The 57021-nt window shown below is 38.4% G+C and carries 63 protein-coding genes and 4 tRNA genes (2 of these 67 running past the window's edge); 6 read left to right on the forward strand and 61 right to left on the reverse strand.

Translation table 11 applies throughout. The annotated features are described in order from the left end of the window. From CHB66_RS09415 to trxA, 7 genes are all read right to left on the reverse strand, one after another. Positions 1 to 342, reverse strand: the 5' portion of a protein-coding gene (locus CHB66_RS09415; RefSeq protein WP_089240308.1) for a c-type cytochrome. Its footprint begins 726 nt before the window's first position; only the first 342 of its 1068 coding nucleotides appear in the window; it begins with the start codon at positions 340 to 342; its stop codon lies beyond the left edge, outside the window. 133 nt (positions 343 to 475) lie between these two features. Next, complete coding sequence (locus CHB66_RS09420) at positions 476 to 1627, reverse strand: MFS transporter (protein ID WP_089240310.1); 1152 nt, start codon at positions 1625 to 1627, stop codon at positions 476 to 478. Positions 1628 to 2011: 384 nt separating this feature from the next. After that, positions 2012 to 2494 (reverse strand): DUF6691 family protein, encoded by a 483-nt coding sequence (locus tag CHB66_RS09425; protein ID WP_089240312.1) that lies wholly within the window; start codon positions 2492 to 2494, stop codon positions 2012 to 2014. Between the two features lie 13 nt (positions 2495 to 2507). Beyond that, the gene (locus CHB66_RS09430) at positions 2508 to 3089 is read right to left on the reverse strand and encodes a YeeE/YedE family protein (protein ID WP_089240314.1); all 582 of its coding nucleotides are present in this window, start codon (positions 3087 to 3089) and stop codon (positions 2508 to 2510) included. Between the two features lie 91 nt (positions 3090 to 3180). Continuing rightward, positions 3181 to 4563 carry an OprD family outer membrane porin gene (locus tag CHB66_RS09435; protein ID WP_141107386.1) on the reverse strand — a complete coding sequence of 461 codons (1383 nt, stop codon included), beginning with the start codon at positions 4561 to 4563 and terminating at the stop codon, positions 3181 to 3183. 124 nt (positions 4564 to 4687) lie between these two features. Next, positions 4688 to 6109 carry an MBL fold metallo-hydrolase gene (locus tag CHB66_RS09440; protein WP_089240316.1) on the reverse strand — a complete coding sequence of 474 codons (1422 nt, stop codon included), beginning with the start codon at positions 6107 to 6109 and terminating at the stop codon, positions 4688 to 4690. Positions 6110 to 6192: 83 nt separating this feature from the next. Then, positions 6193 to 6513, reverse strand: coding sequence for a thioredoxin (gene trxA, locus CHB66_RS09445; RefSeq protein WP_089240318.1), 321 nt, complete (start codon positions 6511 to 6513; stop codon positions 6193 to 6195). A gap of 145 nt (positions 6514 to 6658) precedes the next feature. On the opposite strand from trxA, the gene CHB66_RS09450 reads away from it, so the two are divergent. Further along, positions 6659 to 9640: a glycosyltransferase family 117 protein gene (locus CHB66_RS09450; RefSeq protein WP_089240320.1), complete on the forward strand. Its 2982-nt coding sequence runs from the start codon at positions 6659 to 6661 to the stop codon at positions 9638 to 9640. 63 nt (positions 9641 to 9703) lie between these two features. Here the strand turns inward: CHB66_RS09450 and CHB66_RS09455 are convergent, their stop codons facing one another. Next, a complete protein-coding gene (locus tag CHB66_RS09455) occupies positions 9704 to 10486 on the reverse strand; it encodes a class I SAM-dependent methyltransferase (RefSeq protein ID WP_089240531.1) in 783 nt (260 codons plus the stop codon). A 48-nt stretch (positions 10487 to 10534) separates the two neighbouring features. Between CHB66_RS09455 and CHB66_RS09460 the strand changes: the two genes are divergently transcribed. Further along, complete coding sequence (locus CHB66_RS09460) at positions 10535 to 11785, forward strand: GWxTD domain-containing protein (protein WP_089240322.1); 1251 nt, start codon at positions 10535 to 10537, stop codon at positions 11783 to 11785. Beyond that, on the forward strand, positions 11758 to 12531 hold the full coding sequence (gene rlmB, locus CHB66_RS09465; RefSeq protein ID WP_076501181.1) for a 23S rRNA (guanosine(2251)-2'-O)-methyltransferase RlmB: 774 nt from the start codon (positions 11758 to 11760) through the stop codon (positions 12529 to 12531). The genes CHB66_RS09460 and rlmB overlap by 28 nt, the downstream gene beginning before the upstream one ends. A gap of 30 nt (positions 12532 to 12561) precedes the next feature. On the opposite strand, the gene CHB66_RS09470 is transcribed toward rlmB, so the two are convergent. Beyond that, entirely contained in the window at positions 12562 to 15066 is a 2505-nt protein-coding gene (locus tag CHB66_RS09470) for a mechanosensitive ion channel domain-containing protein (RefSeq protein WP_089240324.1), read from the reverse strand. Between the two features lie 251 nt (positions 15067 to 15317). Here CHB66_RS09470 and CHB66_RS09475 point away from each other — a divergent pair, with 251 nt between their 5' ends. Continuing rightward, positions 15318 to 16814, forward strand: a complete 1497-nt coding sequence (locus CHB66_RS09475) for a trypsin-like peptidase domain-containing protein (protein ID WP_089240326.1) — start codon at positions 15318 to 15320, stop codon at positions 16812 to 16814. 60 nt (positions 16815 to 16874) lie between these two features. Here CHB66_RS09475 and CHB66_RS09480 read toward each other — a convergent pair whose 3' ends face one another. The 52 genes from CHB66_RS09480 to CHB66_RS09735 all read right to left on the reverse strand — a co-directional run bounded on the left by CHB66_RS09480 (position 16875) and on the right by CHB66_RS09735 (position 55973). Continuing rightward, positions 16875 to 17765, reverse strand: a complete 891-nt coding sequence (locus CHB66_RS09480; protein ID WP_089240533.1) for a hypothetical protein — start codon at positions 17763 to 17765, stop codon at positions 16875 to 16877. 4 nt (positions 17766 to 17769) lie between these two features. After that, a complete protein-coding gene (locus tag CHB66_RS09485) occupies positions 17770 to 19224 on the reverse strand; it encodes an MBOAT family O-acyltransferase (RefSeq protein WP_089240328.1) in 1455 nt (484 codons plus the stop codon). 144 nt (positions 19225 to 19368) lie between these two features. Next, positions 19369 to 20646, reverse strand: a complete 1278-nt coding sequence (gene eno, locus CHB66_RS09490; RefSeq protein WP_089240330.1) for a phosphopyruvate hydratase — start codon at positions 20644 to 20646, stop codon at positions 19369 to 19371. A 29-nt stretch (positions 20647 to 20675) separates the two neighbouring features. Then, a complete protein-coding gene (gene carA / locus CHB66_RS09495) occupies positions 20676 to 21767 on the reverse strand; it encodes a glutamine-hydrolyzing carbamoyl-phosphate synthase small subunit (RefSeq protein WP_089240332.1) in 1092 nt (363 codons plus the stop codon). Between the two features lie 124 nt (positions 21768 to 21891). After that, positions 21892 to 22410, reverse strand: coding sequence for a 50S ribosomal protein L17 (gene rplQ / locus CHB66_RS09500; RefSeq protein ID WP_076501194.1), 519 nt, complete (start codon positions 22408 to 22410; stop codon positions 21892 to 21894). Positions 22411 to 22415: 5 nt separating this feature from the next. Further along, positions 22416 to 23405 (reverse strand): DNA-directed RNA polymerase subunit alpha, encoded by a 990-nt coding sequence (locus CHB66_RS09505; protein ID WP_089240334.1) that lies wholly within the window; start codon positions 23403 to 23405, stop codon positions 22416 to 22418. A gap of 31 nt (positions 23406 to 23436) precedes the next feature. Next, positions 23437 to 24042 carry a 30S ribosomal protein S4 gene (gene rpsD / locus CHB66_RS09510; RefSeq protein WP_089240336.1) on the reverse strand — a complete coding sequence of 202 codons (606 nt, stop codon included), beginning with the start codon at positions 24040 to 24042 and terminating at the stop codon, positions 23437 to 23439. A gap of 22 nt (positions 24043 to 24064) precedes the next feature. Beyond that, positions 24065 to 24463: a 30S ribosomal protein S11 gene (gene rpsK, locus CHB66_RS09515; RefSeq protein WP_009034192.1), complete on the reverse strand. Its 399-nt coding sequence runs from the start codon at positions 24461 to 24463 to the stop codon at positions 24065 to 24067. Between the two features lie 15 nt (positions 24464 to 24478). Continuing rightward, positions 24479 to 24856, reverse strand: a complete 378-nt coding sequence (gene rpsM, locus CHB66_RS09520) for a 30S ribosomal protein S13 (protein WP_076501199.1) — start codon at positions 24854 to 24856, stop codon at positions 24479 to 24481. 5 nt (positions 24857 to 24861) lie between these two features. Next, a complete protein-coding gene (rpmJ, locus tag CHB66_RS09525) occupies positions 24862 to 24978 on the reverse strand; it encodes a 50S ribosomal protein L36 (protein WP_009034194.1) in 117 nt (38 codons plus the stop codon). Between the two features lie 6 nt (positions 24979 to 24984). Further along, entirely contained in the window at positions 24985 to 25203 is a 219-nt protein-coding gene (gene infA, locus CHB66_RS09530; RefSeq protein WP_040480068.1) for a translation initiation factor IF-1, read from the reverse strand. A gap of 2 nt (positions 25204 to 25205) precedes the next feature. After that, positions 25206 to 25979 carry a type I methionyl aminopeptidase gene (gene map / locus CHB66_RS09535; protein WP_089240338.1) on the reverse strand — a complete coding sequence of 258 codons (774 nt, stop codon included), beginning with the start codon at positions 25977 to 25979 and terminating at the stop codon, positions 25206 to 25208. Then, positions 25976 to 27298 carry a preprotein translocase subunit SecY gene (secY, locus tag CHB66_RS09540; RefSeq protein ID WP_076501202.1) on the reverse strand — a complete coding sequence of 441 codons (1323 nt, stop codon included), beginning with the start codon at positions 27296 to 27298 and terminating at the stop codon, positions 25976 to 25978. Before secY ends, map begins: the two co-directional genes overlap by 4 nt. A gap of 3 nt (positions 27299 to 27301) precedes the next feature. Further along, positions 27302 to 27748, reverse strand: coding sequence for a 50S ribosomal protein L15 (gene rplO / locus CHB66_RS09545; protein WP_089240340.1), 447 nt, complete (start codon positions 27746 to 27748; stop codon positions 27302 to 27304). Positions 27749 to 27750: 2 nt separating this feature from the next. Then, positions 27751 to 27930, reverse strand: coding sequence for a 50S ribosomal protein L30 (rpmD, locus tag CHB66_RS09550; RefSeq protein ID WP_089240342.1), 180 nt, complete (start codon positions 27928 to 27930; stop codon positions 27751 to 27753). 4 nt (positions 27931 to 27934) lie between these two features. After that, positions 27935 to 28453 (reverse strand): 30S ribosomal protein S5, encoded by a 519-nt coding sequence (rpsE, locus tag CHB66_RS09555; RefSeq protein WP_089240344.1) that lies wholly within the window; start codon positions 28451 to 28453, stop codon positions 27935 to 27937. An 8-nt stretch (positions 28454 to 28461) separates the two neighbouring features. Next, complete coding sequence (gene rplR / locus CHB66_RS09560) at positions 28462 to 28809, reverse strand: 50S ribosomal protein L18 (protein ID WP_076501208.1); 348 nt, start codon at positions 28807 to 28809, stop codon at positions 28462 to 28464. 5 nt (positions 28810 to 28814) lie between these two features. Beyond that, positions 28815 to 29372 (reverse strand): 50S ribosomal protein L6, encoded by a 558-nt coding sequence (rplF, locus tag CHB66_RS09565; RefSeq protein ID WP_076501210.1) that lies wholly within the window; start codon positions 29370 to 29372, stop codon positions 28815 to 28817. A 9-nt stretch (positions 29373 to 29381) separates the two neighbouring features. After that, positions 29382 to 29777, reverse strand: a complete 396-nt coding sequence (rpsH, locus tag CHB66_RS09570) for a 30S ribosomal protein S8 (protein WP_089240346.1) — start codon at positions 29775 to 29777, stop codon at positions 29382 to 29384. Between the two features lie 83 nt (positions 29778 to 29860). Continuing rightward, positions 29861 to 30130, reverse strand: coding sequence for a 30S ribosomal protein S14 (gene rpsN / locus CHB66_RS09575; protein WP_076501213.1), 270 nt, complete (start codon positions 30128 to 30130; stop codon positions 29861 to 29863). A gap of 2 nt (positions 30131 to 30132) precedes the next feature. Next, complete coding sequence (rplE, locus tag CHB66_RS09580; protein ID WP_089240348.1) at positions 30133 to 30693, reverse strand: 50S ribosomal protein L5; 561 nt, start codon at positions 30691 to 30693, stop codon at positions 30133 to 30135. Beyond that, positions 30686 to 31030 carry a 50S ribosomal protein L24 gene (rplX, locus tag CHB66_RS09585; RefSeq protein WP_089240350.1) on the reverse strand — a complete coding sequence of 115 codons (345 nt, stop codon included), beginning with the start codon at positions 31028 to 31030 and terminating at the stop codon, positions 30686 to 30688. The genes rplE and rplX overlap by 8 nt, the downstream gene beginning before the upstream one ends. A 2-nt stretch (positions 31031 to 31032) precedes the next feature. After that, complete coding sequence (rplN, locus tag CHB66_RS09590; RefSeq protein WP_076501217.1) at positions 31033 to 31401, reverse strand: 50S ribosomal protein L14; 369 nt, start codon at positions 31399 to 31401, stop codon at positions 31033 to 31035. A 1-nt stretch (position 31402) separates the two neighbouring features. Then, a complete protein-coding gene (rpsQ, locus tag CHB66_RS09595; RefSeq protein ID WP_076501218.1) occupies positions 31403 to 31666 on the reverse strand; it encodes a 30S ribosomal protein S17 in 264 nt (87 codons plus the stop codon). Between the two features lie 8 nt (positions 31667 to 31674). Continuing rightward, a complete protein-coding gene (gene rpmC, locus CHB66_RS09600) occupies positions 31675 to 31869 on the reverse strand; it encodes a 50S ribosomal protein L29 (protein WP_076501219.1) in 195 nt (64 codons plus the stop codon). 8 nt (positions 31870 to 31877) lie between these two features. Beyond that, a complete protein-coding gene (gene rplP, locus CHB66_RS09605; protein ID WP_010611207.1) occupies positions 31878 to 32297 on the reverse strand; it encodes a 50S ribosomal protein L16 in 420 nt (139 codons plus the stop codon). A gap of 23 nt (positions 32298 to 32320) precedes the next feature. Further along, complete coding sequence (gene rpsC / locus CHB66_RS09610; protein ID WP_076501220.1) at positions 32321 to 33052, reverse strand: 30S ribosomal protein S3; 732 nt, start codon at positions 33050 to 33052, stop codon at positions 32321 to 32323. A gap of 9 nt (positions 33053 to 33061) precedes the next feature. Then, positions 33062 to 33451, reverse strand: coding sequence for a 50S ribosomal protein L22 (rplV, locus tag CHB66_RS09615; protein ID WP_089240352.1), 390 nt, complete (start codon positions 33449 to 33451; stop codon positions 33062 to 33064). Positions 33452 to 33453: 2 nt separating this feature from the next. Next, complete coding sequence (gene rpsS, locus CHB66_RS09620) at positions 33454 to 33732, reverse strand: 30S ribosomal protein S19 (RefSeq protein WP_076501222.1); 279 nt, start codon at positions 33730 to 33732, stop codon at positions 33454 to 33456. Between the two features lie 2 nt (positions 33733 to 33734). Then, the gene (rplB, locus tag CHB66_RS09625; RefSeq protein WP_089240354.1) at positions 33735 to 34559 is read right to left on the reverse strand and encodes a 50S ribosomal protein L2; all 825 of its coding nucleotides are present in this window, start codon (positions 34557 to 34559) and stop codon (positions 33735 to 33737) included. A 13-nt stretch (positions 34560 to 34572) separates the two neighbouring features. Beyond that, on the reverse strand, positions 34573 to 34860 hold the full coding sequence (gene rplW / locus CHB66_RS09630) for a 50S ribosomal protein L23 (protein ID WP_089240357.1): 288 nt from the start codon (positions 34858 to 34860) through the stop codon (positions 34573 to 34575). A gap of 4 nt (positions 34861 to 34864) precedes the next feature. Further along, entirely contained in the window at positions 34865 to 35494 is a 630-nt protein-coding gene (gene rplD / locus CHB66_RS09635) for a 50S ribosomal protein L4 (RefSeq protein WP_076501226.1), read from the reverse strand. A gap of 4 nt (positions 35495 to 35498) precedes the next feature. Continuing rightward, the gene (gene rplC / locus CHB66_RS09640; protein WP_089240535.1) at positions 35499 to 36131 is read right to left on the reverse strand and encodes a 50S ribosomal protein L3; all 633 of its coding nucleotides are present in this window, start codon (positions 36129 to 36131) and stop codon (positions 35499 to 35501) included. Between the two features lie 254 nt (positions 36132 to 36385). Continuing rightward, a complete protein-coding gene (gene rpsJ / locus CHB66_RS09645) occupies positions 36386 to 36691 on the reverse strand; it encodes a 30S ribosomal protein S10 (RefSeq protein ID WP_009183381.1) in 306 nt (101 codons plus the stop codon). A gap of 13 nt (positions 36692 to 36704) precedes the next feature. Next, positions 36705 to 38825, reverse strand: a complete 2121-nt coding sequence (gene fusA, locus CHB66_RS09650) for an elongation factor G (protein WP_089240359.1) — start codon at positions 38823 to 38825, stop codon at positions 36705 to 36707. A gap of 5 nt (positions 38826 to 38830) precedes the next feature. Then, positions 38831 to 39298, reverse strand: a complete 468-nt coding sequence (gene rpsG, locus CHB66_RS09655) for a 30S ribosomal protein S7 (RefSeq protein ID WP_076501230.1) — start codon at positions 39296 to 39298, stop codon at positions 38831 to 38833. 22 nt (positions 39299 to 39320) lie between these two features. Next, positions 39321 to 39704 (reverse strand): 30S ribosomal protein S12, encoded by a 384-nt coding sequence (gene rpsL, locus CHB66_RS09660; protein WP_076501441.1) that lies wholly within the window; start codon positions 39702 to 39704, stop codon positions 39321 to 39323. Positions 39705 to 39805: 101 nt separating this feature from the next. Continuing rightward, entirely contained in the window at positions 39806 to 40129 is a 324-nt protein-coding gene (locus tag CHB66_RS09665; protein WP_089240361.1) for a DUF3467 domain-containing protein, read from the reverse strand. Between the two features lie 63 nt (positions 40130 to 40192). Further along, positions 40193 to 44497 carry a DNA-directed RNA polymerase subunit beta' gene (gene rpoC / locus CHB66_RS09670; RefSeq protein WP_089240363.1) on the reverse strand — a complete coding sequence of 1435 codons (4305 nt, stop codon included), beginning with the start codon at positions 44495 to 44497 and terminating at the stop codon, positions 40193 to 40195. A 47-nt stretch (positions 44498 to 44544) separates the two neighbouring features. Further along, entirely contained in the window at positions 44545 to 48420 is a 3876-nt protein-coding gene (gene rpoB / locus CHB66_RS09675) for a DNA-directed RNA polymerase subunit beta (RefSeq protein WP_089240365.1), read from the reverse strand. 154 nt (positions 48421 to 48574) lie between these two features. Then, on the reverse strand, positions 48575 to 48955 hold the full coding sequence (rplL, locus tag CHB66_RS09680; protein ID WP_076501236.1) for a 50S ribosomal protein L7/L12: 381 nt from the start codon (positions 48953 to 48955) through the stop codon (positions 48575 to 48577). 50 nt (positions 48956 to 49005) lie between these two features. Then, the gene (gene rplJ, locus CHB66_RS09685) at positions 49006 to 49542 is read right to left on the reverse strand and encodes a 50S ribosomal protein L10 (protein ID WP_089240367.1); all 537 of its coding nucleotides are present in this window, start codon (positions 49540 to 49542) and stop codon (positions 49006 to 49008) included. A gap of 2 nt (positions 49543 to 49544) precedes the next feature. Beyond that, positions 49545 to 50243 (reverse strand): 50S ribosomal protein L1, encoded by a 699-nt coding sequence (gene rplA, locus CHB66_RS09690; protein WP_076501239.1) that lies wholly within the window; start codon positions 50241 to 50243, stop codon positions 49545 to 49547. Between the two features lie 10 nt (positions 50244 to 50253). Further along, a complete protein-coding gene (rplK, locus tag CHB66_RS09695) occupies positions 50254 to 50697 on the reverse strand; it encodes a 50S ribosomal protein L11 (RefSeq protein ID WP_076501241.1) in 444 nt (147 codons plus the stop codon). 3 nt (positions 50698 to 50700) lie between these two features. Beyond that, positions 50701 to 51258, reverse strand: coding sequence for a transcription termination/antitermination protein NusG (gene nusG / locus CHB66_RS09700; protein ID WP_089240369.1), 558 nt, complete (start codon positions 51256 to 51258; stop codon positions 50701 to 50703). 17 nt (positions 51259 to 51275) lie between these two features. Next, a complete protein-coding gene (gene secE, locus CHB66_RS09705; protein ID WP_076501244.1) occupies positions 51276 to 51464 on the reverse strand; it encodes a preprotein translocase subunit SecE in 189 nt (62 codons plus the stop codon). Between the two features lie 18 nt (positions 51465 to 51482). Further along, a tRNA-Trp gene (locus tag CHB66_RS09710) sits at positions 51483 to 51553 on the reverse strand. A 112-nt stretch (positions 51554 to 51665) separates the two neighbouring features. After that, positions 51666 to 52853, reverse strand: a complete 1188-nt coding sequence (tuf, locus tag CHB66_RS09715; RefSeq protein WP_089240371.1) for an elongation factor Tu — start codon at positions 52851 to 52853, stop codon at positions 51666 to 51668. Positions 52854 to 52916: 63 nt separating this feature from the next. Further along, positions 52917 to 52988 (reverse strand) — tRNA-Thr (locus tag CHB66_RS09720). Positions 52989 to 53021: 33 nt separating this feature from the next. After that, positions 53022 to 53094: transfer RNA gene (locus CHB66_RS09725), tRNA-Gly, on the reverse strand. A 51-nt stretch (positions 53095 to 53145) separates the two neighbouring features. Then, a tRNA-Tyr gene (locus CHB66_RS09730) sits at positions 53146 to 53228 on the reverse strand. A gap of 153 nt (positions 53229 to 53381) precedes the next feature. Further along, positions 53382 to 55973 carry a M1 family metallopeptidase gene (locus tag CHB66_RS09735; RefSeq protein ID WP_089240373.1) on the reverse strand — a complete coding sequence of 864 codons (2592 nt, stop codon included), beginning with the start codon at positions 55971 to 55973 and terminating at the stop codon, positions 53382 to 53384. A 47-nt stretch (positions 55974 to 56020) separates the two neighbouring features. Here CHB66_RS09735 and CHB66_RS09740 point away from each other — a divergent pair, with 47 nt between their 5' ends. Together CHB66_RS09740 and pyrH are read left to right on the forward strand one after the other, a co-directional pair. Next, positions 56021 to 56515 carry an acetyl-CoA carboxylase biotin carboxyl carrier protein subunit gene (locus CHB66_RS09740; protein WP_089240375.1) on the forward strand — a complete coding sequence of 165 codons (495 nt, stop codon included), beginning with the start codon at positions 56021 to 56023 and terminating at the stop codon, positions 56513 to 56515. Positions 56516 to 56616: 101 nt separating this feature from the next. Then, positions 56617 to 57021 carry the 5' portion of a UMP kinase gene (gene pyrH / locus CHB66_RS09745; RefSeq protein ID WP_089240377.1) on the forward strand. 306 nt of this gene lie beyond the right edge of the window, so 405 of the gene's 711 nt are visible here — the first part of the coding sequence; it begins with the start codon at positions 56617 to 56619; the stop codon falls past the right edge of the window.

Below are 57021 nucleotides of genomic sequence, written 5' to 3' on the forward strand. Positions count from 1 at the left end.
GTTGGAAATCTTCATGACTTTCCCATTTGGCCCTAAATATTCAGATGTGTTGGCAATCAATTCTCTACCGTATTTGATCAAATCTGCATTGGCTTCTTGCTCTACCAATGACCACTCTGGGGACGTCCACATTCCTTCACTACTCACCAATGCCAAGAAATCAGGTTCTTCGGCAACCGGAAGAGGAGGTGTTTTTTCCACAAAACTAATTTTTGGTAATTTTCCTCCTTCACTGACATACAGCACAGTTCCTATGACTAGCGCTGTAAATGTAGCCACTATCAGTAGCAAAGAAACCATCAAGGAAATCAGCTTAACAAAGGGTTCAAATGATTCTTTCATTTTTTTGGGGATTATTGCAAAAACAAAATTGCATTTTTCAATCCTCTCATTTTGTGATATTTCTCACAATAAATTTATCGGTTTTCAAATTTTATCTTCAATGTAAGATAAAATTAAAAGTAGACTTTTTATATCAAACCTTATTTTCATTGAAAACCTCAAGCCTGATACTTGTCAAAAGTACAATGCCCAAACCAGCCATCGCTATCAAAACAAAAGAAGCTTTCAAGCTCAATAATTCTGCGATAAAACCGATCAGTGGGGGACCAATCAAAAAACCAAAAAACGAAATCGTAGACACCATAGCCAATGCCACTCCTGGCGAATACAGCCTTGAGCGACCAGCTACAGAATAAGAAACAGGTATCACCGATGCTACTCCAAAGCCTACCAGAAGAAATCCTAAAACTGCAACTACAGCAGTTGGAAAAATCACAGATAGTATCAACCCTAAAAAAATTAGGAATCCACTTCCCCTGAGAATTTTTAATCTACCAAAACGATTATTCAATCTATCCGATATAAACCTTCCCGCAGCCATTGCTCCCATAAAAGACACATAACCTAGGGCTACAAAACTCGCATCTATGGCAACAACCTTCTTGAAATAAACCCCACTCCAATCAAACATACAGCCTTCAGCCAACATCCCCAAGAAGGCAATCCCCCCAATCCTTAATAGCAAATCATCTGGTCTCCTGAGTACTAAACCGCCTCCACCTCTGGCATTTCCTTCTTTCACCAATAAGCCTTGCGCCACCACGATGATCAAAAGCACGATCAACGAAACCAAGAGGTAATGAAACTTTGGCAAAACATCATAGTAAATCATCCCAGCACCTATACCTGCTCCAGTAAAACCTGCCAAACTCCACAACCCATGAAATGATGCCAAGATACTTCTTCCATACATATCCTCGAGGGCAAGTGCTTGGGTGTTGAGGGAGATATTCATCAGGTTTCCAATCATACCAAAAACCACAATCACTGGAACCAAAGTCCATATAGTCGGACTAAAACCAATCAATGGCAGGAAAATCATGTAACCAAAGCCACTAATCATAATCACCAACTTACTCCCAAATCGATGAACTAACCAACCTGCAAGAGGCAAAGCTAATAATGATCCTACAGGTAATCCGAGTAAAAGCGTGCCTAGCTGAGATTCAGATAGCTGAAACTTGCTTTGTACATCTGGTATACGAGAAGCCCAAGAAGCAAAGCACAAGCCTGCCAAAAAAAATAAACTGCCCAAAGCGGCTCTTCTCTTTTGCAATAAGGTCATAGGTTTGGGGAAAATAATTAAGCGCAAGATACAGCCAAAAAATCAGCTTTATACTTTCCATTGATGATTATCAACGGTCGGTAATTCAAACGATTGAAATTTTGATCTTTCTATTATCAAAGGCTGAAAACTTTAGATACAATAAATTATTGGTTCTTTGCCATAACATTTCATGAATCAATAAGTTAATAATCAATGGAATTTGTAATCGCCGGAAGTGTCGTATTGGCTGCTATTTTGTTGATCAGGGTGGTCATCAAAAAGGTCTTTAATTAAACCTCAGATATGCATTAGAATATTATCAAGAACCCTAATGTATAACCAGAATTAAAAAAGCCACCCTGAATATTTCAGAGTGGCTTTTGCCATACAGTCAAAATACAATTAGTTTGGAAGCTTATCAGAAAATCTTCCGTATACCCAAGTACCCGCTATAGCACTCACCAAAGTTACAAGGATAACAGTAAACCCGCTACCAATCTGAGCGAATAATGGCCCTGGACAAGCACCAGTCAATGCCCAACCCAATCCGAAGATGAATCCACCAATGATCTGACCTTTTCTAAATTCTTTTTTAGGAATATTTACAGTCTCACCCTTCATCGTTTTGATGTTGAATTTTTTGATCAAAAAGATGGATAAGGCTCCAACTGCAATCGCAGACCCAATCACACCATACATAAAGAATGATTGCAATCTGAACATCTCTTGAATTCTAAACCAAGAAACAATTTCAGCTTTGACGAATACAGTTCCGAATAAGATACCAATGATCAGGTATTTCAACAATCCGTCTTTACTTTCCTGCATATTAGGTGCTTCGCACTCTACAGGCTGTATATTTTTCACTTTTTCTTCTACTTTCATCTTCTTTCAATTATTAAAATCCAACCATTTTCATCAATGGCCCTAACAATACATGTGTCATCAAGAAGCCACCCACCATAAAGAAGATCGTAGCCACTACGGATGGCCATTGTAAGGAAGAAATCCCCATGATGGCATGACCTGATGTACATCCTCCTGCATATCTGGTCCCGAAACCTACCAAAAAACCTCCAATCACAAAGAAAAGCAGTCCTTTACCCGTGAATAGGTTTTCCCAATTGAAAATTTCAGCTGGTAGCAACTTGCTGTAATCCGTAATACCCAAAGCAGCCAAATCCTGTTGTGTAGATTCTGCGACTACGATGGTATCTGGATTAGAAATGAAAGTTGTCGCGAAGAAACCACCCAAAAGCACTCCAACCACAAATACAATGTTCCACATTTCCTTTCTCCAATTGTAAGTAAAGAATGGGATATTTGCGGGCACACACATGGCACACACGTGTCTTAGAGAAGACGAAATCCCAAAAGATTTATTACCTACTAGCAATAGGATCGGCACTGTCAGCCCGATCAGTGGACCTGCCACATACCAAGGCCAAGGCTGGGTAATCCATTCAATAAATTGTTCCATTTTACTTTATTAATTTTAGTTGTTTGTTTTTCACTTTTTATCACTTGGACTTGTTTGTCATCCTTCATCTGTGCATCCTTCATCCTTCATATCAAAACTTATAATCTACGATGAAGTTCAAGTTCCACATATCTACTCGATTAATACGCAAGTTATCTGTCAGTCCATTCCTATTTTGAGCAGTTTTATTCACAGCTAGAAATTGAAAGTTCAATCCCTCAAAATAATCCCTAAACCTATATTCCAGCATGCCTGTAAAGTGGTAGTAAGAAGGAATTCCGTATTTATTGGTTGTAAAGGAAGTCATACCACTATGATTGACCAACCCTGCTCCAAACTGCGCAAATAACCCATCAACTGAAGTTACCAAATCATACTTCAAGACATAAGCACTCATATCACCCGCCCCTTCGTACCTTTCTCTTGGCATGCTTGCAAAGAGTTGTTCTCTGCCCCATTCTCTAGGAAACAGAAACCTCCCTTTATCATTGATTACAAGGTAATTAAATGAAAGGTTGTGATTTCCTCTAAACACACCAAGTTTAGCACCAATTCCTGAAGCCTTTTCACCGGGGAGTATATAAGTCAATTGGTTATTAGGATTTCCACCATCATTGAGGGCGAATTGATGAAATCCCTGCAAACCTAGATGTACTCTTGTGCTTTTGGGAAGGTTGATGGTATACTCTACCTGTCCAAAGCTCATGTTGAATACATTCTCTGCTGTATAGTTCCAAAACTGAGTTGTCAAACCCTTATCATGGTACTGTAATCCGACTAATCCAATTCCTTTTGAACGGATATTTCCTTTGTAATTAGAAGGCTCTCCGAATGGGTTTCTCCCGAAACTATATACTCCGAAAGAATCATCTATCCTATACCAATCTACCGTGCCCCTGATTGTGACTTGATTGATCCACATCGCTGTGGTTTTTACTTTCAACCCTGAATAGGTAACAGATAGCCCCTGAAATACATTCGGGCGCATTCTATTATCTTGATCGTTGAGCAGAGGGGTAATAATTTTTTGTCTTCCAAGCACAAACTTGATCCTATCTTTTCTATATGCCAGATACAGTTCCTCTAATCTATCCAACTTATTGGTATTGGAAACATCATTCATATCATAGAGTAGGATCTCGTATCGATTACCTCCGCCAGTCACAGGATCTGCAATCCGAATATTATTTTCAAATACCTGGTAAGTAAAGAACCCATTGAATCGAAACTGCAAGCCATTCCACTCTGGACTAGTATAACCAATTCCCGCACCTGCTGCCAAGGTGGCATAATCTATGACATCTCCAGCATTCACTGTAGACATCATATAAGATCTGAAATGGAAATCAAATTTGCCACTTTTCAAATCTTCCTTTAGAGAAGGCTTTCTTACTTTCAAAGTATCTTGGTCATCATTACCAAAAGCAAATGACGAAAGTGAAATCAGAAATGAAGCCAACAAAACTCGGATCATATTCAAAATTGCCTAATTCTACCGTGAGAAAAAGTGACAAAAATCACTTAATCCCTTTTATAAATTGAAAATGGCAAAGCCGAAGCTTTGCCATCCTATTTAAATCAAGGTGTAATTCGATGAACTACAACAAGGTAGAAGGACAAACGTAATCACTTACCTCAAACTTCTCTGATTCTTTGATGGCTTTGAAGCCCCCATTGATATCAATTAGATTATCAAATCCTCTCGCTTTGAGGATGGAGATAAAGACCATTGATCTATAACCTCCAGCGCAATGAACGTAGTAAGTCTTATCCTTATCCACCTGAAGCATGCTTTCGTTGATGTAATCCAAAGGTGCATTTTCAGCATTTAATACATGTTCACTTAAGAACTCACTGTTTTTTCTAACATCGAGGATATTTACGTGACCTTCTTTGGTTTCGATTGCAGCTACTTCTTCTGGAGTCAAAGATGTGATGGTATCTACTTCTCTGCCGTCTTTTTTCCAAGACTCAAAACCTCCTTCAAGGAATCCAATCGCATAATCATAGCCTACTCTGGCTAATCTAGTGATGACCTCTTCTTCCTTGCCTTCATCAGCAATCACTAAAATCTCTTGTTTCAAATCTGGAATCATAGCTCCTACCCATACTGCAAAGCTTCCTTCTATGCCAATATTGATGGAATTAGGGATAAAACCTTTTGCGAAAACTTGTGCATCCCTAGTATCCAAAAGTACGGCACCAGTTTCATTAGCAGCTGCTTCAAATGCAGCTGGTGAAAGTGGTCTTACACCTCTTTCCAAAACATCATCTATGCTATCATACCCTTCGATATTCATCATTACGTTTTGAGGGAAATATGCTGGAGGAGGAGTCAAACCTGTTGTCACTTCTTTGATAAACTCTTCTTTAGTCATCTCTTGAAGTGCATAATTCGTTTTCTTTTGATTCCCTAAAGTGTCAGAAGTTTCTTTGCTCATGTTTTTTCCACAAGCTGAGCCTGCACCGTGAGCAGGATAGACGATCAAGTCATCAGACAAAGGCATGATTTTATTTCTCAATGACTCGTACAAATGCCCTGCAAGCTTGTCTTGTGTCAAGTCTGCAATCACTTTCTGAGCCAAATCTGGTCTCCCAACATCTCCAATGAATAAAGTATCACCAGTGAAAATTGCCTCTTCTTTTCCATCTTCATTGAAAAGCAAATAGCAAGAACTCTCCATCGTGTGGCCTGGGGTGTGGATCAATTTGATTTTCAATCTACCCACTTCAAATTCCTGTCCATCTTCAGCAATAATCGCATCAAACCCTAACTTCATCCCAGTAGGGCCATATACGATATCTGCTCCAGTCTTAGCCGCTAAATCCTTATGACCAGACACAAAGTCTGCGTGGAAGTGTGTTTCAAATACATACTTGATTTTTGCATTATTTTTTTCTGCTTGATCGATGTAAGGCTGTACTTCTCTCAATGGATCAATGATTGCTGCTTCACCATTGGATTCAATGTAATATGCTCCTTGAGCAAGACATCCTGTATAGATTTGTTCGATTTTCATATTTATCTAAATTATATTCTGAGTTTAAATGATATTACAAATGTAAATTCTTTGACTAAACTGATTGATGACTTTTGTCACAATTAGACAGTTTGAGAAAGATTTTGATTGATGACATTTACAAGTTGATGCGTAGGCACCACACCTGATTGTCTCCACAGTATCTTTCCTTTTTGAAATAAGATCAATGTCGGAACTCCTCTTACCTGAAAGTTGCTCGCAGCCAAAGGGTTTTTATCCACATCAACTTTGATGATTTTCACTTTCTCTCCCACTTGCTTGGCTGTATCTTGCAAGATAGGCTGCATCATCTGACATGGACCACACCAGGTGGCAAAGAAATCCACCAATACTGGCTGGTCCCCTGATATCAATTCATTGAAGGTCATTGGTTGTGTGCTCATGGTTTTTCATTTTAATAATACTCAAAATTAAACTTCAAGTAAGCTACTCACAGTAATTTTTATCACAAAGCCTTAAAACCTGTTAAAATACCAGACTTTACTGATTTATTCATTATTTTCGCCCGATACATCATTTTCAATAACCATGCTTGATTATAAAAAGGTCAATAACCTGACAGGGTGGCTTGTCGCAGCTGTCGCTACCTTGGTCTATGTCTTAACAGTGGAGCAAACGGCCAGTTTTTGGGATCCAGGAGAATTTATCGCCGTTTCATACAAACTTCAAGTACCTCACCCTCCAGGCGCTCCATTTTTTCTGTTGATTTACAGAATGTTTGGATTCCTTGCTCTAGGTGATGGACTTCAAGTAGCTTACTGGATGAATGTGGGGAGTGCGGTATTCTCTGGCTTCACTATTCTCTTTCTATTCTGGTCTATAACCTTATTGGGTAGAAAATTATTCAAAATCAAATCAGGTGAAGAAAGCTCCGGCCAAACTATCAGTTTGATGGGAGCAGGAATAGTAGGAGCTTTGGTCTACACCTTCTCTGATAGCTTTTGGTTCTCAGCCGTAGAAGCTGAAGTATACGCCATGTCCTCTTTTTTTACAGCAATTGTCATCTGGGCATTTTTGAAATGGGATGTGATCGAAGACCCTGTATTGGAAAACAAATGGATGATTTTCATCGCTTATCTAGTCGGTTTATCAATCGGTGTCCATTTGCTCAATTTAGTGACACTGCCTGCTTTGGCCTTGATCTATTATTTCAAAAAATATCCCAACCCAAATATCAAAGGTGGAATCGTAGCCTTACTATGTGGAGGACTGGCATTGATAATTATCAATAACCTGATTATCCCTGGATTACCAAGCATGGCAGGATCTATTGAGATCTTTTTCGTCAATACAATAGGTTTGCCTTTTGGTTCAGGAATTGTATTCTTCACCGCAGTTTTCTTAGGATCTTTGATCTATGCTATCCTATACAGTATCAAAAAAGAAAAGGTCATCTTGAACACTATTTTGCTCTCATTGACATTTGTTTTGATCGGTTACAGTTCTTATGCACTGATCGTCATCAGAGCCAATCAGGATCCTATTATCAACGAAAACAATCCAAAAGACATCATCAGCTATGTATCCTATCTGAAAAGGGAACAATATGGCTATAGACCTTTGCTCCATGGTCAATATTTCACTGCGAAGGTAGTCTCACAAGAAGATGGTGCGCCTATTTATGTCAAAGGAAAAGATAAGTACGAGATTGTAGATTATAATACTGTCACCAAATACGACCCAAGTAGAACTACAATTCTACCGAGGATATATTCTACTCAAGAAAGGCATAAACAAATTTACCGAACCAAATTAGGGCTTAGTTCAGGGCAGGAACCCACCTTTGGTGACAACCTTTACTTTATGTTTACCCATCAACTAGGGCATATGTATTGGAGGTATTTTATGTGGAATTTTTCTGGAAGAGAAAGTGACTATTCTGATGCACCTTGGCTGGGAATCACAGATGCATTCAGTGATAAGTTTCCTGATTACATCAAAGAAAATAAAGCGCATAACAACTATTTGATGTTGCCTTTGTTATTAGGCTTGTTTGGATTCTTTTTTCAGGCCAAAAAAGACCCAAATTCCTTCTACGTTACTTTGGGGCTATTCTTGATGATGGGGGTAGTGCTGGTGCTCTATCTGAATTCACCTCCAGTAGAGCCTAGAGAGCGCGATTATATCTATGTGGGTTCATTTTATGCATTTGCCATTTGGGCAGGTTTTGGTGTTTTGGCACTTGCACATTGGATCGGCAAAATGAATAAAAACTTAGCCATAGCAGGAGTCATGGCTACTTTGATCACCTTCCCAGTTCCTGTCATTATGGCTATACAAAATTGGGATGATCATAATAGACAAGGCAGATATTTCTCAGTAGATTCAGCAAGAAACTTCTTAGCATCCTGTGAACCCAACGCGATTCTCTTTACAGGGGGGGACAATGACACTTTCCCACTGTGGTATGTACAAGCAGTAGAAAACTTCAGGACAGATGTAAGGGTTGTGGTTTTGAGTTATTTTGATACGGATTGGTATGTAGATCAGATGACCCGTAAGGCATACGAGTCTGATCCATTACCATTTTCCTTGACTAATGAAAACTATAGAAAAGGAACTAATGATGTTTTGTACCTCTATGAAAGGGAGGGCTTGGATGCGATTTCTGCAAAAGAATACCTAAGGTTACTGAAAAATAAATCAGACCTTTTGAAACTCTCTGCAGGATCTAGTAAAATGACCATCAATATGGTGCCTGCTAGAAATATCATCTTGGATGTTGATATAGAAAAAGTTTATAATGATGGGTTAATTCCAGAAGGTATGGAGGCATTGATGGTAGACCAAATGAACCTTCGTGTAAAGGGTGAATATGTCACCAAAGGAAATATGATGCTCCTCGACCTGATCACAACAAACAATTGGGAGAGACCTATCTATTTCAACAATACTTCTATGGCTACCATTGGGCTGGATTTGGAAGAATATGTGGTGATGGAGGGGATGACTTATAGACTGCTCCCTGTCAGAAAGCCACAGAACTTCAGGGCTGAGTTGGTGAATACAGAAAAATCCTATAAGCACGTGATGGAGGATTTTGCGTTTAGAGGAATGGACAATCCTGATAATTATTTTGATGATGAATTCAGAAGATTCACCTCCAATCACAGAAGTGCTATCAACAGCATAGCTATCGCACTCCTTGACGAGGATGAAATGGATAAAGCAGCAGATGTATTAAAGCTAGGATTGGCAAGAATGCCGCATGAAGCCATACCTTATGACTTGGCTAGTGGTCAGTCTGCACCTTTACTTTTCGAAGTAGGAGAGGACGAAATGGCCTTGGACATTGTAGAAAAAATGTCTTTAAAATCCATCCAATTGTTGGACTTCTATGCCAAAACTAATAGAGAATATGACAGAGAAGCGATGATCTCTCTAGAAATGTTGAAATACTTTGTACCACTTCTCGAAGAGAGAGGCTACAATGATTTAGCGGCTGAGCTCAAAAGAGATCTTGAACGATTCATCGGAAGTAGTGGTGGCAGAGGTCTAGACAGAAGGTGAAAACAAAATCCCCTCACACGAGGGGATTTTTGCTATAAGCATGTTTCAAGAGAAATTTGATAATTAATATCGCTTTTTCTCTAACACATAGAACAGATCTAATCCTTGATCAGGGTGATCTACCAAAAGGTAATCTTCATGGGTGATATCTGTTACAGATTTTCCTTGTTGCTGATGTAGCTTATTCCTATTTAACCTATTTAGCACTTCATAGGGCCATCTAAGTAAAACAGCGGGAAGTCTATATTGTAATTTAAAAACATCAAAACGCATAATCTTATTAACGGACATTCGGTTTGCTTCGTGATAATCCCAAACTTTCTGATTCCCTCCTATTCCCATTGCATTCACTTGATCAAAAACTTCTTTACAAAGGGTCTTGAGTTGATTGGGAGTATATTCTCTAATATGCCAAGGGTTTCTAGAAAGAGTGTGACGGATATTTGGAGTTGAGATAATAGCTTTTCCTCCTGGTTTGAGCACCCGATAGATTTCTTCTAAAAAAAGTCGATCATTTTCTATGTGTTCTATTACTTGAAAACTAACTACAGTATCAAAACTGTCCGAAGGGATATTTTCGAAAGGAGGAATGACAGCCTGTTTGAAGGAGACACTTGGGTATTTGGCCTGAAGTTTGTCAATCACTTCTTGGATTTTATCCAAGCCTAAGTAGGAATCTACAGCATTTAAAAGCTCAGTGACACCCCTGCCTTCACCACAGCCAACTTCCAGCAAGTCACCCTTGACCAAAGGTTTGGCAGCGATATAGGCTTTGAGAAGTCTTTGATGAATAGGATTATCACTTACCAACTTGTCCGATGCAATTTCCGTTGTATAGGTAGCCATTTGAAATTTTATTAATTTGAGCAAAATTAAGGTTAATTTTTGAACCATATGACAACAAATAAGATCTCTTCAAAATTCCACCTGTTCTTCACCACTTTGCTTACCTTCCTGCTAGCTTCTGGATCTGGCTTTTCACAACAGACCTTAGAGACTACCAATCAGACACTTAGATATTCAAGGTATTCAAGGCTATCACCAAAAATTATCCCTGTGAAAATTACCGAAAGGTCATTTTTACTACAGATTCCAGTTGAAAAATTAGAGGACAATCCAGTTTTTGATGATTATGAATTTTATTTCACAATCCTATCCTCCTACAATCAGGCATTTCAAAACGAAAATCTAACCAGACTTCAGGAAAATGATCTGAAAAAAAACACGGCTAATCATTTTTATTTCGAACAGAGAATTCAGATACCTGAAGAACAAGAAGAAGCTATTGCCTTTATCAAAATAGTAGATACTAGGCAAGGGGATGAATATTATTATCACATGGATCTTATAGGACCTTTTATACTTGGTCATCCAAACTTTGGCGCCTATTATGGCAATGATGTTCCATTTGACCAAAACTTCTTGATACAAGAAGAAGCATTATTATTCAAAAGCAATTCTGCCATTAGTTTGAATAGGTTCTTTTACCCTACAGAATTCGCATCGCCCTTTCCTCCGATGGAAACCAAGCCAGCCCCAGCACCAAGAGAGGTAGAAGTGGTCAATCAAGGAGATTTCTTAGTCAATACACCTAGAACTTTTGATGAGAAGGGATATTATTTCATCCAATCAGACACTAACTCCACTGAAGGTCTTTTGATCAAAACAGTATCTCAAGCTTTCCCAAGAGTGGAAACATGGGAGGATATGGTTGATATGGTGGTGTATATCTCCACAAGAAGAGAGCATGAAACACTGATGGAGGCCACAGATAAGAAAAAAGCACTTGATCAATACTGGATAGGCTTGACCAAAGATGAAGAAGCAGCCAAAACACTTATTCGAGAATATTTTCGACAGATTGAATTTGCAAATATCCTTTTTACGGATTTCAAAGAGGGTTGGAAAACAGATCGAGGAATGGTCTATACAGTGATGGGACCTCCAACAGGAGTCGCCTTTAGACAGAATGCAGAAATATGGACTTATGGAGACCTTAACTCAAATTCCAAAATAAACTTTACCTTTGCACGCGTCAAAAATATTTTGACTCCAAATTATTATATACTCAACCGCTCCAGAGCACTTCAGCCTGAGTGGTTCAAAAGCATCACATTATGGAGAAGCGGAAGGATGGATTTCTGATCAACAAAGGAGAACAAGACAAGGATTTTTTATTTGGTACCCGAGCGGTAATGGAAGCCATCAATGCCAACAAAGACATTGATAAGGTTTTAGTCAACAAAGAACTGAATAACGATCTGATCAAGGAACTACTCAAACTTGCCAAAGAGGAAAGAATCCCTGTGGTAAGAGTTCCAGAAGCTAAGTTGAATAGGATCACCCGCAAAAACCATCAAGGAGTGATCGCGCATATCTCAGCGATTCAATATGCCTCACTTGACAATGTCATAGATGAATGTTTTTCCAAAGGAATAGCTCCAATGGTGTTGGTTTTGGATAGAGTGACTGATGTAAGAAATTTCGGTGCTATCGCCCGTACAGCTGACTGTGCAGGAATACATGCCATCGTAATTCCCGAAAAAGGTAGTGCTCAGATCAACTCAGATGCGGTCAAAACTTCAGCAGGTGCTTTGAATTTTTTGCCAGTGTGTAGAGTAAAAAACCTCTACTATACCGTCAAAGACCTCAAAAAAATGGGGCTCAACGTCGTGAGTGTGACTGAAAAAACCGAAAGAGAAATGTACGAAGCAGACTTCAAAGCACCTACTGCATTGATCATGGGCTCAGAAGAGGATGGGATTTCTCCAGAACTGATGGGGTTAAGTGATGAATTTGTCAAAATTCCATTGTCAGGAAATATAGAAAGCTTAAATGTGTCGGTAGCAGCAGGCGTAGTCATCTACGAAGCGATCAGGCAGAGGAAATAAAAAATGTGGAGCTCGAAAGCTCCACATTTTTTATTGACTTTTTTCATCTCCCTTATTTTTCTCCTCTTTGAGCTTTTTCAGCTTTTCTATTTCATTCAACTCTTCCACAGACTTTACTTTTTCATCCAAGACGGCTGGGAAGTTTTTGAAATTGAGATCGCGCTGAGGGAATGGAATTTCTACTCCATGCTCCTTGAATGATTTGAAAGTCCCTCTCATGACTGCGTTGCGAATCAACACCCAAGTATCAAAATTCTCAACCCAAAAGAGCACTCTAAATTCAATCGCACTATCTGCAAAATTCTGCAAATAAACCCTCGGCTCTGGATTTTTTAGAATTTCATCCAATGCTAACTGTCTTGAAATAAGATCAGTAACCAAATCTATATCTGATCCATAACTCACTCCAATCAACAACTCCACTCTACGCTTCTTGTCTGATAATGTCCAGTTGATCAAATGCTGTGACAATAAATCTCCATTGGGAATAATTATCTCTGAACCATCATACCCCTGAATCTTACTTGCCCTGATTCCTACATCTTTTACCGTCCCCATTCTTCCTCCCACCTCAATATTATCACCTACCTGAATGGGTTTTTCAAAAGCCAATATCACTCCTGAGACAAGGTTATTGACAATAGTCTGCAAACCAAAACTGATCCCTAGTGTCAATGCCCCTAAGACGATGGCGATCTTCTCAAAACCAATACCTGAAGCCCCTATAGCCAATAAAAATCCTAAGGAAAGTACACCCAGCCTGATTAATAGAATAGAGGAACCGAGCCTCTTTTCTCGCAGGTTTGCTTGTTGCTGATCTTTGATAGTAGCAAAGTAGGCAATATTATTAGCTAACAAGCTGGCGACATACACAATGACAACAAATACGACGATATTCCCATAGGTGAATTTAGTATTGAAAAGTGAACGCTCAGTAGTCAGGAGGATACCTGCCTGATCTATAAAGAGATCTAACAGCGACAAGTTGTCTAAAAAATAGTAGACCCAGATCAATGAAGCTACTCCATACAAAGTACGTTTGACTCTTGTCTGAATGCCATGAAAGTCAATATAAGAAGTAAAGTCATTTTCACTCTTCCTTCTTACTTCGATCTGAAGATAAATAACTTCCATTACAATCTGCACGAATAGATAAAGACCAATCGCCTGGGCAAAGCTTAAGGTAGCTGCTACTCCTAAAAGTTTACTAAGGCTAAAACGTCCAAAAATATTGGCCAAAATGGAAAACACTTGCAATCCAATATAGAGCTTGACTAATTTGTCAATTAAATTGGGTAAAAGTTCAGGATTGTTTTCCTTAAACCTAACGATCTTTACAGCAAGATATATCCCTATCATACTCAAAAAAAGCAAATACCATCGCTCTGAAAAATTGGTGTCTCTGTATAAATTGCTAACAGTATAAATAAAGAAAATAAACACGAACATCAACCACAGCCTAAAAAGTCCTGATGGAAAACTAGACCTTAGCATCACAGTAACCACCAAAACTGCTATCCAAAGCAAAACCGTGAGAAATGAAATCGTAGGATTAGAATAGAAAAAAGGAATAAAGGGAAGAATGATTATAACCCCACTAAGGATAGGGAATTTGGGAACATAATGCGCCCTTTCTAAAATTATCTTAGCAAACTCTTTTTCTTGCTTAATTTTTGAAATAGAATTTTTAATCCAAATCGAAAACCCAATAAAAACAAGCAATAAAAAAATCGTTATTCCTGTATGATTTTTAATGTATCTTTTTAAAATCACCTCATTGAGTCTAATAGACTCCCAAAATACACTAGAGAGGTTCAAGTTTGGCTCATAGCTTTTTTTCTCCCATAGATAATTGATATCCTTCCTAAGTAATGCTGCTTCTGCACTTCTTCTCTCCACATCAAGTGCAATGGAAAGCTCGGATATCTTTATCATCATTCTTGAAATTCTAGTTTGAAAAGCTGCGGTTAGAATTCTCTGCCCATTGAGTAAGCTATCTGTTTGAATGATTCGACTTCTAAATTGTGATAAGGCAGCTTGATACTCTGGAAGGATGGAGGAATCTCTGAGATCTAATTTCATTAGATCAGATTGTTTCATTTCCTCAAGTTGGCTTTTAGCTTCAATCAACTCTTCAGTACGTGCAGTCACCTTACGCTCAGCATCACCCACTTGCACCCTGATATTTCTGAGCAGGTTGTCAAGTTCATTTAGATACCTGATATTAATTTTGCTATCTTGATCTTCAAGCCTACTTTGGATCACATTGACCAGTCTTTCTATATCTGGCATATCTTCCATTAGTGACAAGGTATCTAGCTCTCGATTGAGATTAAAATTCATTCGATTCAATTGAATCGTGAAGTCTTGTGCTTTCCGAATACTACCTTCTAGTGAAGGTCTTTCAGGCTTTTCTTCTTCTTGAAGGTTTTCATTGACTTTGAGAAGTGTGTCGAGTGCTTCTATATCAGTCTGAAAAGCAAACCCACTAAAAGACAGGGTTAATAAAAAACATAAGAGATAAGTAATTCTCATAAAGGATAGGTTGAGGCTCTATGAATTAAAGATATGTGATTATCCGATTTAATACCAATATTACTATCCATTAGATCAAAAAATCATATTCCATGAACTGAAGCTCAGAATATGGGTTATATAAATAGAAAATATCAGTTTGCTGTTAAACCATGTTAAATAAAACTGCCATTAGTATCAAAATGCTTGATTTTTGATAACTGATGTGTGTAAATTTCGTGTATCATTTATAGAACTTAAACATAAAAGAAATGAACAAAAAGCAATTTTTCTTAGGCATAGTGTTGGCCTCTCTGATAGGGGGGATTGTTGCTTTGGCGGGAGCTAGCTTCTTGGCTAAGCAAAACACTGCCACCAATTTCTCCGAAAAGCAAGACGCAAGTCTTGTCAATTGGCTCTCTGATGACAAGTTCACTATTCCTGATGGGATCAACTTCGTAGCTGCAGCGCAACAAGTCACCCCTGCTGTGGTCCATGTCAAAAGCACTGTCTCTGTCACACAAAGACAGCGAGGTGCAGATCCACTTGAAGAATTATTTGGCTTTAGATCACCCAATAGAGGACAAATGCCTCAAGAAGCCAGAAGTTCAGGTTCGGGAGTAATCATTTCTGAAGATGGCTACATCGTCACTAATAATCATGTAATAGAAAATGCAAGTAAGGTTGAAATTTCCCTTGAAAATAATACTAGATACACCGCAAGGGTAATTGGGACTGATCCATCCACTGATCTTGCACTACTCAAAATTGAAGAAAAAAATCTTCCATATGTCAGATTTGGAGATTCTGATAAAACAAAGGTAGGGGAATGGGTATTGGCAGTTGGGAATCCATTTGACCTCACTTCTACTGTGACTGCTGGTATCATTAGTGCCAAAGCCAGAAATATCGGAATCTTAAGAACTGCTGAGAACAACCTTTCCATTGAGTCTTTCTTGCAGACAGACGCGGTGGTGAATCCAGGTAATTCTGGCGGAGCTCTGGTAAACTTAGCGGGGGAATTGATTGGTATCAACACAGCAATTGCCTCTCGTACAGGAACTTTCAATGGGTATGCTTTTGCTGTCCCTACATCTATTGTGAAAAAAGTAATGGACGACTTGCTTGAATTCGGAGCCGTTCAAAGAGGGCTTTTAGGGGTGACGATTCAGGATGTATCCCCAGAACTAGAAGAAAGCCTTAAAAAGCCATTAGGGGTAAGCCAAGGTGTCTATATCGCTGGAGTCAATGAGGGAAGTGGAGGAAAAGAAGCAGGACTGAAAGAAGGTGACATTATCATTGGTGTAGATGGAGTCACTACTAATAGTGTAGCTAAACTACAAGAAATGGTAGCTAGAAAACGACCAGGAGATAAGGTAGAAGTGAAATACTTAAGAGATGGAAAAGAACTCTTAGCCTCTGCTACGTTGAGAAATCTTTCTGGTGACACCAAAATAGTAAAGAAAGAGGTGCCTATTGTTGCTAGCTTCAATGGTTTGACTTTTGAAGATATCAAGCCAAATATCAAAGATAGACTCAAAATCCAAGGTGGTGCCACTATCATCACAGTAGAAAATGAATCTTGGAAAAAAGCAGGTGCCAGAGTTGGGTTTATCATTACCTCAGTAATTGGACCAGACGGCAGATACAGAATATCAGGAGCAAATGACTTGATAGCACTTCTGGAAGAGAGTAGAGGTGAAGAGATTGTCGTTCTAGGACTATATCCAAATGGTCAAGAGTACTATTTCGAGGTAGAAGTAGAGTAGATTCAGTTTAGTGTTTGAGTTGTTTGGAGTAAAAAGACCGGTCTGTCGATCGGTCTTTTTCTATTTATATTCAATAAAACTCTCTAAACTATCAAGTAAAATATCCACAAAAATCTCCCCTCCCTCTCTGTCTAAATGATCCATATCTCTGAACAATGAATCCCGGTCCAGAAATACATTATCGAAATCTAGAATCCTTAAGCTCTCCTTCATGAAAATACTATCTGCATGATAGCTCTCTTCTCCCAATATCCCATAATAAGATCGGGATAAAGGAAACCTGACCCCTATCAACTCTACATTATGCTCCCTACTCAATGAAATAATATTCATCAAGGCATCTCTCATCTTTTCTGAAGCCCCATCTTGCTCAAAGTAATTTTCAAATCTATCTTGAGCTTGTCTCCGTCTTTCTTCTTCTGTCAAGTTTTCCCAAGCAATCCTACCCTTGCTCCCACCCCAACGTCTATAATCAAACAGTTCCTCAGTTATGAAATTTTTGATTACCAAACTGTAGCGATCATTGAGAAAAACAAGATAATATTTAAGGTATTTTTCATTGACAAATTCAAACCAAGAATCGAAATCATCTCTTTCTGTATAATATGCTGATCTATCTAAGTTATTTTGATTTTCGCGAGTAGGGGAAAGCGTATGGTCATCTACACTGATATATATGCGCTCAATTTTACCTTTTCGAAGCAGATACCTTAACTTTCTTCCCATATCTAAGTAAGAATCACTCTGAGCAGAAAAATTATGTACCTCAAATTCTTCTGCAAAATCTCCCAATGGTGTCCCATGAGAATCTGCCAATATAAACTCGTCAAAATCAAGATCTACTTCTTCATAATCTTTGATATAAAACCCTCTAATTAAAAGAAAAAGAGCAAAATTAACCACTAAAAGAATAATCAAAAAAAGAAAGGTGTTTTTCAGAAAAGCTCTCATAAACTTAAAATTGAAAGTAAATAAACTCAATTTCCTCGGATGTATTACCAAAAATATCTATTGCTAATATGATCAACAAATACATGCCCCAGCGAAATACCCTACTTCTACTCGCTGCTAAATCCATGATAGCATATTGGCGTCTTCTACCATTCCATTCTATCAGGATAAAGATGACAATCAAAACCATAAGGGAAAGGACGCCTTCAAGAATATGAAAATCTGGGATTGAGAATAAACTTGGCTGCATCATATTTTGCACATATCCCCAAGCATGAGACATGCTCTCAGCTCTAAAGAAAATCCATGCAAAACTAGTCAGCCCAAAAGTAAACAGCATTGAAATCAGCTCTCTCAGATTTGGCCACCTACTTTCCTGTGCCACTACATCTAAGTTGTTTCTATTTTTACCCAATAGTAAAGAAGGCAGAAAATAGACGGCATTGAGTGCCCCCCATATGATAAAAGTCCAATTGGCACCATGCCAAAATCCAGATACCAAGAAAATTATAAATGTATTTCTAATACTTAAGGCCAGCCCACCCCTACTTCCCCCCAACGGGATATAAAGATAGTCTCTAAACCATGTAGATAGTGAAATATGCCATCTTCGCCAGAACTCTGCCACATCTCTTGAAAAATATGGAAATGCGAAATTTTGCATCAATTGAAATCCAAACAGTCTAGAAGTTCCAATCGCAATATCCGAATAGCCCGAAAAATCACCATAAATCTGGAAAGCAAATAATACAGCCCCTAAAGCAAGTATACTCCCAGACAGGGACTCACTTTGATTGAATATAATATTAACATATTCTGCACAATTATCCGCAATAACCATTTTTTTAAACAAACCCCAAAGAATCTGCCTCAATCCATCTACCGCTTTATTTTGATCAAAAACTCTTTTTTCTGAAAATTGAGGTAAAAGGTTTGTCGCCCTTTCAATTGGCCCTGCTACCAATTGAGGGAAAAAACTGACATAAGCGCCAAAAGCAATCCAATCGTGAGTTGGTATCAACTTTTTCCTATAGACATCAATAGTATAACTCATGGTTTGGAAAGTATAAAAACTAATTCCAACAGGAAGAATAATCTTCAAGGAGGAAGCCTTAAAAGGTACTCCTAGCATTTGAAACCCATTAATGAAATTATCCAGAAAAAAATTATAATACTTAAAAAATCCTAGGAAGCCAAGATTAGCACAAATACTAATTGTCAGCAACAGCATTCTCCTCTTTGCATTCTCCTCTTTGCCTAGACCTATACCAACCAAATAATCAATTAAAGTACTGAAAGCAATCAAAGACAAAAACCTCCAATCCCACCATCCATAAAAAACATAACTTGCTACTAAAATCAGCAAGTTTTGAGCTTTAAGATTCCGATTAAAAAGAAACCAATAGCATATAAATACTATCGGAAGGAAGATTGCAAAATCTAAGGAGTTAAAAAGCATGCAGACCTTAACTAATGAACAGAATATAAGCCACAAACATAAGGAAATTTGATCAATCCAAAATCAATCTAAAGTCCTTTTGATCGATAACAAATAAAAAAAGGCAACCTTTCGGCTGCCTTTCTCTTTAAATATTTGATTTTTTTATTTTTGTGGAAATATCGCTGAATCACCCAATTGCTCCTCAATTCTAAGCAACTGATTGTATTTCGCCATTCTATCGGATCTTGATGCTGATCCAGTTTTGATCTGACCACAATTCACAGCTACTGCCAAATCAGCGATAGTTGAATCCTCTGTTTCTCCTGATCTATGAGACATCACAGCAGTAAAACCAGCCTTATGAGCCATAGAGATGGCATTCAAGGTTTCAGTCAAAGTCCCTATTTGATTCACTTTAATCAAGATTGAATTAGCGGACTTTTCCTTGATACCTCTTTCCAAGAACTTTACATTAGTCACAAAAAGATCATCACCTACTAGCTGTACTTTATCTCCAATTTTGGCGGTAAGCATAGCCCACCCATGCCAATCTTCTTCAGCGAAACCATCCTCGATCGAATCAATTGGATACTTTTCAGTCAACTCAGCTAAGTATGCTACTTGCTCTTCTCTGCTTCTGATCTGTCCCCCTTCACCTTCAAACTTTTTGTAATCATATTTACCATCCACAAAGAACTCAGAAGCTGCACAATCCAAAGCAATCGTAACGTCTGAACCAGCCTTATATCCAGCATTCTTAATTGCATCTAAGATGCAAGCTAGCGCCTCTTCCGTACCACCAGAGAAGTTTGGTGCAAATCCACCTTCGTCTCCTACCGCTGTACTTAATCCTTTGTCATGGAGGATTTTTTTCAAATGATGAAAAATCTCTGCACCCATTCTAATTGCTTCTGAGAAGTTTTCAGCTCCAACTGGTCTTACCATAAATTCCTGAAAAGCAATAGGGGCATCAGAATGAGAACCTCCATTGATAATGTTCATCATTGGGACAGGAAGTGTGTTTGCATTCACACCACCTATATATCTATAGAGAGGCTGACCTGCCTCCATGGCAGCAGCCTTAGCCACAGCTAGAGAAACTCCTAGGATAGCATTAGCTCCAAGTTTACTCTTATTGGGCGTACCATCCAAGTCTATCATGATCTGATCGATCATGTTTTGCTCAAAAATATCCATTCCAAGCAATTCAGGAGCAATTACATCATTTACATTTGATACTGCTTTCAAAACTCCTTTTCCAAGATATTTTGATTTGTCACCATCTCTTAGTTCCATCGCTTCATTGACACCAGTAGAAGCACCACTTGGTACGGCAGCCCTGCCAAAAGCTCCAGTTTCTGTCACTACATCAACTTCGATAGTAGGATTACCTCTTGAGTCTAAAATCTGTCTAGCGTGGATAGATTGTATTAAAGTCATAATTTTAAATGGTTTAATTAGGTTTTATTTTATTGCATTAAAGATACAAATTCATCAAATAAATAACGAGAATCATGAGGCCCTGGAGCAGATTCTGGATGATACTGAACAGAGAAAGCGGGTTTACTTTTCAACTTGATCCCTGCTACGGTTCCATCATTAAGGTGAACATGTGTGATTTCCAAATCACTATTACTCTCTACGTCTTCTCTATTGACCACAAACCCGTGATTTTGAGAAGTGATTTCACTTTTACCAGTAAGCAAATTCTTGATAGGGTGGTTGATCCCTCTATGACCATGATGCATCTTATAAGTAGATACTCCACAAGCTTCTGCTAAAAGTTGGTGTCCAAGGCAAATCCCAAATACAGGCTTACCCGTCTCAAGAATTTCTTTAGTAGTTTTTACCGCATATTCCATTACGGCAGGGTCACCAGGGCCATTGGACAGAAAATATCCATTCGGACTCCAAGCTTGAAGTTCTGCTAAACTAGTCTTAGCAGGAAACACTTTACAGTAGACCCCTCTATCAGCAAGATTCCTTAAAATATTCTTTTTGATTCCAAAATCAAGACATGCAACTTTAATAGGAGCATTTTCATCACCAAAATAATATGGTTCTTTGGTACAAACCTTTGAAGACAATTCTAGACCATTCATATCAGGCACCAAATTCAATTCGGCTTTGAGCCCTGCAAGATCATCTTCAAATTCAGAACTAATGATTGCATTCATTGCGCCTTTTGATCTAATATGTCTTACAAGCATCCTTGTGTCAATATCAGCTATGCCCGTAATATTATGTTTGACTAAATAATCTTGAAGAGATCCATCTGCATCAAGTCTACTAAAGACATCTGAAAAAGTATTGACTACTATACCAGCAATGGTTGGACTATCAGATTCTATCTCTGTATCTATCACACCATAATTCCCGATATGAGATGTAGTAGTGACTATGATTTGCCCAGTGTAGGAAGGATCTGTGTAAATTTCTTGATAACCAGTCATTCCTGTATTAAAACAGATTTCACCACCATTGGTGCCTGGCTTTCCGATAAGTGTACCGCGGAATATAGTCCCATCGGCCAATAGAAGAGTTGCTTTTTGTTTGTTCATTGTGTTTTTAACGACTCGTCAAATTTAAGGAAATTATAAAGATATGCCTTGTAAATTTTAATAGATATAAAAAAAGGGATTGAACCAAAGTTCAATCCCTTTATATGAAGAGTTTAGCAACATTTTATTCTGCTCCTTTTTCTTCTTTGTTATCATCTTCTTTAGCTTCAACTTCTGGAGCTGCAGACTCAACAGGAGCCTTTGCTTCAGTACTTGCAGCACCTGAACCTCTTCTACTTCTTCTAGTAGTTTTCTTAGCAGGCTTAGCTTCCTTCAACATCAATTCGTTGAAATCAACCAATTCAATAATGCACATCTCAGCGTTATCACCAAGTCTAAAACCAGTTTTAATGATTCTAGTATATCCACCTGGTCTAGTAGCTACTTTCTCAACAACTTCGCCAAAAAGAGCTTTGATAGCTTCTTTATTTTGAAGGTAAGAGAAAGCGATTCTTCTGTTGTGTGTCGTATCTTCTTTAGCTCTAGTCACTAGAGGCTCTACATATTTTCTCAATTCCTTAGCCTTTGCAAGCGTCGTGGAAATACGCTTGTGAAGGATCAAAGAAGCTGCCATGTTAGAAAGCATTGCTTTTCTGTGACTAGCAGTTCTTCCAAGGTGGTTAAATTTCTTACCGTGTCTCATTTTTATTACTCTTCATCAAGTTTATACTTAGACAAATCCATACCGAAGGTCAAACCTTTTTCTTGGATAAGTTGCTCTAATTCAGCTAGAGATTTCTTACCAAAATTCCTAAATTTCATCATATCAGAAATTTCCAATTTGGCAAGATCACCCAAGGTTTTCACATCTGCTGCTTTCAAACAATTGAACGCACGAACTGAAAGATCCAAATCACCTAGAGAAGTCTTCAATAACTTTCTCATGTGTAAGAATTCTTCATCGATCGGCTCAGGTTCAGATACTCCAGTAGAATCAAGAACCATAGTTTGGTCAGAAAACAACATGAAATGCTGAATAAGAATCTTTGCTGATTCTTGAAGAGCTTTCTCAGGATGAATAGATCCATCTGTAGTAACTTCAAGAATCAATTTTTCGAAATCAGTTTTCTGCTCAACCCTTGTGTTTTCAACACTATATTTCACATTTTTGATCGGAGTGAAAATAGCATCAATTGGGATAACACCGAAAACTTGTTCTTTAGGTTTAGATTCTTCTGCAGGAAGATATCCTCTTCCTTTTTCTACTGTAAGCTCTACTTCCAGACTTTTTGATTCATCCAAGTGGCAGATTACCAATTCAGGATTCAACACTTCAAAAGAAGTTGTGAATTTAGCGATATCCCCAGCAGTGAAAACAGATTGGTTTTTAACTTCTACGGTGATTTTACCGTCAATAGCTTCATGAACCTTTTTGAATCTTACCTGCTTCAGGTTAAGAATGATGTCCGTAACATCTTCTACTACACCTTCGATAGTAGAAAATTCATGAACAACACCTGGTAGTTTTACTGAGGTGATAGCGTAACCCTCAAGAGAAGACAAAAGAATTCTTCTTAAGGCATTACCAATGGTAACCCCATAGCCTTTTTCAAGTGGCTTGAATGTAAATAAACCGTGAAAATCATCGGCTTTTTCCATTACCACTTTTTCAGGCATTTGAAATGCTAATATGGACATATCAATAGTTCTTTTTAAGTCTGAATTAATATTACTTAGAGTAAAGTTCGACAATCAGTTGCTCTTTGATATTCTCTGGAATATCTTCTCTAACTGGAATGCTTACGAACTTACCTGCTAACGAGGTGTTATCCCACTCTAACCAGGAATAACGTGCAGAACCTCTCCCAGCTAAGCTAGCTGTAATTGCTTCAAGAGACTTTGAGCGTTCTCTAACAGATACAACATCACCCGGCTTCAAGGAATACGAAGGAATATTTACCAACTCTCCATTCACAAGAATGTGTTTATGGGACACAAGCTGTCTTGCACCTCTTCTTGTTGGGGAAATACCTAATCTATAAACTACGTTGTCTAACCTAGCCTCCAACAATTGTAAAAGGTTCTCACCTGTGATACCTTGTTTTCTAGAAGCTATATCAAACATTTTAGAGAATTGTCTCTCTAAAATACCATAGATATATTTCGCTTTTTGCTTTTCAGCAAGCTGAATAGCATATTCTGATTGTTTTTTTCTTCTACCTCTTCCATGTTGACCTGGAGGATAGTTTTTCTTCTGAAGTGCTTTGCTTTGTCCTTCAATCGGCTCACCGAATTTTCTGGCAATCTTTGCCTTTGGACCTCTATATCTAGCCATTCTCTATATCTTCTTTAATGAATTAAACTCTTCTACGTTTTGGAGGACGACATCCATTATGTGGAAGTGGCGTTACATCAATAATCGTAGTTACATCAAGACCTACATTTTGTAAAGTTCTTATTGCAGATTCTCTCCCTGCACCTGGTCCTTTTACAAAAACCTCAATTTTTCTCAATCCTAAATCATAAGCAACTTGTCCGCAGTTTTGGGCTGCCATCTGTGCTGCATAAGGTGTGTTCTTTTTAGAACCTCTGAATCCCATTTTACCGGCAGAAGCCCAAGAGATCACCTGTCCAGAATTATTGGTAATAGAGATGATAATATTGTTAAAGGAAGCTTTAATATGCGCTTGGCCTACCGCTTCAACTTTAACTACTCTTTTTTTACCTTTAGCTTTATCGTTTCTTTTCTGAGCCATAATCTAAATCAAGATTTATTTAGTTGCTTTCTTTTTGTTAGCAACAGTCTTTCTCTTACCTTTTCTAGTTCTAGCGTTGTTTTTGGTTTTTTGACCTCTCAAAGGAAGACCTTTTCTATGTCTAAGACCCCTATAACAACCAATATCCATTAATCTCTTGATATTAAGCTGAATCTCTGATTTAAGAACACCTTCTGTTCTATATGCTTCAGCAATAATATTTCTAATAGCGGTAGATTCTTCATCATTCCACTCACCAGCCTTCTTATCATAAGAAATACCTGCTTTGTCCAGGATCGCTCTGGCCGAACTCCTACCTATTCCGAAAATGTAGGTTAAGCCGATTTCTCCACGTTTGTTGTCTGGGATGTCAACACCTGCAATTCTTGCCATAATTATTAACCTTGTCTTTGTTTAAACTTAGGATTTTTTTTGTTGATCACGTAAAGTTTTCCTTTTCTTCTGATCACTTTACAGTCAACACTTCTCTTCTTGATTGATGCCTTTACTTTCATGACAGTTTATTTGTATCGATAAACAATTCTACCTTTAGAAAGATCATAGGGAGAAAGTTCTAACTTAACCTTATCTCCTGGGAGGATCTTTATATAATTCATTCTCATTTTCCCGGATATATGGGCAATCAATTGATGACCATTCTCCAGCTCCACTTTGAACATTGCATTTGACAATGCTTCTATTATAGTACCATCTTGTTCAATAGATGTCTGTTTAGCCATATTTAGAATTTATAGTTTTCCTCTATATACTGATGTGTGGTCAATATTTCAGTTCTATCTCTGAAGATAGCCACAGTATGCTCATAATGTGCAGAAGGTTTTCTATCAGTAGTTCTAATAGTCCAACCATCTCTTTCTTGTACAATATTTCTGCTTCCTAGGTTTACCATTGGTTCTATAGCTATAACTAGTCCTTCATTTAAAAGAGGGCCACTACCACGCTTACCGTAATTAGGAACTTCAGGAGATTCGTGTAGATTCCTACCCAAACCATGACCAACTAATTCTCTAACTACAGTGTAACCTTTAGCTTCAACAGACTTTTGGATAGCGTGACCAATGTCGCCGACTCTATTTCCAAAAACGGCCTTTTCAATACCTAAATAAAGAGAATCCTTTGTCGCTTTGAGCAATGACAATACATCAGGGGAAACTTCACCGACAGGGTAAGTATAAGCGCAATCGCTATGAAAACCTTGGTGAAAGACTCCACAATCTACTGAGATTATATCGCCATCTTTCAAAACATAATTACTAGGAAAACCATGTACAACTACCTCATTAACAGAGATGCAAAGCGACGAAGGAAATCCATTGTAACCTTTGAAGGAAGGAACACCACCGTGATCCCTTATATACTCCTCTGCAATTTTGTCTAAGAAAGAAGTCTTTACTCCTTCTTTTATATTCTTGGCAACTTCTCCATGAGCTTTACCAAGTATTTGAGCACTTTCTTTAATTAACTGGACCTCCTCGAAAGTCTTGTAATGGATCATACCGCCGGTGCGTAATTCGAAGGATTATTTTTCATATTCCCACTTTTCATCATACCCTCGTAATGTCTCATCAACAAATAGCTTTCGATCTGTCGCAATGTATCCATAATTACACCCACCATGATCAATAATGAAGTACCACCGTAGAATTGAGCAAACTCGCCTCCAACTCCAGCAATGATTGCGAACGCTGGAAGAACCGCGACTAAGGCTAATAGCACCGATCCAGGTAACGTAATTCTAGAGATAATATTATCTATGAATTCAGATGTTGGTGCTCCTGGTTTTATACCTGGAACAAATCCACCATTTCTTTTCAAATCCTCAGATATCTGCTCTGGATTCACAGTAATAGCAGTATAGAAGAAAGTAAAAAGAATAATCATAATAGCAAACACCAAGTTATATTGCCAAGATGTAAAATCAGAAAATGTAGAACCAATGTAGTTGGCAATATCATTATCACTTGACCAAATCTGAGCAATCAAGGCAGGTAAAAACATTAGCGATTGAGCAAAGATAATTGGCATTACACCAGAAGCATTCACTTTAATAGGAATGTATTGTCTTTGACCACCGTATACTTTACCACCAACAACTTGCTTAGCATATTGAACAGGAATTCTTCTTGTTGCTTCAGTCAATGCTACCACACCCAATACCACAAAGAATAGTACTGCTGCTTCAATCAACAACAATAGCATCCCAGAAGTACCTTTGGATAAACCCTCCGCAATAATAGCTCCAGGGAATCTAGAGATAATCCCAATCATGATCAACATTGAAATACCATTTCCAATGCCTTTTTCAGTGATTTTTTCCCCAAGCCACATACAGAACATTGTACCGGCTGAAAGCAATACCAAAGAACTAAACATAAACAAGGATGTGCTCACCATTACTGCTCCTGTAGGCAAGATAGTGGCAGTAATATAGCCAATACCTTGTGCTACTGTAATAGCAATTGTCAAAACCCGTGTAATCTGATTGATTCTTTTTCTACCAGACTCTCCTTCTTTTTGTAATTTTTGAAAATATGGTACTCCAACAGTCAATAACTGCAACACAATGGAAGCAGAAATATAAGGCATAATCCCTAAGCCAAAGATAGAAGCATTACTAAAAGCTCCACCAAGGAAAGTATCGATTAGACCGAAAATACCTTCTGGAGCATCATTCAATTTTGAAGGGTCTACTCCAGGTAAAACGATAAAAGAACCCAATCTGAACACAACCAGAAACCCGATTGTATTCAAAATTCGGACTCTTAAATCTTCAATAGCAAAGATATTCTTAACTGTTGAGATAAACTTTTTCATTGATTAAATCTTGTTAACTGTTCCGCCAACTTTTTCAATAGCTTCAGCAGCGGAAGCAGAGAAATAGTGAGCACTTACATTCAATTTCGCCGTAAGTTCGCCCCTACCTAGGACTTTTACAACATCTTTTTTCGAAACTAGTCCATGTTCTACCAAAACATCGAAAGTAACAGTATCTAAGTTAAATTTCTCAGACAGTTCTTGCAATGCTGTAAGATTGATAGGCTTACACTCGATTCTATTAAGACTCTTGAAACCAAATTTAGGTACTCTTCTTTGAAGTGGCATCTGACCACCTTCAAATCCTAACTTAGACTTATAACCAGATCTAGATTTAGCGCCTTTATGACCTCTCGTAGAAGTTCCTCCTCTACCAGAACCAGTACCACGACCAATTCTTTTTCTATTTTTTACAGATCCCTCAGCAGGTTTTAATGTATGTAATTTCATGATTAAGCTTCCTCCACTTTTACAAGGTGACTTACTTTTCTTACCATTCCAGCGATCTGAGGAGTATTTTCTACTACTACAGATTTATTAATTCTACCAAGGCCAAGAGCAGTGATTGTGGCTTTTTGATCCTTTGGTCTTTTAATTACGCTTCTTACTTGAGTTACTTTAACCTTTGCCATCTTCTTAACCGTTAAAAACTTTTGACATTTTTACACCTCTTTGCTGTGATACAGCGATAGCATCTCTCAATTGAACTAAAGCATCAATTGTTGCTTTAACTACATTGTGAGGGTTTGAAGAACCTTTGGACTTTGCCAATACATCAGTCACACCAGCACTTTCAAGGACAGCACGCATAGCACCACCAGCTATAACACCAGTACCAGCGGCAGCAGGCTTAATCAAAACGAATCCACCACCATACTTACCAAGCTGCTCATGAGGTATTGTTCCTTTCAAAACAGGCACTCTTACAAGATTCTTTTTAGCATCTTCGATGCCTTTTGTGATAGCATCAGTTACTTCATTGGCCTTACCCAATCCATAACCTACAACACCATTACCATCTCCAACTACTACAATTGCAGAGAAAGAAAATCTTCTACCACCTTTAACTACTTTAGCAACACGGTTGATAGCAACAACTTTCTCTTTAAGTTCTGTATCTGTTGCCCTAATGGGTTTTCTTTTAACTTGAGACATAATATCTATTAAAATTTAAGGCCACCTTCCCTTGCACCTTCGGCAAGAGCTTTAACATTACCATGATATAAGTATCCACTTCTATCAAATACGACGGAAGCAACACCTTTAGCAACAGCTCTTTCTGCTAACTTCTTACCTACTTCAGTCGCAACTGAAATAGTAGTATTTTTAGCACCAAGTTCCTTGGAAGAGGCTTGAGCAAGTGTATGACCTTTAAGGTCATCAACCAACTGAGCGTATATACCAGTATTGCTTTTAAATACTGACAAACGAGGTCTAGAATCAGAACCGGAGATTTTTCTACGGATACTTTTCTTGATTCTAAGTCTTCTTGAGTTCTTATTGAAAGCCATCTTAATTATTTTTTACCTGCGGTTTTACCAGCTTTACGTCTTACAATTTCACCTACGAAACGAACACCTTTACCTTTGTAAGGCTCAACTTTACGTAGAGATTTAATTTTAGCAGCTACCTGACCGATCAATTCCTTATCAATCCCCTCTAAAGAAACGATAGGGTTTTTACCCTTTGGAGTTTCTGTTTTTAAAGAAATTGAATCCGGAAGAGCAAAGAAGATGTTGTGGGAATAACCCAAAGATAACTCCAACACTTGTCCTTGGTTAGAGGCTTTATAACCTACACCGACCAATTCTAAGTCTTTTTTGTAACCTTCTGAAACACCTATAACCATGTTGTTCAACAAAGATCTATACAAGCCATGAAGAGATTTGTGTCTCTTGGACTCAGTAGGTCTTGTTACTACAATTTGATTATCCTCAACCGCAACGGTAATGTCGGGATTCACATCCTGAGTTAGCGTACCTTTGGGACCTTTAACAGTGACAGTATTGTGTGCTGACACGTCTACAGTAACACCCGCTGGTAGATTTATTGGTTTTTTACCTATTCTAGACATAACGGTTTATTAATAAACGTAACAAAGTACTTCTCCACCAATTCCTTCTGTACGTGCTTCTTTATCAGTCATCACGCCTTTGGAGGTGGATAGAATGGCGATTCCTAGACCATTGATTACTCTAGGCAATTCGTCATGCTTAACATATTTTCTTAGACCTGGCTTACTCACTCGAGCAAGGCTTACGATTGCATTCTGCTTCGTTGACGGATTATACTTCAAAGCAATTTTGATAGACCCTTGAGGACCTTCTTCTTCAAACTTGTAATTCTGTATATATCCTTTATCAAAAAGAACTTTTGTCAATTCTTTTTTCATGTTGGAAGCAGGAATCTCAACGATTCTGTGAGATGCCTTAATGGCATTTCTCAATCTGGTCAAATAATCAGCTATTGGATCAGTCATATTTATAGAAGTCTAACTGCACACCCGTAATGGGCGTGCAAAGTTACACAATGATTTTTAGAATAAAAACTTTTGTCCGATTTTTACCAGCTTGACTTAGTCACACCAGGGATCTTACCAGCAGAAGCCATTTCTCTGAAAGTTACCCTGTTGATACCAAATTTTCTCATATAACCTTTCGGACGACCTGTCAATTTACATCTGTTATGTAATCTAACTGGAGAAGCATTTCTAGGCAACTTGTCCAAGGCTTCGTAATCACCGGCAGCCTTAAGTTCCGCTCTTTTCTTAGCATACTTGGCTACAAGACGTTCTCTTTTTCTCTCGCGAGCTTTTAATGATTCTCTTGCCATAACTATTCTTGATTATTTTTATTGGTAAAAGGCATACCGAAAGCTTTCAACAATGCATAGCTTTCTTCATCTGTCTCAGCAGTAGTCACAAATGTGATATCCATACCTGAGATTCTGTTAACTTTCTCAATGCTGATTTCAGGAAAGATAATTTGTTCTGTTACACCTAATGTATAGTTTCCTCTTCCATCGAAGCCTTTATCACTGATACCTTTGAAGTCTCTTACACGAGGAAGAGCAACGGTAGCGAGTCTATCTAAGAATTCGTACATTCTGTCTCCTCTCAAAGTAACCTTTGCTCCAATAGGCATTTCTTCTCTCAATTTAAAATTAGAGATAGAATTTTTTGCCTTAGTAGCTACAGCTCTTTGACCAGTAATTAGAGAAAGCTCTTCAACTCCTTGATCTACCAATTTCTTATCAGCTACAGCAGCCCCAATACCTTTATTCAAGACTATTTTAGTCAACTTTGGAACTTGCATTGCTGATTTATACTGAAATTTTTCCTTCAAAGCAGGAGCGATTTCAGTAAGGTACTTATCTTTCATTCTAGGATTAGCCATTGATCACCTCCCCAGTTTTCTTAGAATATCTAACTAATTTTCCATTTTCACCATGCTTTCTACCTGTTCTAGTAGCTTCACCTGTTTTAGGATCTACAAGCATAAGGTTACTGATATGTAAAGCTGCTTCTCTTTTTTCAATTCCACCTTGAGGATTAGTAGCAGTAGGTTTCACATGTTTCGTAACTGTGTTGATTCCTTCTACAATAGCCTTTCTCTTTTCAAGGTTTACAGAAAGCACTTTGCCTGTTTTACCCTTATCATCACCTGATAATACTTTTACAGTATCACCCGTCTTGATGTGTAACTTGGGTTGTTTATTGAATTTTCTTTCCATGATTACAATACTTCTGGGGCCAAAGATACAATCTTCATAAACTGCTTCTCTCTCAACTCTCTTGCAACAGGACCGAATATACGGCTACCTCTTGGTTCGTCATTGTTGTTGAGAAGAACGGCAGCGTTATCTTCAAATCGGATATAAGAACCGTCTTTTCTTCTAATTTCTTTCTTCGTTCTCACGATAACCGCCTTGGAAACGGTACCTTTTTTCATGTTGCTGGAAGAAAGTGCGGACTTAACAGTTACTACAACTTTATCCCCAATAGAAGCATATCTTTTCTTGGTTCCTCCCAATACACGGATCACAAGCACTTCTTTAGCACCTGAATTGTCCGCTACGCTTAGTCTGGATTCTTGTTGTATCATGTTATTTAGCCTTTTCTATAATTTCTACTAATCTCCAACGCTTGTTTTTACTCAGCGGACGAGTTTCACTAATCTTAACAAGATCGCCTGGACGACACTCGTTGTTCTCGTCATGAACCATAAACTTGGTAGTCTTCGCAACAAATTTGCCATAGATAGGGTGCTTTACCCTTCTCTCTACGGCAACTGTAATGGACTTATCCATTTTGTTGCTGACTACTTTTCCTATTCTTTCTTTACGTAGATTTCTCTCAGTAGTAGCCATCTCTATTCTTATTTAGCTAATTGTAACGCGGTCAAAGCTGTTTTCAATCTCGCGATTGTACGCTTTACCTCTTTTAATTTGTTAGGATTTTCTATCGGAGAAATAGCATGAGCAAAACGTAACTTAGTCAAATTAGTCTGCTCAGCGGCGATTCGCTCGATGATTTCACTTTCGGAAAGTGATCTGATTTCTGAATTTTTCATAGCTTTTATTATCCTACGTAATCTCTACGTACCACGAAATTTGTACTTACAGGTAGTTTTTGCTGTGCAAGTCTCAAAGCTTCTTTAGCTACTTCTAAACTTACTCCAGTTGCTTCAAAAAGGATAGTTCCTGGCTTGATTACTGCAACCCAGTATTCAGGAGCACCTTTACCTTTACCCATACGAACCTCTGCAGGCTTCTTAGTGATAGGCTTGTCAGGGAAAATCCTTATCCAAACCTGACCTTCTCTTTTCATAGCTCTTGTCATAGCGATACGAGCCGCTTCAATTTGACGAGAGGTTATCCATCCAGCTTCTAGGGACTTGATACCAAAGTTGCCAAAAGAAAGCGTGTGCCCTCTTTGTGCAATGCCTTTGACTCTGCCCTTGTGCATTTTTCTATATTTAGTTCTTTTTGGCTGTAACATGATTTCTCACTTAGGGGTGAAAATTAGTTATTTCTCTTTCTTCTTTTTGGTCCGCCTTCTCTTCTCTTTCCTCTAGCGTTACCTCCTTTTGGCTCATTGGCTGCACCTACGTTTGGAGAAAGGTCTCTCTTACCGTAAACTTCACCTTTGAAAATCCAAACCTTGATACCGATAATACCATATACAGTATTTGCTTCGGAAATAGCGTAATCGATGTCAGCTCTTAATGTATGCAAAGGAATTCTACCCTCTTTGTACATTTCAGATCTTGCCATCTCAGCTCCACCCAGACGACCGGAAAGCTTAACTTTAATACCTTCAGCGCCAACTCTCATTGCAGCAGCAATGGATTGTTTCATCGCTCTTCTGAAAGAGATACGAGCTTGTAGTTGTTGAGCAATTGATTCTCCTACCAATTTAGCATCCAACTCAGGACGCTTAATTTCAAAGATGTTGATTTGTACATCCTTATTGGTTAGCTTCTTCAATTCTTCTTTTAACTTATCTACTTCAGCTCCACCTTTACCAATCACAACACCTGGACGGGCAGTGTGAATAGTTAGGGTGATTCTTTTCAAAGTTCTTTCGATGATCACTTTGGAAATTCCACCTTTAGGAATTCTAGCATTGACATACTTTCTGATTTGCTGATCTTCGTAAAGTTTTTCAGCGAAATCTTTACCACCATACCAGTTAGAATCCCAACCTTTGACTACACCAAGTCTAAAACCAATAGGGTTTATTTTTTGTCCCATAGTCTAATCTTAATTAGAGTTTTCTTTTGTTTGTACTTCATCAGCGATAACGTCGGTACTGAATGCGTCAACTACCAAGGTCACATGATTTGATCTTTTACGAATTCTGTGTGCTCTTCCTTGAGGAGCAGGTCTTAGTCTTTTCAACATCCGACCACCATCTACTTGAATTGTCTTGATATATAAATCAGCATCTTCAAGTTTTTCATCTGGATTCTTTGCTTGCCAGTTGGCCACAGCAGAAAGAAGAAGTTTCTCTAATTTAATAGAACCATGATTTGGTGTAAACTTCAATATGCTTAGTGCATGTCCTACTCGCTTTCCTCTTACAAGGTCAGCTACCAATCTCATTTTACGAGTAGAAGTAGGAACGTTATTTAATCTTGCTATTGCTTCCATGATTATCTCTTTCCTTTATCTTTTTTGGCAATGTGACCTCTAAAGTTTCTAGTAGGAGCAAATTCTCCTAATTTATGGCCTACCATGTTGTCTGTTACAAATACAGGAATAAACTTATTTCCATTATGCACAGCAAAGGTATGACCTACAAAATCCGGAGAAATCATGGATCTTCTTGACCAAGTCTTGATGACAGATTTTTTGCCGGACTCGTTCATAGCATCCACTTTTTTGCCCAAGTGATGTTCTATATAAGGGCCTTTCTTTAATGAACGTGCCATAATTATTTAGATCTTTTACTGATAATGAATTTATTTGAATACTTTTTAGGAGATCTAGTTTTCTTACCTTTTGCAAGTAAACCAGTTCTAGATCTTGGGTGCCCCCCTGATGAACGACCTTCACCACCGCCCATTGGGTGATCGACAGGGTTCATAGCAACACCTCTTGTTCTAGGTCTTCTACCTAACCAGCGCTTTCTACCAGCTTTACCTAATACCACGTTCATGTGATCACCATTAGATACTACACCGATAGTAGCCATACATACACCAAGTACAAGTCTCATTTCACCAGAAGGCAATTTAACAGTAACATACTTACCGTCTCTAGCTACAACTTGTGCATATCCACCAGCACTTCTTGCCATAGCACCACCTTTACCAGGCTTCAACTCTATATTGTGTACAATGGTACCCAAAGGTATATTCACCAATTGCATCGCATTACCCACTTCTGGAGCAACACTTTCACCGGAAATCACTGTTTGTCCAACTTGCAAACCTTCCGGTGCAATAATGTAAGCCTTTGCACCGTCCACATAATACAATAGCGCTAGACGTGCTGTTCTATTTGGATCATACTCGATAGATTTTACTACCGCAGGAATTCCAAATTTGGTTCTCTTAAAATCAACGATTCTAAGTCTTCTCTTATGGCCACCTCCGATATATCTGGAGGTCATTTTTCCTACATTATTTCTACCGCCTGACTTCTTCAAAGGAGCCAATAGAGATTTCTCTGGCTTTGATGTTGTGATTTCATCAAATGCTGGAGCTACTCTAAATCTGGTTCCTGGGGTTACAGGCTTTAATTTTTTAACTGCCATGATCTTGATTCAATTAAATTTCTCCGTAAAAATCGATTACCTCGCCCTCAGCAACTTGTACAATCGCCTTTTTGAAAGCATTGGTGAATCCACTTACAACTTTTGACTTGGTGTATCTAGTTTTAGATTTACCAGCATAACGCATGGTTCTCACATCAACTACAGTCACACCATACATTTTCTCAACGGCTCTTTTGATCTCTGGCTTTTTCGCAGTTTTTTCCACTACAAATCCATAAACGCCTTTCTCGTTCATTGCAGAAATCTTTTCCGTAATCAAAGGTTTTTTTAGTATCTCCATTGTATTACTTCGATAATAAGTTTTCCAATATACTTACTGAACCTTCGCACAACATCAAGTTGTCTGCATTAAGCAATTCGTAAGTATTTACATCGTTTACTGAAACCACCTTAGCTTTAGGTAAATTTCTGCTAGAAAGAAATACGTTCTTGTTGTCCTCAGGAAGAACCAATAGTGTTTTCTTATCTACCAAAGAAAGTCCGTTCAAGAATGCCAAGTAATCTTTTGTTTTTGGAGCATCAAAAGACACATTTTCCAAAACCATTAGGCTGTTTTCTTTTACTTTATATGATAAAGCAGACTTTCTAGCCACTTGCTTCAATTTTTTATTCAATTTGAAAGAATAGTTCCTTGGTCTTGGACCGAACACTCTTCCTCCTCCTCTGAAAACAGGGGATTTGATAGAACCTGCTCTAGCACCACCAGTACCTTTTTGCTTTTTGATCTTTTTAGTAGATCCAGCAATTTCATTTCTTTCTTTTGATTTATGTGTTCCTTGTCTTTGGTTTGCCAAAAACTGCTTCACATCTAGGTAGATCGCATGATCATTAGGCTCAATGCCGAAAATATCATCTGAAAGCGATACTTTTCTACCTGTCTCTTCGCCGTTATGTTTTAATACTGCTAATTCCATTGTCTTACTTCTCTAGAATAACGAAAGAATTTTTTGGTCCAGGGACAGATCCACTTACTAATAGTAAGTTCTTTTCTGGATAGATTTTCAACACTTTTAGGTTGATTACCTTTACTCTGTCTCCACCCATTCTACCTGCCATTCTCATGCCTTTGAATACTCTTGAAGGCCAAGAACAAGCACCAATGGAACCAGGGTGTCTTTGTCTGTTATGCTGACCGTGAGTTTGACCACCCACACCACCAAAACCGTGACGTTTAACTACACCTTGAAAACCTTTACCCTTAGAAGTGCCGATTGCATCGACGAAGTCACCTTCTACGAAAACTTGACCAGCTTCTACGGTTTTTCCAAGATCAACCTGACCTTCGAATTCGACTCTAAAGTCTCTGAATTCAACAACTTTCTGCTTTGGCGTTGTACCGGCCTTTTTAAAGTGCCCGATAAGTGGCTTAGGAGTGTTTTTCTCCTTGCGCTCACCATAAGCCAACTGAACAGCGTTGTACCCGTCTGTTTCTACATTTTTTACTTGCGTCACTACGCAAGGACCAGCTTCTATTAGCGTGCATGCGACATTACGTCCATCGGCACTAAAAATGCTAGTCATTCCGACTTTTTTACCTATTATTCCAGACATCTTCTGATATATAATGTAATTAAACACAAGCATTTACGCACTTGTGCCCTTTTTAAAGGACTGCAAAGTTAGGAATTTAATTCCACCATACAAACCCCAACTTTAATATTTTCAATTATTTACGAAAAATTATTTGGTTTCTTCGTTAAGATTTACTTCCATTCGATCCAAATCAACTTTTCTGTTTGACTGAAGACAAAAGAAAAACCCATCCACCAGGGCGGATAGGTTTTCTATGCTTAAGTCTACACTTGTCAGACTTTGATTTCTACATCAACTCCACTTGGAAGCTCGATTTTCATCAAAGCATCAACAGTTTTAGAACTATTGCTGTAGATATCAACCAATCTCTTGTATGTACAAAGTTGGTACTGATCTCTTGCTTTTTTGTTTACGTGTGGGGATTTCAACACCGTGAACTTTTCCTTTTTTGTTGGCAAAGGAATAGGCCCAACCACGATTGCACCAGTAGCTTTTACAGCTTTCACGATCTTCTCAGATGACTTATCCACCAGGCTGTGATCGTATGATTTTAATTTTATTCTGATTTTCTGATTCATTTTCAATTAGAATTTAGGCTTTTTCACCTTTTACTTTCGCAATCACCGTTTCAGCGATGTTGTTCGGTACAGGCTCGTAATGTGAGAAGGTAAGTGAAGCAGTTGCTCTACCAGAAGTAATTGTTCTAAGGTCAGTTACATAACCGAACAATTCAGAAAGAGGAACGCTAGCTTTAACTACAGTAGAGGATCCTTTTGTATCCATACCTTTCATCAAACCTCTTCTTCTATTCAAATCACCTGTAATAGGACCAGTGTACTCATCAGGAGTAACTACATCCACCGCCATGATTGGCTCTAGTAACTGAGGCTTCGCTTTTTTAGCAGCTTCTTTGAAACCTATTCTTGCTGCCAATTCAAATGACAATGCATCAGAATCGACATCGTGGAATGAACCATGGAATAGTCTTACTTTCATTGCCTCAACAGGGTACCCTGCCAAAGGACCATTTTTCATAGCCTCTGCAAATCCTTTCTGGATCGCAGGAATGAATTCTTTAGGAATTACACCACCTACAATACCATTCACAAAGTCTAAACCTGGCTTGATTTCGTTAGTTTCTGGATCTGGATCTTTAGGACCTAATTCAAAAACAATGTCAGCAAATTTACCTTTACCACCAGACTGCTTCTTATAAACCTCTTTATGTTCAACATTAGAGAATAAAGCTTCTTTATAAGCAACTTGAGGAGCTCCTTGGTTGATCTCAACCTTGAATTCTCTCTTCAACCTGTCGATAATAATATCAAGGTGAAGTTCTCCCATACCTCGAAGGATAGTCTGACCAGTTTCATGATCAGTGTTTACTACTAGAGTAGGATCTTCTTCGACCAATTTAGCAATCGCCATACCTAGCTTATCTGCATCAGCCTGAGTTTTAGGCTCAATAGCATAACCGATAACTGGCTCAGGGAAAATCATCGATTCAAGGACAACTTTACGTTTTTCGTCGCATAGGGTGTCTCCTGTTTTTATGTCTTTGAAACCTACAACAGCTCCAATATCACCAGCAACTAGTCTAGGGATTTGATTTTGCTTGTTGGCATGCATCTGGAATACTCTAGAAATACGCTCCTTGTTTCCAGAACGGCTATTGAATACGTAAGAACCAGACTCCAATACACCAGAATATGCTCTAACGAAACAAAGTCTTCCTACAAATGGATCAGTAGCAATTTTGAATGCAAGACCAGTGAATGGCTCACTTTCATCTGGCGCTATTTTTATTTCTTTCTCTTCATCATCCAAGTCATGACCTATAATATCATCCTTGTCAAGAGGAGAAGGTAATAATTCCATTACTAGATCAAGCATCGTCTGAACACCTTTGTTTTTGAAAGATGATCCACACACCATTGGAACCACTTTCATGGCAATGGTAGCTTGTCTTAGAGCGTTAAGAATTTCCGCCTCTGTAATTGAATTAGAATCTTCAAAGAATTTCTCCATCAAAGACTCGTCAAACTCAGCCACAGATTCCAATAGATATTCTCTGTACTCTGCAACTTCTTCTAACATATCCTCTGGAATTGGAACTTCTTCGAAAGTCATTCCGAAGTCATCTTCATTCCATACGATAGCTCTATTGTTGATCAAATCAACAACACCTCTAAATTTGTCTTCAGCACCGATAGGAAGTTGCAAAGGAACAGCGTGGCTTCCTAGCATCTCTTTTACCTGCTTACAAACTTCAAGGAAATTAGCCCCAGATCGATCCATTTTATTAACGAATCCGATACGGGCTACTTTATAATTATCAGCTAATCTCCAGTTGGTCTCAGACTGTGGCTCTACACCATCTACAGCACTGAAAAGGAACACCAACCCATCCAAAATTCTAAGGGAACGGTTTACTTCAACTGTAAAGTCAACGTGACCTGGAGTATCGATGATATTGATTTGGTACTTATTGTCTCTGTAATTCCAAAAAACAGTGGTAGCAGCAGAAGTAATGGTAATACCTCTTTCCTGCTCTTGAGCCATCCAGTCCATGGTAGCTGCTCCATCGTGTACCTCACCTATTTTATGGCTCACACCAGAATAAAAAAGGATACGTTCCGTGGTCGTAGTCTTACCAGCATCAATGTGCGCAGCAATACCTATGTTTCTTGTATATTTTAAGTCTCTTGCCATTTCAATTAAAATCTAAAGTGTGAGAATGCTTTATTGGCTTCAGCCATTCTATGCGTGTCGTCTTTTTTCTTAACAGCTGCACCTTCTCCTTTGGATGCGGAGATGATTTCACCTGCAAGTCTATCCATCATAGTTTTCTCACCCCTTTTTCTGGCATAAGTGATCATCCACTTGATCCCCAGGGACAACTTTCTTTCAGGTCTAACTTCCATTGGGACCTGGAAAGTAGCACCACCAACTCTACGACTCTTCACCTCTACAGCTGGAGTTATATTGTTAAGCGCTTTTTTCCAAACCTCAAGACCGTTCTCACCTACTTTTTCTTCAACTTTCGCGACTGCGTCGTAGAAAATTTTGTAAGCAATACTCTTCTTTCCATCCACCATTAGGCAGTTCACAAACTTTGTTACCAAAGTATCATTAAACTTCGGATCAGGAAGAATATATCTCTTTTTTGGTTTCGCTTTTCTCATTTTTTCTAAATGTTATAATGTCTTATTTTTTAGCATCCTTTGGACGCTTAGCACCATACTTGGAACGACCTTGCTTACGGTCTTTAACTCCTGCTGTATCTAGTGCACCTCGGATGATGTGATATCTCACACCCGGAAGATCTTTCACACGACCACCTCTGATCAATACGATAGAGTGCTCTTGCAAATTGTGTCCCTCTCCAGGAATGTAGGCATTCACCTCTTTTCCGTTCGTCAATCTTACCCTAGCCACTTTTCTCATCGCTGAGTTAGGCTTCTTAGGCGTGGTAGTGTACACCCTTGTACAAACCCCTCTTCTCTGAGGACAAGCATCCAAAGCTCTAGACTTGGACTTGGTCTCAAGGGTAGTTCTACCTTTTCTTACTAACTGTTGTATAGTAGGCATTAACTGATAAAATTTATTTTGTTCCTTTTAAACTTGTGAATTTTGGACTGCAAAGGTAAACAAATAGGTAAAACAAACAAAATTAAGATGTTATATTTTTCCTAGGCCTCTCCTGCTGTCCCACCAAAATTCATTGGAAATGAAGGACCTTCTCCACCTCCTTGAATTTTACCAAATGCACTTTCGTATTTATTGATATTATCCTTCAGTGCTGCAAGCAATCTTTTGGCATGGTCAGGAGTCATGATGATTCTTGATTTCACTTTTGCCTTGGGCACTCCTGGCATCAATCTGATAAAATCTATCACAAACTCCGAGTTGGAATGTGCGATCATCGCTAGGTTAGAGTAAGTGCCCTCTGCTACTTCCTCTGACAATTCTACATTAATCTGCTGATCAGGATGTGGGTGTTTATTGTCTTCCATAATTATAAGATTAAAAAAGGCCTGCTTTTACACAGGCCTTTCCATTAAAGTTATATCGATAATTTACTTAACAACTTCTTTTGATCTGCTTACAGATCTTTCTCTGTCACCAGACATTCTTTCGTATTCATCCAAAGAACCTACTATGATATCTTTGAAATTACGCTGACCTGTTCCTGCAGGGATCAAATGACCTACGATAACATTTTCTTTCAATCCAAGAAGTTCATCGCGTTTACCTCTGATAGCTGCTTCACTCAAAACTTTTGTAGTCTCTTGGAAGGATGCTGCAGAGATAAAGCTTTCTGTACCTAATGAAGCGGCAGTGATACCTTGAAGTGTAGGACGAGAAACCGCAGTTTCAGCATCTCTTACTTGTACAAGTTTCAAATCTTTACGCTTCAAGCTAGAGTTTTCATCTCTTAATCTTCTTGCAGTAATGATCATACCAGCTTTCAAAGTGCTTGAATCACCAGCATCCATTACTACTTTCTTATCAAGAATATTATCATTCTCTTCTCTAAAGGCCCACTTATCAACGACTTGGTTTTGAAGGAATCCAGTATCCCCTGCATCAAGTATTTCTACTTTTTGCATCATTTGACTTACGATTACTTCGATGTGCTTATCATTGATTTTCACACCCTGTAGTCTATAAACCTCTTGAATTTCATTCACTAAGTATTCCTGAACAGCTGTTGGGCCTTTGATGGCCAAGATGTCATTAGGCGTGATGGCTCCATCAGAAAGTGGTTCTCCTGCTCTAATAAAGTCATTTTCCTGAACCAAGATATGCTTAGAAAGTGATACCATGTATCTCTTTCTAACTCCATCTTTGGATTCGATAAAGATCTCTCTGTTACCTCTTTTGATACCACCATAAGAAACTACACCATCAATTTCAGATACTACAGCTGGATTGGATGGATTTCTAGCTTCAAATAATTCAGTTACTCTTGGAAGACCTCCGGTAATATCTCTTGTTTTACCAACAGACCTAGGTATTTTCACTAGGATTTGACCAGCTTTCACTTTGTCACCGGCTTCTACAGCAAGGTGAGCTCCAACTGGAATATTATACGCCTTGCTCTCATCTCCGTGATTAACTACTACCGCCGGGTTTTTAGTTTTATCTTTGGTATCGATGATTACTTTCTCTCTGTAACCAGTCTGATCATCAGCTACTTCCTTGTAAGTAATACCTTCAATGATTGCTTCAAATTCGATTTCTCCATCAAATTCTGACAAGATCACTGCATTGTATGGATCCCAAGTACATAGAGAATCACCTTTAGCTATTTTCTGGCCATCTTTTACATTCAACACTGCACCATATGGCACGTGATTAGAAACTAAAAGCTTGCCTTTTGAATCATTGATTTTGATCTCTCCTGATCTACCCATTACGATAGCAACAGGCTCACCGTCTTTATTAGTGGTTTCGATCCATCTCAATTCTTCTTCAAATTCAATCACACCATCAAACTTCGCATTGATGCTCGCTTCTACGGAAATATTGGAAGCAGTACCCCCTACGTGGAAAGTTCTCAATGTAAGCTGAGTACCTGGCTCTCCAATAGACTGCGCTGCAATAACACCAACTGATTCTCCACTCTGTACTAGATTTCCAGTTGTAAGGTTTCTACCGTAGCACTTAGCACAAACACCTCTTCTAGTCTCACAAGTTAATACAGATCTAATCTCAACTTCTTCAATTGCGGATTCATCAATTCTTCTAGCAATATCATCAGAAATAGTCTCACCAGAACTTACAAGCAGTTCTTCGGTAATAGGATCAATTACATCATGTACTGATACTCTACCAACAATTCTCTCAGAAAGTGGCTCAACGATTTCATCATTGTCTCTCAATGGCTGAACTACAAGACCTCTAAGAGTTCCACAATCTTCTTCTGAAACAATCATATCTTGTGCTACGTCCACAAGTCTTCTAGTCAAGTATCCAGCATCTGCTGTTTTCAATGCAGTATCGGCGAGACCTTTACGTGCACCGTGAGTAGAGATAAAGTACTCCAATACATCCAACCCTTCTTTAAAGTTAGACAGAATTGGGTTTTCGATGATCTCCCCAACAGAACCTTGAAGGTTTTTCTGCGGCTTAGCCATCAAACCTCTCATACCACCCAGCTGACGTATCTGTTCTCTAGAACCTCTCGCTCCTGAGTGCATCATCATGTAGATGGCATTGAATCCTTGCTTATCTTCTTCCATCTGACGCATCAAGATGTTGGTAAGATTTGAGTTGGTTCTAGTCCAAATATCAATTACCTGGTTATATCTTTCATTATCCGTGATCAGACCCATCAAGTAGTTGTTCCAAACTTGGTCAACTTCTTCTTTAGCCTTATTGATCAAAGGATCTTTTTCGTCTGGAATAATTACATCATTCAATCCCATAGACAAACCACCAGAGTAAGCCATTTGGAATCCTAGGTGCTTGATGTCGTCTAGGAATTGAGCTGTTCTAGAAATACCACAGATTTTAACTACTTCTGCAATGATTTGCTGCAACTTTTTCTTAGTCAAAAGTTCATTCACAAATCCTACTTCTTCAGGAACAAATTGATTGAAAATTAATCTACCAGCAACTGTATCAATTACTTTCTCTACAAGGTCTCCGTTTTCTCTAATCTTAACTTTACATTTGATTATGGCATGCTGAGAAACTCTTCCCTCATTCATGGCAATGATCACTTCTTCTTCTCCATAGAAAGTCAAGCCTTCACCTAATACAGGCTCCTCAGAAGTTGACTTCTTACCTTTGGTTACATAATATAGACCTAATACCATATCCTGAGATGGTACAGTGATAGGAGCGCCGTTAGCTGGGTTAAGAATATTATGTGAAGAAAGCATCAAAGTGGAAGCTTCCAATATTGCTTCATGACCTAGTGGTACGTGTACAGCCATCTGGTCACCGTCAAAGTCAGCGTTGAATGCTGTACAAACTAACGGGTGAAGCTGAATTGCTTTTCCTTCAATCAATTTTGGTTGGAAAGCCTGAATACCAAGTCTGTGAAGTGTCGGAGCACGGTTAAGCAATACAGGGTGTCCTTTTAATACATTCTCAAGGATATCCCATACCACTGGATCTTTCCTGTCTACAATCTTTTTAGCAGATTTCACTGTCTTTACAATACCTCTTTCAATCAGTTTTCTGATTATGAAAGGCTTGAAAAGTTCAGCAGCCATGTTTTTAGGTAGACCACATTCGTGAAGTTTCAACTCAGGTCCTACTACAATTACAGAACGACCAGAGTAATCAACCCTCTTACCCAAAAGATTTTGACGGAATCTACCTTGCTTTCCTTTCAACATATCAGAAAGGGATTTCAATGCTCTATTTCCATCAGACCTTACAGCATTTACCTTTCTTGAGTTATCAAACAAAGAATCTACAGCTTCCTGCAACATTCTTTTTTCATTTCTCAAAATTACTTCAGGTGCCTTGATATCTATAAGTCTCTTCAGACGGTTATTTCTGATAATCACTCTTCTGTAAAGATCATTCAAATCAGAGGTAGCAAATCTACCACCGTCCAAAGGTACCAAAGGCCTCAATTCAGGTGGAATCACAGGAACCATTCTAACCACCATCCACTCAGGACGATTTTCGATTCTAGTTCTAGCATCTCTAAAGGCTTCCACTACTTTCAGCCTTTTTAAAGCTTCCGCTTTTCTTTGCTGAGAAGTATCAGTCGCTGCTTGGTGCCTTAAGCTGTATGACAAATCATCAAGATCTAACCTTGCCAATAGCATCTCAATTGCCTCAGCACCCATTTTAGCGATGAATTTATTAGGATCATCATCATCAAGCATTTGGTTATCTTTTGGAAGCTTATCCATGATATCCAAATACTCATCTTCAGTCAAAAAGTCTAGGTATTGAATACCATCCTCAGCCTTGATACCAGCTTGAACGACAGCATACCTTTCGTAATAAACAATTTGATCCAATTTTTTCGTTGGAAGACCCAACAGGTAACCAATCTTGTTAGGAAGGGATTTGAAATACCAAATATGTGCAACAGGCACCACCAATTCGATGTGTCCCATTCTTTCTCTTCGCACTTTCTTTTCAGTGACTTCAACACCACATCTATCACAGATGATACCTTTATATCTTATGCGCTTATATTTACCACAATGACATTCCCAGTCTTTTACAGGACCGAAAATCCTCTCACAAAACAAACCTCCCATTTCTGGTTTGTAGGTTCTGTAGTTGATTGTTTCAGGCTGCGTTACTTCACCATGAGAGCTGTCCAAAATTGATTCTGGAGAAGCCAAACTAATAGTGACTCTGGAAAAGTCGTTGTTTAGTTTTTTATTTTTTCTGAACGCCATAATATTTGAAGAGTATGTTAAGGGCCTATCGGCCCGTATTTTTTCAATTAGTCTAAGGTAATTTCTAGAGCCAAACCTCTAAGTTCATGAACCAATACATTGAATGATTCAGGAATATTTGGCTTAGGAAGGTTTTCACCTTTCACGATTGCTTCATAAGCTTTAGCTCTACCGACTACATCATCAGACTTGACAGTTAGGATTTCTTGTAGCACGTGAGATGCACCAAATGCTTCTAATGCCCAAACCTCCATTTCACCAAACCTCTGTCCACCAAATTGAGCTTTACCACCTAGTGGCTGCTGGGTGATCAAAGAGTATGGACCGATAGATCTTGCGTGCATCTTATCATCTACAAGGTGACCAAGTTTCAACATATAAGCAATACCCACTGTAACTGGTTGGTCGAATTTCTTACCAGAAAGACCGTCGTATAAGTATGTTCTACCATAAGCTGGAAGACCTGCTTTTTCCAATTCTTCAGAAACTTCCTCCATGGTCGCTCCATCAAAAATAGGTGTAGCATACTTTTTACCCATCTTATGACCTGCCCAAGCGAGAACTGTCTCAAAGATCTGACCTATGTTCATCCTTGAAGGTACACCTAGTGGATTCAATACGATATCCATTGGGGTACCATCCTCTAGGAATGGCATGTCTTCCTCTCTTACGATTCTAGCTACTATACCTTTGTTACCGTGACGACCTGCCATTTTATCACCTACTTTAAGCTTACGCTTTTTAGCAACATAGACTTTAGCAAGTTGAACAATACCAGCAGGCAACTCGTCTCCTACTTCCAATGTGAATTTATCACGTTTGAAAATACCAGCGATTTCGTTTCTAGCATTGATGTAGTTCTTAACTAGCTGCTGAATCAGTTTATTGATATGCGCATCATCAGTCCAATCATCTAAAATAATGTCAGAAATCAAATTAGCTTCTTCCTGAACGTTATAATTAGATTCATCTCTATAAGGATTTTTTGCAGGGAATAAATTCTGCTCAATATTTTTAGCATTGAACTTGACCCCTTTACTGATGATCTCGTCTCCAAACTTGTGCCTTACTCCAAGAGATGTCTTACCATCCAATAAGGCCACCAATTTGTTGATCATTTTGGCTCTGATTCCCAATAGGTCTTTAGAGTATTTACCCTTTAGCTTCTCTACTTCAGCCTTAGATTTTGCTCTTAAATCCTTATCTTTTTTAGGTCTTGAGAACAATTTGGTCTCTATAACAACGCCATTCAATGATGGAGAAGCTTTCAAGGAAGCATCTTTAACATCACCAGCTTTATCACCAAATATAGCTCTCAATAGTTTTTCCTCAGGGGTAGGATCAGTTTCACCCTTTGGAGTAATCTTACCGATGATAATATCTCCTTCTTTCAGTTCAGCACCTACTCGAATGATACCATTCTCATCTAGATTTTTAACAGCTTCTTCTGACACATTTGGTATTTCAGATGTAAGCTCCTCTTCTCCCCTCTTAGTATCTCTAACTTCAAGTTGGAATTCTTCGATATGAATAGAAGTAAAGATATCCTCTCTCGCAACTCTTTCAGAAATTACAATTGCATCTTCAAAGTTATATCCTTGCCAAGGCATGTACGCTACTCTCAAGTTCTTACCAAGGGCAAGCTCTCCATTATTTGTAGCATAACCTTCTACTAAGACCTGGCCTTTTTTCACCCTTTGTCCTTTTAGAACAAGTGGTGTCAAGTTGATTGTAGTATCTTGGTTGGTTCTTCTGAACTTTACAAGATTGTAAGATTTATATTCATCACTGAAATTGACCAAAAGATCATCTTCAGTAAGATCATATTTTATAGTGATTTTAGTAGCATCCACATAGTCAACAACACCATCTGTTTCCGCAATGATCAATGCTCTTGAATCAATAGCAGCTTTTGCTTCTAAACCTGTACCAACGATAGGTGCCTCAGCTTTCAACAAAGGAACTGCTTGACGTTGCATGTTTGACCCCATCAAAGCACGGTTGGCATCATCATGCTCCAAGAAAGGAATCAAAGAAGCTGCAACTGATACAATTTGATTAGGAGCGACATCCATGTAACTGATCTCTTTTGGATCCAATACAGGGAAATCACCTTCAAATCTGGCTTTAACTCTATCATTTATAAATGTACCTTTCTCATCTAGAGGAGCATTTGCCTGAGCGATATTATTGTCATCCTCTTCTTCAGCAGTCAAGAAAACAATATCCTCAGCGGACATACTTACCTTTCCATCCTTAACTTTTCTGTAAGGAGTTTCCAAAAAGCCCATCGAATTTACTTTCGCATGCACACAAAGTGAGGAGATCAAACCAATGTTTGGCCCTTCTGGGGTTTCGATCGTACAAAGTCTACCGTAGTGAGTATAGTGAACATCTCGAACTTCGAAACCAGCTCTTTCTCTTGAAAGACCACCTGGACCCAATGCCGATAATCTTCTTTTGTGCGTTAACTCAGCAAGTGGATTGGTTTGATCCATAAACTGAGAAAGCTGATTGGTTCCAAAGAAAGAGTTAATCACAGAAGATAATGTTCTTGCATTGATCAAATCAACAGGCTTAAAATCTTCATTGTCCCTTACATTCATCCTTTCTCTGATGGTTCTTGCCATTCTTGCAAGACCTACACCAAACTGAGAATACAATTGCTCTCCTACAGTTCTTACTCTTCTATTGCTCAAGTGATCAATATCATCAACTACAGCTTTTGAGTTGATCAAACCGATGAGATATTTTACAATATTGATAATATCTTCGGTGGTCAAAACAATTTTTTCTGAATCAATATCAAGACCAAGTTTTTTATTGATTCTGTATCTACCTACTTCCCCCAGATCATATCTCTTATCAGAGAAAAACAAACCATGGATTACCTCTCTAGCTGTAGCTTCATCTGGAGCTTCAGTATTTCTTAATTGTCTATAAATTACTTCTACAGCCTCTTTTTCAGAGTTAGAATTATCTTTCTGCAGAGTATTGTAGATAATTGAATAATCTGCCACATTGACATCTTCTCTATGCAGAATAATCGACTTAGCGCCAGATTCCAAAATCAATTCAATATCTTCCTCCGTTAGAATGGAATCTCTTTCCAAAAGGACTTCATTCCTATCAATTGAAACTACCTCTCCAGTATCTTCATCCACAAAGTCTTCAACCCAAGTTCGAAGTACTCTAGCTGCAAGTTTTCTACCTGCTGCTTTTTTAAGAGCTGCTTTGGTGGCTGCAACTTCCTCAGATAATCCAAAAAGATCTAAAATAGCTTTATCAGAGCCATAACCTATAGCTCTAAGAAGTGTAGTAACTGGGAATTTTTTCTTTCTATCAATGTAAGCATACATCACATTGTTGATATCTGTAGCAAATTCTATCCAGCTTCCCTTGAAAGGAATAATTCTGGCAGAATATAACTTGGTACCATTAGTATGTTTACTTTGAGCGAAGAATACACCAGGAGATCTATGAAGTTGGGAAACAATAACTCGCTCTGCTCCATTGATCACAAACGAACCCTTCTCTGTCATGTAAGGAAGATTCCCAAGGAAAACCTCCTGCTCGATTGTCTCAAAATCCTCGTTGTCTTCATCAGAACACAGCAATCTTAATTTGGCTTTGAGTGGAACAGAATAAGTAAGACCTCTATCAATACATTCTTCGATATTGTATTTTGGAGGATCTACAGCGTAGTCAATAAATTCAAGAGTGAAGTTTTCTCTAGAATCACTAATAGGGAAATTCTCAGAAAACACTTTGAAAAGACCATCCTGTCTCCTTTTTTCAGCCGGAGTGTCCAACTGGAAAAAATCTTTAAAGGATTGTAATTGGATATCTAAGAAATCCGGATAGTCTTTGACTACCTTAATAGATGAGAAACTTTTCCTTTCGGTTTGATTCTGGATAGCCAAGGCAGTATATATTTATAGTGATAATTAATAACCAAATGCGACAATTTTCGCTTGAAATAGTGCAATTTTTTACCTGTGCACAAACAGGAAAAGACCTGACTTGTCAGTCAGGTCTATTACCATTACCTTCACCTTAAGGCAAAGAGAGGCAAAATTACTTCAACTCTACTTCAGCACCAGCCTCTTCAAGAGACTTTTTCAAAGCTTCAGCTTCGTCTTTAGCGATACCTTCTTTAACAGCTTTAGGAGCACCGTCAACTAGTTCTTTTGCTTCTTTCAAACCAAGACCAGTCAATTCTTTCACAAGCTTAACTACAGCAAGTTTCTGACCACCAGCGGCTTTAAGGATAACATCGAATGAAGACTTTTCTTCTTCAGCAGCACCAGCATCACCAGCAGCACCACCAGCTACCATTACAGCGCCAGCAGCAGCAGGTTCGATACCATACTCGTCTTTCAAAATATCAGCCAATTCTTTTACTTCTTTTACAGTCAAGTTTACCAACTGATCAGCAAGTTGTTTAAGATCTGCCATTGTATTAATATTTAAATTGTTGTGTTTACTAATTGATTTGATAAATTATATTATTCTTTTTCAGAAAGTGTCTTAACCACACCAGCGATAGTATTCTGACCATATTGGAGGGCAGAAATAAGATTTTTCGCTGGGGATTGAAGAAGTCCGATAACATCTCCCAAAAGTTCATTTTTAGATTTAAGAGTAGATAACATTTCTAGGTTTTTTTCACCTATAAACACATCTGAATCTATATATGCACCTTTGAAAACTGGTCTTACTTCTTTCTTACCAAGTTTCTTTCTAAAATCAAGGATTACTTTCGCTGGTAGGTTTCCAATTTCTTTGGAGAACACAATACCAGAAAAACCTTTAAGTGTCTCTTCTGAGAATTTCACATAGTCACCATCGAGATTCTCGAGGGCTTTTGCGATAAGTGTATTTTTATATACTCTATATTCAACACCTTTCTCGAAACAAGCTCTTCTGAAAGCATTTACCTGAGCTACATTGAAACCTCCTGCATCAGTAATGTAGAAATACGGGTTTTCTTTGAATTTCTCGGTAAGACTTTCGATTATTTCTCTTTTTTCGTCTCTAGTCATAATTAAATACCTTGAATGCTACCTTTATCTACAATAATTCCAGGAGACATTGTACTTGACAAATGAATACTTCTGAAATAGGTTCCTTTTGAAGAAGCAGGTTTAAGTTTAGAAATTGTAGCGATAAGCTCTTTTGCATTTTCCTGAATTTGCTCAGGTGTAAAAGATGCTTTACCTATACCAGCATGAATGATTCCAAATTTATCTACTTTGAAATCAATTTTACCAGCTTTTACTTCTTTAACAGCTTTTCCTACTTCCAATGTAACTGTACCAGATTTTGGGTTAGGCATCAAGCCCCTAGGTCCCAAAACCCTACCTAATCTACCAACTTTTGCCATCACGTTAGGCATGGTGATAATCACATCGATATCAGTCCATCCGCCTTCGATTTTAGCAATATAGTCGTCTAATCCAACATAGTCTGCACCTGCTTCTTTGGCTTCAGCTTCTTTGTCAGGGGTACAAAGTACCAAAACCTTAACATCTTTACCTGTACCATGAGGCAATGCAACTACTCCTCTTACCATTTGATCAGCTTTTCTAGGATCTACGCCCAAACGAACGTCGATATCTACTGAAGCATCAAATTTGGTGTTAGTGATTTGCTTCACAATTGAAGAAGCTTCCTCTAGGGAGTACTGTTGGCTTGGGTCGTACTTAGAAAGAGCTTCTTTTTGCTTTTTTGTTAACTTAGCCATAGTGTTTATTTTATTCCTCCCAAGGAGCTTTTCCAGATACTGTGATACCCATACTTCTAGCTGTACCTGCAATCATTTTCATTGCAGACTCAACTTTGAAAGCATTTAAGTCAGGCATTTTCACCTCAGCGATTTCCTTTACTTGATCCCAAGTAACGGAACCTACTTTTTTCCTATTAGGCTCTGAAGATCCCCCTTTAATTTTTGCAGCCTCAATCAGCATATTAGCAGCTGGAGGAGTTTTTACTACAAAATCAAAAGACTTATCAGAGTAAACAGTAATCAAAACAGGCAATACTGAACCCATTTTATCTTGGGTTCTGGCATTGAATTGCTTACAGAACTCCATAATGTTCAAACCCTTGGAACCAAGGGCTGGACCTACTGGAGGTGATGGATTTGCCTGGCCACCTTTCACCTGTAATTTCACATAACCAGTGATTTCCTTAGCCATTTCCTAGTCTTGTTTTTCTACTTGTATAAAGTTTAACTCTACAGGGGTGTTTCGTCCAAAGATTTTGACCATAACATTCAATTTCTTTTTATCTTCAAACACCTCTTCTATTGTCCCGGAGAACCCACTGAAAGGACCGTCCATTACTTTTACGGTCTCTCCAACTATAAATGGAGTATCTAATTTCTCTGCAAACTCATCAATCTCTTCAACTCGTCCTAAGATTCTGTTGACTTCTGACTGACGTAATGGCTCAGGGGTTTTGGAAGCCCCCCCTTGGTTTGACCCTAAGAAACCGATAACACCCGGAATGCTTGTAATTACGTGATTAGCTTCACCATTGGTAAGATCCGCATTAACTAAAACATAGCCAGGAAAGAAATTTCTCTCTCTGACTCTTTTCTTGCCATTGCGCATCTCGTAAACTTTCTCAGATGGTATCAAAACCTCAGGAATAAAATCCTCAAGTTTCTGACGGAGAATTTCATTATCCAAGTAGGTCTTGGCTTTTTTCTCCTGTCCAGCTACCACCCTAAGTACATACCACTTATGTTCAGCCATCAGTAAATTCTATTCAATTAAAATAAGTCGTAAAACCAAGTCATCAAATTCTCGAATCCCAAATCAATTACTCCAATCAATAGAGAAAAAATAAGGGATGCTACGATGACCAAAACAGCACTGTTTTGTAAGAACGAGTAGTTAGGCCATGTGACCTTATTTTTCATCTCGTCTATGGATTCAATGACAAAACTCTTGATATTCATGGTTTTACTTTATTGTTGCACGGGCAGAGAGATTCGAACTCCCATCAACGGTTTTGGAGACCGCTATTCTGCCATTGAACTATGCCCGTAGATTATTTTGACCCTTAAAAGGAACGCAAAAGTAGGGAAATATGGATTAAGAAACAAATGCGACCCCGAAAAATTTCAAGATCGCATTTGTCAATATAATAATTCTATTGATTAGTCTAGAATCTCAGTTACCTGACCAGCTCCTACTGTTCTACCACCCTCACGGATAGCAAAGCGTAGACCTTTCTCAAGTGCTACTGCGTTCAACAAGTTAACTTCAATAGTTACGTTATCACCTGGCATTACCATTTCAACGTTCTCTGGAAGTTTAATTTCACCTGTTACATCAGTAGTTCTTAAATAGAACTGTGGACGGTATTTGTTAAAGAAAGGAGTGTGACGACCACCTTCTTCTTTAGAAAGTACGTAAACTTCAGCGTTAAAGTGAGCGTGAGGCTTCACAGAACCTGGCTTACAGATAATCATACCTCTCTTGATTTGAGATTTTTCAATACCTCTCAACAATAGACCTACGTTATCACCTGCTTCACCTCTATCAAGAATCTTACGGAACATCTCAACACCAGTTACAGTAGACTTAAGACCTTGTGCACCCATACCGATGATATCTACTGGATCACCAGAGTTGATTACCCCTCTTTCGATTCTACCAGTAGCTACAGTACCACGACCAGTGATCGAGAATACATCCTCTACAGGCATCAAGAAGTCTTTGTCAATAAGACGCTCAGGAAGTGGAATATGATTATCCACAGCATCCATCAATTCCATGATTTTTTCTTCCCACTTAGCTTCACCGTTAAGGCCACCAAGTGCAGAACCAGCGATTACTGGAATATTATCTCCATCGAAATCGTAGAAAGAAAGAAGTTCTCTAACTTCCATTTCTACAAGCTCAAGAAGCTCTGGGTCATCTACCATGTCCACTTTATTCAAGAAAACAACAAGAGCAGGTACACCTACTTGACGAGCAAGAAGAATGTGTTCTCTTGTTTGCGGCATCGGACCATCAGTTGCTGCTACTACTAGTATAGCGCCATCCATTTGAGCAGCACCAGTTACCATGTTCTTTACATAATCAGCGTGACCTGGACAGTCAACGTGAGCATAGTGTCTAGCTTCTGTTTGATACTCAACATGAGATGTGTTGATAGTGATACCTCTTTCTTTTTCTTCTGGAGCGTTGTCGATAGAAGAGAAATCTCTTAATTCAGAAAGACCTTTTTTGGCCAATACTGTAGTAATGGCAGCAGTCAAAGTTGTCTTTCCATGGTCTACGTGACCAATCGTACCGATATTAACGTGCGGTTTGGAACGGTCAAAGGTTGCTTTTGCCATGCGTGAAAATCCTCTGTTTTAGTTAAAGATATAAATTAATTATTTTTTTCTTCAATGTTTCTGAGCCAACGACGGGATTTGAACCCGTGACCCCTTCCTTACCAAGGAAGTACTCTACCCCTGAGCTACGTCGGCTGTTGACATTTATGTATGCCTATAAAAGCATAGAGCGGGAGACGAGGCTCGAACCCGCGACCTGCAGCTTGGAAGGCTGCCGCTCTACCAACTGAGCTACTCCCGCTTTTAATTACGTGATTGCAAAAGTAATTATTTTTTTGACAAAAACGCAATGTGGGGGAAACAGGATTCGAACCTGTGAAGACATAAGTCAACGGATTTACAGTCCGTCCCAGTTGGCCGCTTTGGTATTCCCCCAACTGAATTATCATTAAGATTTAAAGTTATCAGAACTTTTCGTTCTCTTAACGGATGGCAAAATTATACCCTTTTCTCAAACATTCAAAATTCTACCAAAAATTTTCAAGTCTTTTTTCTTCACCTGTAAATAAACTCAAAGAAATCAAGTGATTAATTTTCATCAAGGTATGGTTCTAGGTAATATTCTTTATATCGCTTCGCTAAAATATCCGTTTCCTTTTCGTATAAATCCTTAATTTTCTCTAATACTCCAGGATCATCAACAAATCCAAATAAAGCCTGAAATGCAGCGGCTCGGATATAGTTTGCTTGATGATTAAGACCTATTTGATATAAATTCTCTACCGCTATTTCACTTTCGGATAAATTTTGAGCCTTGGCAAAATAATCTCCATAATATCCAATCAAATAATAGAGCGATTGACCGGACATTTTTTCCAATTTCTCATGAAACCATGCAGCTTGATCAAATTGTTCTTCAGTGATCAAATAATCAGCAATCGCCACTACTATTCTGATATTATCATCATCCTTATATTGATCGGCTACTGATTCTCTATTAGGGTTTGATTCATTTTCCAAGTACGCAGTCAATGCAGCTCCAGCAACATAATAAGAAGGATGGTTCATCCAAGTTAGAAATGATGTAGAATATTTATCCGGATCTAATAAAGCCAGCAGTTCAATTGCTCCAGCTCTAACCGTATTCTTAGGATCATTCTCTGCTAATTCAAATAAGGTTTTCTCTAGTCCTTTCACTTGCATGATCCAATCAGGATTTCTCGCCACACCAATCATTGACATTTCTCGAATAGGAGCAAATGAATCTGTTAAGCCTTTCCCGATCAGTTCAATGACTCTGGGTGCATCAGAAAAATCATTAATCAAACTATCTAACGCTTCATATCGAGCTACACCGTAAATTGATGTCTCAAATTGTCGTACAAAGTGATCTAATCCTCTATTACTCTTTTTCTCCGCTAATAGCTCTAACCTTTCATCAAAGTATAAAGCATAGACAGGATCAGCATTTTCTATGGCAAACTGCTGAGTCCCTTTCTCCAACACAAACTCTTTTTCATAACGATCCCCGTCAGTGTACCAGCTGACTTTAAATGGGATTTTGTACAGCGGGGTACTTTGGAGATTCTGTCTCTGAGACACTGTAAGCAATAGGTTGTCTCTCTGGCTATAATCGATATCAAACTCTAAAACTGGGTGACCAGCTTCCAAGAACCATTGATTGAAAAACCAATTGAGATCTTGACCTGTCACTTCCTCAAAAGCCAACCTTAGGTCATGCACCTCAACACTTGAAAAAGCATGCTTTATCAAATAATGATTGAGCGCTGCAAAAAAGGCATCGTCTCCAAGATGTCTTCTGAGCATATGTAATATCCTACCCCCCTTAGCGTAAGAATGACTATCAAACATATCCTCTGCATCATCATGATAAAATCGAATCAAATTTTCCTGTTTCTCATTGGCTTCATCAAAATATTGCTCCATCTCAGAAATATGATGTAAATCGGCTTCGTCCAAGCCTTCTTTGTATTCATACCATAGATATTCTGAATAATTAGCGAAAGCTTCATTTAAAGTTAAATTGGCCCAAGATTCTGTTGTAACGTAGTTACCAAACCATTGATGAAAAAGCTCATGGGCAATAATTCCGTCCCACTCACTATCTAAAGCCTCTCTCTCGTTCAAGTTAAGTTCCTCCATGAAAACAGAAATAGTTGTGTTTTCCATAGCACCTGAAACAAAATCCCTTACCACTACCTGATCATATTTTTGCCAAGGGTACCTCACTCCTAAGAGCTTGGAGAAAAACCCCATCATTTCTGGGGTATTTTTAAAAACTGTCTTGGCTCCTGACGCATATTTCTCTTCAACATAATAGTTGACCTGAATATCTTCCCAAGCATCTTTTATTTCCACAAACTCTCCCACCACTATTGCAGCCAAATAAGGGGCATGTGGTAGATTCATTTCCCAGTGATCTGTTCTTGTTCCATCTCCATTAGCGTGGCTACTAATCAATTCTCCATTGCTGATCGTACGATATTTTTCATCGACTGTCAATTTAATATCTTGTGTAGCCCTTTCATTTGGTGTATCAAAAGTCGGAAACCACTTGGAGTTGTGCTCAGTCTCCCCTTGAGTCCATATTTGAGTGGGCTTATTTTCTACTCCAGATGCGTTGATGAAGTACAGTCCCTTAGTATCCGTTATCGCATCACTCCCCGCTCTTGGGTTCTCGTTAGGCTTCGCGGTGTATTTGACAGAAACCTGAATAGTCTCCTCTCTTGTGTAGTTACGAGGCAAATAGGCTAAAATCTTTTTTCCATCATATTTAAAATTCAACTCCCTTTCATCTTCTCCCAATAGCTTAAATGAATGAATTTCAAAATCCTTTCCGTCCAGTTCAAGTTGATTTTGAGTAAAAAAGAATGGCTTGATGGTTAAAACTGCAGTTCCGTTTACTTGCTCTTTTTCAAAATCAAAAAACAGATCCAAGGAGGTATGTAAAAGATCAAAATACCGAGTTCGCTCAGGTTTATAATCAGAAATCAAAGCTTCTTTTTCCCGTAGAAGTTGCAGATTCCCATCTTGATTTTGTTGTAAAGAAGGTAGTTCCTGCACTTTTTGCGATTCACTAGAAATGTTTTCACTACTTTTACAAGCAGCAAAAACCAGAAGAAAAAATAGTGGTAAAAGCTTATAAGTTTGGATTTTCATAAACAGGCTTTTTATAATTAATTGTATATTGGCGCAAAATAATAGAAATGTATTCAGTTAGCATCGATAATTCAGTAATAAAAGTAGACAAATCAGGTGAAACCTTAGTAGTAAACGATGAATTGCTACATTGGGATATTACCAAAACAGGTGAAAGATTATATCACATTATCTACAATAATCAATCCTTCAACCTTGAGGTAGTTTCAATAGACGCTGCCGAAAAAGTACTCAAACTTAAGCTCAACAACAAACTAGCGGAAATTAAAATTCAAGACAAGTTTGATCTTCTTTTGGAAAAATTGGGAATGAATACTTCGGCTACGAACCATGCCAAAGACATCAAAGCTCCAATGCCTGGGTTAATTTTTGATTTGAAAGTAAAAGAAGGAGATGAAGTTAAAAAAGGTGATCCAGTCTTGATTCTGGAAGCCATGAAAATGGAAAATATCATCAAAGCTCCGGGTGATGGAGTAGTGAAATCAATCAAAATAAAAAAGGGAGACAGTGTCGAGAAAAATCAAGTTCTGATCCAATTTTAAAGCGGTATCTTTAGATTCCGAATTGAAGGGCTTATATTTGTAAAATTTATCAATCATAGATTTCAAGATTCACAGATCGTTTTTCAAATCAACACCAAAAAATGAAGTACAAAAGGATACTATTAAAATTAAGCGGAGAGTCTCTAATGGGAGAAAATAATTACGGAATTGACCCCAATAGATTGCAGCAATACGCAGAAGAAATCAAAAAAGTAAAAGAATTAGGTGTTGAAATCGCGATTGTAATTGGAGGGGGTAATATTTTTAGAGGAGTACAAGCCGAAAAAACAGGTATAGATAGAGTACAGGGGGATTACATGGGTATGCTTGCTACCTTGATCAATGCCATGGCACTCCAAAGTGCATTAGAACAAAATGGTATGTTCACACGATTAATGTCTGGTATCAAAGTGGAGAGTGTATGTGAGCCGTTTATCAGAAGGAGAGCCATCAGACATTTAGAAAAAGGTAGAATCGTAATTTTTGGAGCTGGTATTGGTAATCCT

It is taken from the genome of Belliella buryatensis (genome assembly GCF_900188245.1).
Lineage (GTDB): Bacteria > Bacteroidota > Bacteroidia > Cytophagales > Cyclobacteriaceae > Belliella > Belliella buryatensis.

What these genes read in the sequence shown, in the direction of transcription:
- CHB66_RS09420 (WP_089240310.1), bottom strand. Translation starts at nt 1,627, where the DNA reads ATGACCTTATTGCAAAAGAGAAGAGCCGCTTTGGGCAGTTTATTTTTT.
- CHB66_RS09425 (WP_089240312.1), bottom strand. Translation starts at nt 2,494, where the DNA reads ATGAAAGTAGAAGAAAAAGTGAAAAATATACAGCCTGTAGAGTGCGAA.
- CHB66_RS09430 (WP_089240314.1), bottom strand. Translation starts at nt 3,089, where the DNA reads ATGGAACAATTTATTGAATGGATTACCCAGCCTTGGCCTTGGTATGTG.
- CHB66_RS09435 (WP_141107386.1), bottom strand. Translation starts at nt 4,563, where the DNA reads ATGATCCGAGTTTTGTTGGCTTCATTTCTGATTTCACTTTCGTCATTT.
- CHB66_RS09440 (WP_089240316.1), bottom strand. Translation starts at nt 6,109, where the DNA reads ATGAAAATCGAACAAATCTATACAGGATGTCTTGCTCAAGGAGCATAT.
- trxA (WP_089240318.1), bottom strand. Translation starts at nt 6,513, where the DNA reads ATGAGCACACAACCAATGACCTTCAATGAATTGATATCAGGGGACCAG.
- CHB66_RS09450 (WP_089240320.1), top strand. Translation starts at nt 6,659, where the DNA reads ATGCTTGATTATAAAAAGGTCAATAACCTGACAGGGTGGCTTGTCGCA.
- CHB66_RS09455 (WP_089240531.1), bottom strand. Translation starts at nt 10,486, where the DNA reads ATGGCTACCTATACAACGGAAATTGCATCGGACAAGTTGGTAAGTGAT.
- CHB66_RS09460 (WP_089240322.1), top strand. Translation starts at nt 10,535, where the DNA reads ATGACAACAAATAAGATCTCTTCAAAATTCCACCTGTTCTTCACCACT.
- rlmB (WP_076501181.1), top strand. Translation starts at nt 11,758, where the DNA reads ATGGAGAAGCGGAAGGATGGATTTCTGATCAACAAAGGAGAACAAGAC.
- CHB66_RS09470 (WP_089240324.1), bottom strand. Translation starts at nt 15,066, where the DNA reads ATGAGAATTACTTATCTCTTATGTTTTTTATTAACCCTGTCTTTTAGT.
- CHB66_RS09475 (WP_089240326.1), top strand. Translation starts at nt 15,318, where the DNA reads ATGAACAAAAAGCAATTTTTCTTAGGCATAGTGTTGGCCTCTCTGATA.
- CHB66_RS09480 (WP_089240533.1), bottom strand. Translation starts at nt 17,765, where the DNA reads ATGAGAGCTTTTCTGAAAAACACCTTTCTTTTTTTGATTATTCTTTTA.
- CHB66_RS09485 (WP_089240328.1), bottom strand. Translation starts at nt 19,224, where the DNA reads ATGCTTTTTAACTCCTTAGATTTTGCAATCTTCCTTCCGATAGTATTT.
- eno (WP_089240330.1), bottom strand. Translation starts at nt 20,646, where the DNA reads ATGACTTTAATACAATCTATCCACGCTAGACAGATTTTAGACTCAAGA.
- carA (WP_089240332.1), bottom strand. Translation starts at nt 21,767, where the DNA reads ATGAACAAACAAAAAGCAACTCTTCTATTGGCCGATGGGACTATATTC.
- rplQ (WP_076501194.1), bottom strand. Translation starts at nt 22,410, where the DNA reads ATGAGACACGGTAAGAAATTTAACCACCTTGGAAGAACTGCTAGTCAC.
- CHB66_RS09505 (WP_089240334.1), bottom strand. Translation starts at nt 23,405, where the DNA reads ATGTCCATATTAGCATTTCAAATGCCTGAAAAAGTGGTAATGGAAAAA.
- rpsD (WP_089240336.1), bottom strand. Translation starts at nt 24,042, where the DNA reads ATGGCTAGATATAGAGGTCCAAAGGCAAAGATTGCCAGAAAATTCGGT.
- rpsK (WP_009034192.1), bottom strand. Translation starts at nt 24,463, where the DNA reads ATGGCTCAGAAAAGAAACGATAAAGCTAAAGGTAAAAAAAGAGTAGTT.
- rpsM (WP_076501199.1), bottom strand. Translation starts at nt 24,856, where the DNA reads ATGGCAAGAATTGCAGGTGTTGACATCCCAGACAACAAACGTGGAGAA.
- rpmJ (WP_009034194.1), bottom strand. Translation starts at nt 24,978, where the DNA reads ATGAAAGTAAAGGCATCAATCAAGAAGAGAAGTGTTGACTGTAAAGTG.
- infA (WP_040480068.1), bottom strand. Translation starts at nt 25,203, where the DNA reads ATGGCTAAACAGACATCTATTGAACAAGATGGTACTATAATAGAAGCA.
- map (WP_089240338.1), bottom strand. Translation starts at nt 25,979, where the DNA reads ATGATCCATTACAAGACTTTCGAGGAGGTCCAGTTAATTAAAGAAAGT.
- secY (WP_076501202.1), bottom strand. Translation starts at nt 27,298, where the DNA reads ATGAAAAAGTTTATCTCAACAGTTAAGAATATCTTTGCTATTGAAGAT.
- rplO (WP_089240340.1), bottom strand. Translation starts at nt 27,748, where the DNA reads ATGAAATTACATACATTAAAACCTGCTGAGGGATCTGTAAAAAATAGA.
- rpmD (WP_089240342.1), bottom strand. Translation starts at nt 27,930, where the DNA reads ATGGCAAAGGTTAAAGTAACTCAAGTAAGAAGCGTAATTAAAAGACCA.
- rpsE (WP_089240344.1), bottom strand. Translation starts at nt 28,453, where the DNA reads ATGTCTCAAGTTAAAAGAAAACCCATTAGGGCAACAGATACAGAACTT.
- rplR (WP_076501208.1), bottom strand. Translation starts at nt 28,809, where the DNA reads ATGGCTTTCAATAAGAACTCAAGAAGACTTAGAATCAAGAAAAGTATC.
- rplF (WP_076501210.1), bottom strand. Translation starts at nt 29,372, where the DNA reads ATGTCTAGAATAGGTAAAAAACCAATAAATCTACCAGCGGGTGTTACT.
- rpsH (WP_089240346.1), bottom strand. Translation starts at nt 29,777, where the DNA reads ATGACTGATCCAATAGCTGATTATTTGACCAGATTGAGAAATGCCATT.
- rpsN (WP_076501213.1), bottom strand. Translation starts at nt 30,130, where the DNA reads ATGGCAAGAGAATCATTAAAAGCTCGCGAGAGAAAAAGAGAACGTCTT.
- rplE (WP_089240348.1), bottom strand. Translation starts at nt 30,693, where the DNA reads ATGGCTAATCCTAGAATGAAAGATAAGTACCTTACTGAAATCGCTCCT.
- rplX (WP_089240350.1), bottom strand. Translation starts at nt 31,030, where the DNA reads ATGGAAAGAAAATTCAATAAACAACCCAAGTTACACATCAAGACGGGT.
- rplN (WP_076501217.1), bottom strand. Translation starts at nt 31,401, where the DNA reads ATGATACAACAAGAATCCAGACTAAGCGTAGCGGACAATTCAGGTGCT.
- rpsQ (WP_076501218.1), bottom strand. Translation starts at nt 31,666, where the DNA reads ATGGCTACTACTGAGAGAAATCTACGTAAAGAAAGAATAGGAAAAGTA.
- rpmC (WP_076501219.1), bottom strand. Translation starts at nt 31,869, where the DNA reads ATGAAAAATTCAGAAATCAGATCACTTTCCGAAAGTGAAATCATCGAG.
- rplP (WP_010611207.1), bottom strand. Translation starts at nt 32,297, where the DNA reads ATGTTACAGCCAAAAAGAACTAAATATAGAAAAATGCACAAGGGCAGA.
- rpsC (WP_076501220.1), bottom strand. Translation starts at nt 33,052, where the DNA reads ATGGGACAAAAAATAAACCCTATTGGTTTTAGACTTGGTGTAGTCAAA.
- rplV (WP_089240352.1), bottom strand. Translation starts at nt 33,451, where the DNA reads ATGGAAGCAATAGCAAGATTAAATAACGTTCCTACTTCTACTCGTAAA.
- rpsS (WP_076501222.1), bottom strand. Translation starts at nt 33,732, where the DNA reads ATGGCACGTTCATTAAAGAAAGGCCCTTATATAGAACATCACTTGGGC.
- rplB (WP_089240354.1), bottom strand. Translation starts at nt 34,559, where the DNA reads ATGGCAGTTAAAAAATTAAAGCCTGTAACCCCAGGAACCAGATTTAGA.
- rplW (WP_089240357.1), bottom strand. Translation starts at nt 34,860, where the DNA reads ATGGAGATACTAAAAAAACCTTTGATTACGGAAAAGATTTCTGCAATG.
- rplD (WP_076501226.1), bottom strand. Translation starts at nt 35,494, where the DNA reads ATGGAATTAGCAGTATTAAAACATAACGGCGAAGAGACAGGTAGAAAA.
- rplC (WP_089240535.1), bottom strand. Translation starts at nt 36,131, where the DNA reads ATGTCTGGAATAATAGGTAAAAAAGTCGGAATGACTAGCATTTTTAGT.
- rpsJ (WP_009183381.1), bottom strand. Translation starts at nt 36,691, where the DNA reads ATGAATCAGAAAATCAGAATAAAATTAAAATCATACGATCACAGCCTG.
- fusA (WP_089240359.1), bottom strand. Translation starts at nt 38,825, where the DNA reads ATGGCAAGAGACTTAAAATATACAAGAAACATAGGTATTGCTGCGCAC.
- rpsG (WP_076501230.1), bottom strand. Translation starts at nt 39,298, where the DNA reads ATGAGAAAAGCGAAACCAAAAAAGAGATATATTCTTCCTGATCCGAAG.
- rpsL (WP_076501441.1), bottom strand. Translation starts at nt 39,704, where the DNA reads ATGCCTACTATACAACAGTTAGTAAGAAAAGGTAGAACTACCCTTGAG.
- CHB66_RS09665 (WP_089240361.1), bottom strand. Translation starts at nt 40,129, where the DNA reads ATGGAAGACAATAAACACCCACATCCTGATCAGCAGATTAATGTAGAA.
- rpoC (WP_089240363.1), bottom strand. Translation starts at nt 44,497, where the DNA reads ATGGCGTTCAGAAAAAATAAAAAACTAAACAACGACTTTTCCAGAGTC.
- rplL (WP_076501236.1), bottom strand. Translation starts at nt 48,955, where the DNA reads ATGGCAGATCTTAAACAACTTGCTGATCAGTTGGTAAACTTGACTGTA.
- rplJ (WP_089240367.1), bottom strand. Translation starts at nt 49,542, where the DNA reads ATGACTAGAGACGAAAAAAGAGAAATAATCGAAAGTCTTACCGAGAAA.
- rplA (WP_076501239.1), bottom strand. Translation starts at nt 50,243, where the DNA reads ATGGCTAAGTTAACAAAAAAGCAAAAAGAAGCTCTTTCTAAGTACGAC.
- rplK (WP_076501241.1), bottom strand. Translation starts at nt 50,697, where the DNA reads ATGGCTAAGGAAATCACTGGTTATGTGAAATTACAGGTGAAAGGTGGC.
- nusG (WP_089240369.1), bottom strand. Translation starts at nt 51,258, where the DNA reads ATGGCTGAACATAAGTGGTATGTACTTAGGGTGGTAGCTGGACAGGAG.
- secE (WP_076501244.1), bottom strand. Translation starts at nt 51,464, where the DNA reads ATGAATATCAAGAGTTTTGTCATTGAATCCATAGACGAGATGAAAAAT.
- tuf (WP_089240371.1), bottom strand. Translation starts at nt 52,853, where the DNA reads ATGGCAAAAGCAACCTTTGACCGTTCCAAACCGCACGTTAATATCGGT.
- CHB66_RS09735 (WP_089240373.1), bottom strand. Translation starts at nt 55,973, where the DNA reads ATGAAAATCCAAACTTATAAGCTTTTACCACTATTTTTTCTTCTGGTT.
- CHB66_RS09740 (WP_089240375.1), top strand. Translation starts at nt 56,021, where the DNA reads ATGTATTCAGTTAGCATCGATAATTCAGTAATAAAAGTAGACAAATCA.